We start from the raw sequence: 55,466 nt of genomic DNA, 5'->3' as shown, positions 1-55,466 counted from the left end.
CCCTTGTCGTCCACCAGCCGGGCCCGCAGGCCGGGGTGCCGGACGTCCAGGTCGGCGAACAGCTCGTCCAGCGTGCCGCCCTTGCCCTCGACGGCCTTGGCGCCGTCGGTCAGGTTGCGCAGGATCGTCGGGATCCGGACCTCGATCGCCATCGCGATGATCTCCTTAGGTCGTACGGGGCTCCCCGCCCACGGCTTGGCACAACAGGGCGGGGCGCGGGGGAATTCCGGGCGGAGTCGGCGCGTCAGCGACAGTCGTAGACGACCTCGGCGCGCGAGTGCCCGAACAGGAAGCTCTGTACGGGAGAGGCGGCGCGGGAGCGAGCGCCGTCGCAGGGCCCGCGCCCGGCGCCGGCCCGCTGCTCGTTCGTCCGCATGGCCGCCAGTTTACCGGCCGGAACGCGCCCGCCCCCTGCCGGGTTCGGCCGGATTTCGAGGTCAGGCGTAGGCATCGACGACCGTGACCTCTTCCTCGGTCACCTCGCCGTCCAGGATCCGGTACGAGCGGAACTCCACGTCGTCGGCGTCGCGGGTGGACACCAGCACGTAGTGCGCGTTGGGCTCGGCGGCGTAGGAGACGTCGGTCCGGGAGGGGTACGCCTCGGTCGCGGTGTGCGAGTGGTAGATCACCACCGGCTCCTCGTCGCGGTCGTCCATCTCCCGCCACACCTTGAGCTGCTCCTGCGAGTCGAACCGGTAGAACGTCGGCGACCGCTCGGCGTTGGCCATCGCGATGTGCCGGACGGGCCGGTCGGACCCGGCCGGGCCCGCGATCACGCCGCACGCCTCGTCGGGGTGGTCGGCGCGCGCGTGCGCGACGATCAGGTCGACCAGGGCTCGTTCGATCGTCAGCATGCCGAGCAGATTACCGGGACCGTTCCGGCTCCGGCCCCTCCAGGTCGGCCCCTCCAGGACGACGCCGCCCGCCCCGCCCGACCCGGCGCGCGGGGCGCCGGGACGGGCCGGGACGGGCCGGGACGGGCCGGACGCGGGACTCAGCCGGGCAGCCTCACGTGCATCCGCACGCGGGTGCCGTGCGCGCCCGAACGGATCTCGACGATGTGGCACAGCCGCCGCACCGCCCACATGGCGGCCTCGCCGCGCCGGCCGCCGCGCGGCGGCGCGTAGCCGAGGAACCGGTCGTCCAGCGCGAACGCCGGGTCGGTCAGGTCGCAGACCAGCTCGCGTCCCTCGGTCCACACCCACAGCGACCCGTGCCCGCCGCCGTCGCGGATGATCCCGGTCGCGATCTCGTTGACCGCGAGGACGAACGGCAGGCAGGCGGCGTCGGGCAGGCCGTGCCTGACCGCCTCGCCGCGCAGGAACGCGCGCAGCCCGGGAAGCTCGCCGCTCGCGAAGATCCTGCGGGCGGCGTCCGGTGGCGGCGGCGCCAGCGGCGCGGCGTTGCACTCGGCGTAGACGTCGGCCGGGTCGGTGAACCGCCCGCTCGGGTGCACCCCGCCGGCGTCCTGCAACTCGGGGTGCGTGCGCATGGCGTCGGTGAGGACGCCGCCGGGCAGCGCCGCCGCGTCGTACGCGCAGAGCATCGACGTCGGGGTCCCGGCGAACATGACGTTGATCAGGGCCTCGTGCCGCTTCCACTCGCTGACCTCCAGCGCGGTGCGGCCCTCCCAGACGGGCTGGACGAGCAGCCGCAGCCGCCCGCGCGGCCACCAGTCGGCGCGGGCCCGGTCGTGGTACGCCGCGAACGCGTGCATCGGGCCCGCGAACCAGGCGTCCCGGTCGGGGAACTCGATCGGCGCCGCGTCGCGCTCGCCGAGCTGCTCGCGCAGCAGGTCGCCGAACGCGGCGGAGGCGATCACGACGAGGGCGTCGCCGTCGCGGCGGCCCTCCCGCAGGTACGGCACGGCGGCGGTGGCGAACTCGCGGTCGGTGCGGTGCAGCAGCGCCCGGTGGACCAGCGCGTCGCGTCCGGTCGCGGCGTACGGGCCCGGGGCGCCGCCCCTGCCGGTCGCGTCGCCGGTTCCGGTGAAGGCGTTCATCGGATCGCCCCCTCCAGGTAGACGCCGGGCGCGGAGTCCCACCCGGCGAGTCTCATCATGAGCCCGAGGTAGTCGGGCATGCCGCGCAGGACCACCTGCCGTTCCAGGGACGCGCCTTCCCGGCCCGCGCCGATCAGCACCCGCAGCCCCTCCAGGTCGCAGAACTCCAGCCCCGACAGGTCGAGGCAGAGGTGCCCGGCCCGGCCGGCCGCGCCGTGCAGCGCCTCCAGCAGGCCGGGCAGCGTGGACTCGTCGACCGCGCCGGTGAGCCGCAGCCCCGGCGGGGTGAACGTGGGCGTGATGGTCAGCACGCCGTCGGCGTACAGGTCGTCCACCCGGACCCGGCCGTCGTGGCAGGACTCCAGGATCCTGAGCTGGTCGGGCCCGAACCACCGGCGGTCGTACTGGCAGATCGCCATCGCCCGCGTGCCGGGGGCCTGGAACGCCTGCTGGCACTTGTGCTCGAACTCGGCGAAGTGCTCGGTGCCGGGCCAGCCGCGCACCGAGAACGACGTCTCGCCCGTGATCCGCACCCCGTCGTAGCCCTGGACGAGGGCCAGCTCGATCTCGGTGCCGAGCAGCGCGACGGTCTCGTCCGGGTCGAACCGCCCGGTCGCCATGAACGCCTCGATGATCGGGCGGATCGCGAGGTGCCCCTCGTCCGCCGCGGTCCGCAGCGCGTCCTCGTCCTTGCCGGCCTCGGCGGCGAGGCGTTCGAGGACGTCGCGGGGGTTCTCCTGGTCGGCCAGGTAGATGATCTTGTGATCGGCGCGGAGCCCGTCCCGGATGTAGGCCATCAGGACGGCATAGCGCTCCTCCTCGTTGTCGTAGGTGAGGCAGAGGTGGTCGCCGAACTTCATGCGGCCGACGGCCGTGCGCGCGGGGGCGCCGTCCGGGCCGCCGTCGAGACCGCCGCCGGGGCCGCCGTTGTGAAGGGAAGACATGTGGGGCCTCCCATGGGGGTTTGCCGTCAACATAGCAACACACAACGCGACGCCGGGCGGACATTGTGTAACGGTGACGGACACCCGTGACCGGACGCGGTCACGGCCCCGGGCGCCGGGCCCCGGCGCCGGGCGCTACCAGACGGCCTGGACGAGGCTCTCCTGGAGCATCGTCAGCCAGTCGTACGCGGCGAACATCGCGGTGCGCGGGTCGCGGGGGTCGAGGTCCTGCGCCTCCTCGTACCACTCCTCGCTGATGTCGAGCCGGGTGCCGAGCGCGAGGCGCACGTCGTTGAGGGCGCGCAGCCACGCCTGCGCCTGCTCCTTGTCGAGGACGGTGTCGACGCCGGACGACGTCGCGTCCGCCAGCGCGCCGAGGACCGTGCCCGCGGCCTCCCGCTTGCCGTCGCGCAGCCCGAGCTCGGTGTAGCGGCGGAACTCCCCGGCCGCGTCGCCGTCGTCGCGGTAGGCGTCCGGGAACAGCCGGGCGAGGACCGGGTCGTCCGGCTTCTCGGCCTTGTCGGCGATGCCGATGGAGGCCAGCTCGTCGTCGCCGTCGGGCGCGTCGCCGAGCAGCGTGACCAGCTGCTCCATCAGCGCCCGCACCAGCGCGGCCTCCTCGGGCTCCAGGCGTACGACGACGCCCTTGCGCCCCTTCTTCACTGTGCTCATGGCTTCGGCGGGCCCCCGCTCAGTCGTCCCGTTTGACGGTGGCCCACAGGCCGTAGGAGTGGAGGATCTCCACGTCGCGCTCCATCTCCTCGCGGGTGCCGTTGGCCACCACCGCGCGCCCCTTGTGGTGGACGTCCATCATCAGCTTCTCGGCCTTGGCCTTCGGGTAGCCGAAGACGGCCTGGAAGACGTAGGTGACGTACGACATCAGGTTGATCGGGTCGTTCCAGACGATGGCCAGCCACGGCCGGTCGGCGCCCAGGTCCTCGTGGACGTCCGGCCGTTCCAGCTCGACCGGCGCGGGCGCCGTACCCATGACCACCTCGCTCACGGCAGCGCTCATATCGCCGCGTCTCCCCCTCTCCCCGCCGGGTTCGCTCCGCCCACAGCCTCCGATGCTATGCGCCCCGCACGGCGCGAGGTGTGGTGGCCTGCACGTCCATGGTGCACGCGGCGGGCCGTAGGGTTCCACCTGTGGACCTTGAGAACGACCCCCGCGAGAGCACCGCCCTGCTCACGGACCGGTACGAGCTGACCATGCTCCAGGCCGCGCTGCGCAGCGGCACGGCCGAACGGCGCGCGGTGTTCGAGGTGTTCGCGCGCCATCTGCCCGCCGGGCGGCGCTACGGCGTCGTCGCCGGGACGGGCCGGCTGCTCGACGCCATCGAGTCGTTCGCCTTCGACGGGGCGGTGCTGGAGTACCTGACCGCCAACGGCGTGGTGGACGAGCCGACCGCCGAATGGCTGGAGAAGTACAGGTTCTCGGGGAACATCTGGGGATACCCCGAGGGCGAGTGCTATTTCCCGGAATCGCCGATTCTGGTGGTGGAGGGGACGTTCGCCGAGGCGGTCCTGCTGGAGACCGTCGCGCTGTCGATCCTCAACCACGACTGCGCGATCGCCTCCGCCGCGTCCCGGATGGTGCGGGCCGCGCACGGCCGCCCCCTGATCGAGATGGGCTCGCGCCGCACCCACGAGCGCGCCGCCGTCGCCGCCGCGCGCGCCGCGTACGTCGCGGGCTTCACCACCACCTCCAACCTGGAGGCGGGCCGCCGGTACGGCGTGCCGACCGCCGGGACGAGCGCGCACGCGTTCACGCTGCTGCACGACAGCGAGCGGCACGCGTTCGAGGCGCAGCTCGCGTCGATGGGCGAGTCCACCACCCTGCTCGTGGACACCTACGACGTCGAACGGGCCGTCCGCACGGCGGTCGAGCTGGCGGGCCCCGGCCTCGGCGCGGTGCGGATCGACAGCGGCGACCTCGGCGCGGTGGCGGGCCTGGTCCGCGAGCAGCTCGACTCGCTCGGCGCGCACGACACCCGCATCGTGGTGACCGGGGACCTCGACGAGTACGGGATCGCGGCGCTCGGCGCGTCCCCCGTGGACGGCTACGGCGTCGGCACGTCCCTGGTGACGGGGTCGGGCGCGCCCACCGCGTCGCTGGTCTACAAGCTCGTCGCCCGCGCGGACGGCCCGGACGACGGCGCGCCGATGCGCCCGGTCGCCAAGCGGTCCACGGGCAAGCCGACCCGGGGCGGGCGCAAGGCGGCGGTGCGCTGCGTGGACGCGCGCGGCACCGCGTACGCCGAGACCGTCACGACCGGCGAGCCGACCCCCGGGCCGCGCGACCGCGTGCTGCACGTCCCGCTCGTCCGGGACGGCGAGATCGTCGGCCGCGAGGACCTGGCCGAGGCCCGCGAGCGGCACCGGCGCTCGGTGGACGAGCTGCCCGCGACGGCGCTCCAGCTCTCGCGCGGGGAGCCCGCCGTGCCGACCGAGTTCGTCAACGGCGGCCCCCGCCGCTGAGCGGCCGCTGGGGTAGCGTCCGGGTAGGTGTCCAGGTACGTGCCGAGGCGTCGGCTAGAGGAACGGTCCGGGGAGCGGTCATGGGCAAGGCTCTGATCATCGTGGACGTGCAGAACGACTTCTGCGAAGGCGGGTCGCTCGGCGTGACGGGAGGCGCGGACGTGGCGTCCGCCGTGTCCGCTCACGTGCGCGCCCACCGCGACGAGTACGCGCACGTCGTCGCGACGCGCGACTTCCACCTCGATCCCGGCGCGCACTTCTCCGCGACGCCCGACTTCTCCGACTCGTGGCCGCCGCACTGCGTGATCGGGACGCCCGGCGCCGACTTCCACCCGAACCTCGCGCTCGCGCCGATCGAGACCGTGTTCAGCAAGGGCCGCGAGACCGCCGCCTACAGCGGCTTCGAGGGCGCGACGGACGACGGCGTCCCGCTGGCCGACTGGCTCTCCGCGCGCGGCGTCGACGCGGTCGACGTCGTCGGGATCGCGACCGACCACTGCGTGCGCGCGACGGCGGTCGACGCGGCGCGCGGCGGGTTCCGCACGACCGTGCTGCTCGACCTCACCGCGGCCGTCGCCAAGGACTCCGCCGACCGCGCGCTGGACGAGCTGCGCCGCGAGGGCGTCACGCTCACCGGCTCGCCCGTCGTCCGGGCCTGACCGGCATGCCCGAGTCCCCGGCTCCCCCGCCGTCCCGCCTCCCGCCGTTCCCGGACCGGACGGCTCGGCGCCGACCGTCCTGCTGGTGACGGGCGTGTCGGGCAGCGGCAAGTCGACCGTCGGCCGCCTGCTCGCCGAACGCCTCGGCTGGGACTTCGCCGACGCCGACGACTTCCACCCGCCCGCCAACATCGCCAAGATGCGCGCCGGAACGGCCCTCACCGACGCCGACCGGGGCCCGTGGCTCGACGCGATCTCCGCCTGGATCGCCGGACGGCTCGCGGAGGGCCGTCCCGGCGTCGTGACCAGCTCGGCGCTGAAGCGCGCCTACCGCGACCGGCTCACGGCGGGCCGCGTCCCCGGCGTCCACGTCGTCTTCCTCGACGGCGACCGCGACCTGATCGCCGCGCGGATGCGGGCGCGCAAGGGCCACTTCTTCAAGCCCGGCCTGCTGGACAGCCAGTTCCGCGACCTGGAGCGCCCGGCCGCCGACGAACCCGTCCTGCACGTCCCCGTGACCGGCGCCCCGGACGAGATCGTCACCCGGATCGTGAAGGCCCTGGACCTGCCCTAAGGCCCTGGACCTGCCCTAGCGCCGAAGGCCGGGCCCGCCGGCCGGGCCTCAGGAGCGGCGCTTGGTGGCCCATTCGCGGATCTTGGCGATGCGCTTGCGGATGTCCTCGGCGCTGGCCTGCGCGATCGCCGGGCCGCCGCAGGAGCGGCGCAGGTCGTTGTGGATGACGCCGTGCGGCTGGCCGGTGCGGTGGTTCCACGCGCCGACGAGGCCCTGGAGCTCCTTGCGGAGGGCGGCGAGGTCCTCGGCGGCGGTGCGGTCGGCCGCCCGGTCGGCGCGGGGGTCGCCGGTCTTGCGCTTGCGGTCCTTGGCGATCTGCTCGGCCTGCCGCTTGCGCAGCAGCGCCGACACCTGCTCGGGCTCCAGCAGGCCGGGGATGCCGAGGTACTCCTCCTCCTCGGCCGAGCCGGGCTCGGCGTGCATCCCGAACTCGCCGCCGTCGTACAGCACCCGGTCGAACGTGGCGGACGCCTCGACCGTCTCGAACGCCAGCTCCTCGCCGATCACGTCGTCGGGCGCGTCGCGCTCGCGGTTGGCCTCGGCGAGCAGGTCGTCGTCGAGGCCGTCCTCCCGGACGGGCCGGTCGAGCACGTGGTCGCGCTCGGTCTCCATCTCGGCGGCGTGGCCCATCAGCGTCGGCACCGACGGCAGGAACACCGACGCCGTCTCGCCGCGCTTGCGGGCCCGGACGAAGCGCCCGATCGCCTGCGCGAAGAACAGCGGCGTGCTGGTGGACGTCGCGTACACCCCGACGGCGAGGCGCGGGATGTCGACGCCCTCCGACACCATCCGGACCGCGACCATCCACCGGTCCTCGGAGTCGCTGAACTGCTTGATCTTCTTGGACGCGGTCGGGTCGTCCGACAGCACGATCGTCGCGCCCTGCCCGGTGACCGCGCGCAGCATCTTGGCGTAGGCGCGGGCCGCCTCGTGGTCGGTCGCGATGACCAGGCCGCCCGCGTCGGGGATCGCGCGGCGCAGCTCGGTCAGGCGCCGGTCGGCGGCGGCGAGGACCTGCTGGATCCAGTCGCCCTTCGGGTCGAGCGCGGCCCGCCACGCCTGCGACATCTGGTCCTGGGTGAGCGGCTCGCCGAGCGTCGCGGTGATCTCGTCGCCCGCGCGGGTGCGCCACCGCATCGCGCCCGCGTACGCCAGGAAGATGACCGGGCGGACGACGCCGTCGGCGAGCGCCGGGCCGTAGCCGTAGGTGTAGTCGGCGCGGCTGCGGCGGATCCCGTCGGGGCCCTCCTCGTACTGGACGAACGGGATCGGGTTGATGTCGGTGCGGAACGGCGTGCCCGACAGCGCCAGCCGCCGCGTCGCCGGCTCGAACGCCTCGCGCACCGCGTCGCCCCACGACAGGCCGTCGCCCGCGTGGTGCACCTCGTCGAAGATGACCAGCGTCTTGCGGGCCTCGGTGCGGTTGCGGTGCAGCGCGGGCCGCGCGGCGACCGTGGCGTAGGTCACCGCGATGCCGTCGAAGTCCTTGCCCGCGCGGCCCTGCGCGTTCTGGAACTCGGGGTCGATCTTGATGCCGACGCGGGCCGCCGACTCGGCCCACTGCCGCTTGAGGTGCTCGGTCGGGCAGATGATCGTCACACCGGCGACGATGCGGCGTTCGAGCAGCTCGCGGGCCAGGCGGAGCGCGAACGTCGTCTTACCGGCGCCGGGCGTCGCGACGGTCAGGAAGTCGCGCGGGCCGGGCTGCTGCCCGTCGGACCCGAAGTAGGCCCGCAGCGCCTGCTCCTGCCAGGCGCGCAGGGACTGGGCGGTCCCCCAGGCGGCCCGCTCGGGGAAGGCGGGGGGCATGCTCGATGCGGCGAAGGTGCTCACGGTCATCGAAGGCTACCGAGCCCCACCGACAGATCGTGCCGCGACGCCCCCTCCGGCCGCCGCGCGCTCCCGCGCCCCGGGGGCCCGGAACGCCGCCCACGCGGCGCGGATGCGCCGTCCCTGCCCGGGTGTGAACTCGCGCATGCAGTCGTCCCACCCGTAGTTCATGAAGTTGTGCACGGGGTCGGCTCCGGACTGCGGGCAGGTGTCCCTGGAGCCGGGGCAGCCCTCCGTCGGAACGGCCTCGTAGGGCGTGTCCGCGACGGCGTCGCCGGGCGCCTGGCAGCCGTTCTCGAACGTGTGGAACAGCCCGAGCCAGTGCCCGATCTCGTGCACCGCCGTGTAGCCGCGGTCGTAGTGCTCGAACGCGCCGCCGCGCAGGCTGCGGTGGTCGACGACCACGCCGTCCTTGCCGGGCGCCCGGCGGTACCACTGCGGGAACGTCGAGAAGCCCAGCACGTCGGACCCGACGGCCGCGCTGAACAGGTTGAGCGTCCCGCGCCCGCCGCGCCGCAGCCTGCCCTTCATCGCCCTCTCGTGCCGCTGCGGCTGCCGGAACCACGCCCGGTTGCGCGTCACCTCGAACGACACGAGGCGGAACGACACGCCGGTGTCGGCCCCGCCCGTCCGCCCGCCGTACGCGGCGTTGAGCGTCGCGATCTGCCGCCGCGCGGCCGCGCGCGACACCCGGCCCCGCCGCCCGTCGGTGATCGCGTGGAACCGGACCGGCACCCTGATCCGCCCGGCGCGCCTGCGCGGCGTGTCGATGACCCGCTCGTCGGCCGTTCCGAACAGGCCGGTGAGCGTGCGCCGGAGGTCGTCGAGCATCGACAGCGTCTGCGCGCGGTCGAGGTCGTCCGGGTCCCTGGTCTCGTCCCGTCCCGGCGGCCGTCCCCACAGCGGGGCTTGAACGAGCTGGGCGGGTCGAACGGTCTGGACGGGCTGGACGGCGCTCAGAAGGCTGATGGGCCAGGAGTCCGTACGGACCCGTCCGTTCATGGGCCCGTGCGCGCCCGTCGCCACAGAACCGCAAACAGCGCCCTCGGCCCGGCCCATCGCCACCACGTCGGCCGTTCTCGGGGGGCCACCGGGTGAACGCCCACCAGGGCCACTACCTACGGCGACAATGGTTGCGCAGAAAGTGACCGCCACCGCGCACAGTGAAACCCCGATGCCCCGCCCCATGCTCTCCCCCGTCGTGAAACGTCGCGATCCCGCGACCGGCCGTCCCTCGGGCCGATCGCAGGATCATCGGATCCGGCGTCCACCGCCCCCGCGATGTCCCGCCGGCTCCCCCTCGCCTACACCCCGTCGTTCACGCGCGCCCCGCACGCGCGCCACCGGCACGCCTCAGGACGCGCCGCACGCACGCGCCTCGGCGGGCGCGCACGCCCGCGCCGCACGCCCGCGCCGCACGCCCGCGCCGCACGCCCGCGCCGCACGTCCGCGCCGCACGCCCGCGCCGCACGCCCGCGCCGTGCGGACGTCAGCCGTCCTTGTCGCCGCCGCCCGACTGCATGGACTCGTAGATCTCCTTGCACTCCGGGCAGACCGGGTACTTCTTCGGGTCGCGGTTGGGCACCCAGACCTTGCCGCACAGCGCGATCACCGGCGTTCCGGTCACCGCGCTCTCGGTGATCTTCTGCTTCTTGACGTAGTGGGCGAACCGCTCGTGGTCGCCGTCGCCGTGCGACAGATCGGGGCGGGTATCGCGCTCGGTGTCGTGATCGGGCAGGATCTTCGTGCTCACTTGGCCTCCTCAGGCCATCACCTTAGTTCAGCGCCGGGTGCTCTCAGTTCAGCGTCGGGTCCTCCGGGAAGGTGGAGACGAACGCCAGGTCGCCGCCCTGCCTGCGCAGCACCTCCTGCCAGAGCCGGTCCGGGTCGCCCGCGAAGACGTCCCCGGCCTCGGCGGGGACCAGGTACCAGGCGCCGTCCTCGATCTCCGAGCGGAGCTGGCCCGACGACCAGCCCGCGTACCCGGCGAACACGCGGAACTGGAGCAGCTCGGCGGCCAGCAGGCCGGGCGGGGCGTCCAGGTCGACGAGCCCGACGCGCGACACCTCCGAGCCCCCGTCCAGGGCGCGCCACCCGAGCGGCTCGTCCTCCCCGGGGAGCCTGGCGAGCGCGAGCGCGTTGTCGAGCGCGACGGGACCGCCCTGGAAGACCACCGAGGGGCCGGTGACGAGCTCGGCCCACGGCGGCAGGACGCGGTCGACCGGGACCTCCGTCGGCCGGTTGAGGACAACTCCGAGCGTTCCGCCCTCCATGTCGTGCTCCACCACCAGGACGACGCTGCGCCTGAAGTTGGGATCGTCGAGCTGGGGGGTCGCGACCAGCAGGAGCCCCACCCGGATGCCGTCTTCCATGGGCTCCATCATGCTTTGCTGAGACCCCCGGCGGCACGTCCCCCCACTCGTTAGCCTGTTACGCACACCTATCGCCGTGGGTATCGGCACGAGACGGACCAAGGTTAAGAATGATCTAGGATCATCGGCCATCCGCTTGGTGTTCGCCGGCGGGCCGGGGAGGACGCGATGCAGTTGCCCAGGGTCGTCATCGCCGCCGTGTTCTTCGTCATCGGGGCGCTGATCGCCATCCCCGCGCTGATGAAGACCACCTCATCGGAGTCGCGGGCCTCCAGCAGTCCGGAATCCACCTCCTCCTCCCCCTCCCCGAGCACGAGCGGCTCAGGCACGGGCGACGCCTCGACCTCCCCGTCCCCCTCCCGGGGCAGCCGCTCGCCCTCGCCGTCCCCGAGCACGTCCCGGACGACGACGAAGCCGCCGTCGTCGCCCGTCAAGCCGCTGACGGCCACGGTCGGCGCCGTCCGCTGCCCCGGCCGCACGATCGAGGTCACGGTCCACAACCGCGGCCCGCGCACCGAGGACTACGGCATCGAACGCGACGACGACGCGCCGTCGGTGCCCGGCCGGATCACCGCGGGCGCGACCCGTACGACCACGCTCAAGCTGCGCGAGGACCGCGGCACCCGCCTCCAGGTGACGTGGAAGAACGAGCCGCTGAAGACCAGGACGGTCAAGGCCAACTGCAAGAAGGCGGGCGGCGGGCCCGCGCCGTCCAAGACGCCGCCGAGCAGGCTCCCGCACACCGGCGCCGACGACGGCGTGATCTGGGCCCGCACCGCGACGGGCGGCGCCGCCATGATCACCGGCCTGATCATCTTCTGGTACGGCGGGATCTGGCCGCGCCGGCGCGACCAGGTCTTCGCCAAGAAGGCCGACTGACCCTCCCGCCGTCCCCCTCCCGCCGTCCCCCTTCCGGACGTTCCGCCGCAACGGCCGAGGTCAAGGAACCCATGCCGTTCTGGACGCGCTTTTGGTATTGAACGCCCGATTCCGGGTGAGGAATGCCAGTGGTGCGACACGTCCATTCCGGGGGTAAAGCGTGGTGCTGCTGCTCGCGTTGGCCGCGTCGGCCGCCATGACGGCCCCCGCCCCGCCCGCAGCACCCGCCGCCGTGCCCGCCCGACCCGCGTCCGCGCGGCCTGCGTTCGCCGTGCCCGCCGCCGGGCTCACGGCGACGGTCGGCGGCGTCCGCTGCCCCCGGCGCCAGGTCGCGGTGAACGTGGTGAACGGCACGGACGCGCCCCACACCTACGAGCTGCGTTCCAACGGACGCGTCGTCCGGCGCGAGCGCGTACCGGCGGACCAGACGACCCAGCGCCTCGCCACGCTGCGCGAGAGGCGGCGTACGACGATCACCGTCACCTCGGAGGGCCGGACGATCGCGCGGGCCTCACGCAAGGCCGACTGCGCCGGGCACGCGCCCGACGGCGACGCCGCCGCCCTCCCCGTCCCCGCCCTCGGAGACGGGGAGGACCTTTCAGGAGCCGAGCAGGGCACGGGCGGCGCGCACCGCGGGAAGTCCGCCCGCCTGCCCCGTACGGGCGAGGGCGGAGGCACGACGGTACGGGTGATCACCGCCCTGGCCGTCCTGGCCGGAGGCGGCGTCCTGGTCTTCTGGGGCCTGCTGTGGCCGGGCCGGGGCCGGGGCGACTGGGCCACCCCGTCCCGCCGCCGCACCCCGTGACGGGCCGAGGCCCGCCAGTCCGGCCCGCGCGTCCCGGCTACGCCTCGGTGCGGGGCCTGCCGCCGGCGGCCTCGCGGACGGCGCCCGCCACGCGGGGGCTCACGTCCGGGTGGAAGACGCTCGGGACGATGTAGTTGGGGCCGAGCTCGCCCTCGGTGACCACGTCGGCGAGCGCCTTGGCCGCGGCGGCGAGCATCTCCTCGGTGACCCCGTTGGCCTGGGCGTCCAGCAGCCCGCGGAAGACGCCGGGGAACGCCAGCACGTTGTTGATCTGGTTGGGGTAGTCGCTGCGGCCGGTCGCGACGACGGCGGCGTGCTCGCGGGCCTCGTCCGGCGACACCTCGGGCTCGGGGTTGGCGAGGGCGAACACGATCGCGTCGTCGTTCATCGTCGCGATGTCGTCGCCGTTCAGGATGCCGGGGGCCGAGACGCCGATGAACACGTCGGCGTCCTTGACCGCGCCGCGCAGGTCGCCCGCGTAGCCGTCGGCGTTGGTGTGGTCGGCGATCCAGCGCAGCGAGTCGTCGAGGTCGTCGCGGCCGCCGTGGACGGCGCCGCGGTAGTCGCACACCACGAGGTCGCGGGCCCCGGCGTGCATGAGCAGCTTCAGGATCGCGGTGCCCGCCGCGCCGGCGCCCGCCATCGTGATCCGCACGTCGGCGATGTCCTTGCCGACGACGCGCAGCGCGTTGGTCAGCGCGGCCAGCACGCAGATCGCCGTGCCGTGCTGGTCGTCGTGGAACACCGGGATGTCGAGCAGGTCGCGCAGCCGCCGCTCGACCTCGAAGCAGCGCGGCGCGGAGATGTCCTCCAGGTTGATGCCGCCGAACGCCGGCGCGAGGATCTGGACGGTGCGGACGATCTCGTCGGTGTCCTGGGTGTCCAGGCAGATCGGCCACGCGTCGATCCCGGCGAACCGCTTGAACAGCGCGGCCTTGCCCTCCATCACCGGCAGCGCGGCCTCCGGCCCGATGTTGCCGAGGCCGAGCACCGCCGACCCGTCGGTGACGACGGCCACGCTGTTGCGCTTGATCGTCAGGCGGCGGACGTCCTCGGGGTTGCGGGCGATGGCGAGGGACACGCGCGCGACGCCGGGGGTGTAGGCCATGGACAGCTCGTCGCGGGTCCGCAGCGGCACCTTCGACTGCATCTCGATCTTGCCGCCGAGGTGCATGAGGAACGTCCGGTCGCTGACCTTGTGGATCCGGATCGCGTCGATCTTCTCCAGCGCGGCGGCGATCGCCTCGGCGTGCTGGGTGTCGCGGGTGGCGATGGTCACGTCGATGCGGAGCGTCTCGTGCCCGGCGGTGTTGACGTCGAGGGCGGTGACGATGCCGCCGGCGCTCTCGACCACGTGCGTGATCTGGCTGACGGCCTTGCCGCCCGCGGGGACCTCCAGCCGGACGGTGATGGAGTACGACACGCTGGGCACGCTCGCCACGACACTTGCTCCCTCTGCTACCGGGTACGTCTTCGTCCCGCCTCGCATCGTCCCACGGCGGGACGCGCGTCCGGGGGCCGCCGCCCGCCGCTTCCGCGAAGCTCAGACGGCCCGCGCCGCGGCGACGACGAGGTCGGCGGCGAGGGGCTCGGGCAGCCTGGTGGTGTCGATCACGAGGTGGTAGAGCCGCGGATCGGCGGGGTCGGCCCCGTAGAAGTGCTTCACGTAGGCCGCGCGGGCGCGGTCATTGTCATCGAGCATACGCTCAACCTCGCGCTGCGGCGTCCCGCTCCCCGCTCCGGCCCCGCCCGGCCCACCCGGTCCGGCCGGTCCGGCCGGTCCGCCTGGCCCGGCGGGTTCGCCGCCGCGCGGGCGGGGCGGCGGGCCGGGGAACGCGACGGCGCGGGCGAGGCGGCGCTCGCGGGGCCCGTCGAGCCGTACGTGCAGGACGTGCGGGACGTCGGCCAGCACGACCGCGCCCGCGCGCCCGAGCACCACGCCGCCGTCGTCCGCCGCACGGGCCACGATCCGCTCCGTCCGCTCGACGAACTCCTCTTCGGGGACGAACGTGCGGTCGGGCAGGTGGACGTCCATCCCGCCGAGGCTGACGCTCGGCAGCCGGGCGGCGCCCGCGAGGATCCGGCCGATTCCGGTCTCGGCCCGGCCGTCGTGCGCGAGCGCCTCCTCCAGCGTGCAGCCGATCTCGGCGGCGACCGCCTCGGGGATGGCCCGGTCGACGAACGGCAGCCCGAGCCGTTCGGCCACGGCCCGCCCGACGGCGCCGCCGCCCGCGCCGAACGTCGCCGAAATCGTCACGACATGTGCGCTCACACCCGATTCATGCCCGTTCGGCCGCCGATTCAACGGCTCGACGGGCACGCGAGGCGCGAGCGCCCCGGCTCACGCGGGGGCCCGGCGCGCGCCGGGCCCCCGCGGACGGCTCAGAAGAGCGCGGACTGGAGGGAGCGGCGGGCCTTGCCGACGCGGGGGTCGTCCGAGGGCAGCAGCTCGAACAGCGACAGCAGGTGGCGGCGCGCCGCGTCGCGGTCGGCGCCCGCGGAACGGCGCACGGCGCCGAGCAGCCGGTCGAACGCCGCGTCGATGCGGCCCGACACCATCTCCACGTCGGACGCGTCGATCTGGTCCTGGACCTTCGCGTCGGGCTCGCCCGCCGCGGCGAGGACCCGCTCGGCGTCGAGGGAGCGGACCCGCAGGCTCAGCTCGACCAGGGCGAGGCCGCGCTTGGCCTGCTCGTCGCGCGGGGTCCGGTCGAGGATCCGCTGGAACGCGGCCTTGGCGCCGTCGAGGTCGCCCGCGTGCAGGGCGTCCTCGGCCTCGGCGTACACCGAGACGGCGGGCCCGTCCTCCTGCCCGTCGCCGGCCGGGGGCGGCTCCTCCGCCATGCCCTCGGGGAGGATGCCCTCCTTGCGCAGCGCGTCGAAGAGCTGGTCGATCGCCTGCCGCACCTGGGGCTCGGGCGCCGCGCCGTTCAGGAACGGCAGGAGCTGCCCGCCGACCACGACCGCCACGAACGGGATGCCGCGCACGCCCATCTGCTGCATGTAGGCGCCGAGCTGCGGGTTGGCGTCGATGTCGACCTTGGCGAGGACCCACTTGCCGGCCGCCTCCTGAGCCAGCTTCTCCAGGATCGGGCCGAGCTGCTTGCACGGCCCGCACCATTCGGCCCAGAAGTCGACGAGGACGGGAACGTTGCGCGACCGTTCGACGACGTCGGTGTTGAAGGTCTGGTCGGTGACGTCCATCACGTACTGCCCGGCGCCCGCCGGCGCATCGCCGCCGCCGCCCTGAGCCTGGCGTTCCTGCTGCTTCTTCGCGGCCGCCTGGAGCGCCCCCAGATCAACGGCCCCGTGCAACGAAAAGTCCCGAGAAGGCATGGGTCCATCCTGCCCCATGACCGCCCCCCGCCGTACGCCCGTCCGCTCCCAGCGGATCGCCGCCGCCGCGCGTACGGCCCTGGTCGGGGCCGGTACGCCCCCGGCGCGAGCCCGCCGGCCGCGAATGCGACCGACACGCCGGACAAATTGGACCGCTTTCGCGAATTCGCGCCTTCGCGCGGAAGGCAAAGAATCCAGAGCGGTGCGCGCCAACAGCAGAAAGAGTGCTGACAGCGATCACCAAGCGTGGTTATAGTCACGATGTCGATGCATGGTGCGACGGCAAAAGAGGCTCGGCGCCCGGACCCGTTCGACGGGCTCGGCCGGGCCGGATGAGCGCCTCGTGGCGGGGGAAGAAAGCCACCTGAGCGCTCGCGTTCCGTCGCGTTCGCATGACGCAACAACGGGGGAATACAAGTGATCGCGGAGCATTCCGCGATCGTGGCCCGAGGAATGGGTGTCCGCCGCGGGGGGCGGTGGCTCCTGCGCCCGGTGGCCTTCGGCATCGCCGGAGGCGTGGTCGGCCTGGCCGGTCCACCTGGTGTCGGTAAATCCACTCTGCTGGCCACGTTCGCGACCTTGCGCCGGCCTTCGTCCGGCGCGCTGGAGATTCTCGGGTACGACACCGGGAGCACACCCGATCTGCGGGCGGCGCGCGCCCGGATCGGTTATCTGCCGGGCTGCTTCTCGTGGGCGGAGAACATGACGGCGGGAGAGTTCGTCGCCTACGCGGCGTACTACAAGCGCGTGCAGGCGTCCGCGGCGAGGTCGGTGCTGAAACGGCTCGACCTCGCCGACGCCGCCGCGACCGAGCTGGCCCTCCTGCCGCCGGACGCCCGGCTCCGCGCGGGCCTCGCCGCCGCGTGCGTGCACGAGCCCGACCTCGTCCTGCTGGACGACCCGTTCGCCGGCCTGACCGCCGCGTCCGCCGCCGAACTCGTCCCGGTGGTCCGCGCGCTGGCGCCGTCGGTCGTCCTCACGTCGGGCGACACGCCCCCGCTCATGGGCTGGTGCGACCGGCTGTTCACGCTGGCCCGGGGCAAGCTGACCGAGCTGCCGCCCGGCGCGCCCGTCCACGCGCCGCGGGCCCCGCGCCCGTTCAGGGAGGGGCCGGGGGAAGCGCGCCCCGCGGCCCGGCGCGCGCGGCCCGGCGACCGGCCGGGCGACCGCGCCGCGACCCGGCCGAGGGCCCGCCAGCCTCAGCAGCACGGACGCGTACCGCCGCGGACGTCCCCGACCCGCACGACCGCGCCGCTGCCCCGCGTCCCTCCGGGCCCCGAGCGGCCGGGCCCGGCCGAGGGGTCCGCGGACCCGCGGCGGCAGGCCCCGGGCAGGCCCGGCGGGCGCGGGCCCTCGGCGGGCGCCGCCCGGCTCATGGCCGCCGGAGCCCCGGTGAACACCTCGCGCGCCACGGCCTCCGGCGCCCGTTCCAGACCCGTCCCCCGCACCGCCACGGCAAGCGCGGGGCAGGCGGGGGGCACGGCATCCGCCGGGTGGTCGCCCGCGCGGGCGCGCGCGGGAACGGCCGGCGACGCGGCACAGAACTGGACGATCGGCGCGGCGGGAACGGGCGCGGAGCGTGCGAGCGCGGCCCGTACGGCGGGGGCGGGGCCGGTCGGCGGGTCCGGCGGGCCCGCGCCCGAGCGGGGTGCGCGGCGCGGCAAGGCCCGGCCCGCCGGACGCGCCGCGGGGCGCGCGGCCGGACGGGTCGCGGGGCGCGCGGCCGGACGGGTCGCGGGGCGCGCGGCCGGACGGGTCGCGGGGCGCGCGGCCGGACGGGTCGCCGGGCGCGCCGCGGGCCGCGGGCGGGCGGCGGGGCTGGCGGCGGGCCGGGCCGCCGGGCGGGCGGCCCGCGCCGGACTGCCGATGATCCGGAGGGAACGGTCGCCCGCACGGAGCGGCGCCGGTGTCTGATCTGGGGCGGGTGCTCCGGCTGGACGCCCGCCGCACGGCACTGCTCGTCGCGGTGCCGCTGCTCGCGGGGATCGGGGTCGTCACGGTCTGGCTCTCCCTGGTCCCCGGCGTCGCGTACTGGGACAACTCCGTCGTGGCGCTGGTCGACTCCGTACGAACACTCGGGCCGGTGGCGGCGGGCATCGCCGCCTGGGCGGCGGTGCGCGAGCGCCGCCTCGACTACCTGCGCGACCTGACGGCGCGCTCGCCCGCCACCGGCGTCCTGCTCGACCTGCTCCTGCTGTCCGCGGCGGCGCTCGCGGCGTACGCGGCGGTCACGGGGGTGGTGGTCGCCGCGACGGTCGTCCGGCACAACGCGGGCGACGCGCATCCGCTGGGCATCGCGGCGGGCGCGCTGGCCCTCGTCCTGCACGTGGTGGCGGGCTACCTCGCCGGACGGGCCGCGCCGCACCGCGCGACGCCCGCCGCCGTGGTGGCCGCGACGGCGCTGTGGGCGCTGCTGCGCGGTCCCGGAACGTCGTGGTGGAGCCTGCTGCCCCCGGCCGCGCTCGGCCATGTGGAGCTGTTCACCGGCCTGCGCACGGGGGTGCAGGCCGACCAGGCGCTGTGGGCGGCGGGGCTCGCCGCGGCGCTGATCCTCGGGTACGTGATGTGGCTGACGCGGCGCTGGCCGCTCGCCGTCCCGCTCGTCCTGGCCCTCGCGCTGGCCGTCACCGCGACCGTACGGCTCCAGGCGACGGACGGCCGGGCCGTCGCGGACGACCCCGTCGCGCTCGCCTGCCGCGAATGGCCGCTGCGGACCTGCGTGCACCCCTCGCTGCGGTCCGCGCTGCCCACGCTGATCGCCGCCACCACCCCCCTGGCCGCGCGGCTGAACGGCACGCCCGGCGCGATCACCCGGATCGAGCAGCGGCCCGCGTCCGTTCCGGCGTCGGTGGCGAGCGGCGTCGCCCTCGTCCACCTCGACGACGACCTGCGGCCCGGGTACGGGACGCGCGCGGCGCGGGAGCTGCGCGACGCCCTCACCCGCCCGGCGGCGTGCTCGGCGGCCTCGGCGCAACGGATCCGTTCCCGCGAGTACAAGGCCCTCGTGGACGCGTGGCTGCTGGACGAGGGCACGCCCCCGATCGCCGACGCGTACGCGGCGCGCAGGTTCAAGTCGTGGGGCGAGCGGGCGCGGCGGTCATGGCTGCGCGCCCACTACGCGCGCTACCGGAACTGCACCCTGACGGCCCGCGATTTCCGGCCCGCGACCGCGTTTTCTCCGCGGCCGGTCCGGCCGGGCATCGCGCGCGGGCCGAGGACGGGGCCGTTCAAGGCGGGGCCATTCGGAACGGGCCCTCTCAAGACGCGCGCCCGCGCGGTGAGGCCGGGCGCGCCGCGTCCCGGTCTTCCGGGCGCGAAGCCCCCGGCGCTACGCGATCCGGCGCGTTCGTCCAGGTAGCGGAGGAAGATCCTCTGCATGACCACGACGGGACCCCCCAGACCCGCCGCGGCCATGCAGAAGCCGATGGGACGGCGCTCAGGCCGTCCGGCCCGCGCTCTCCCGCTCCGGCGCGCCGGCCGTACCGGGCACGGGCTTGGCCCAGTAGTGCTCCACGAGGAACGGGGCGACGGGCAGCACGGAGGCGATGAGCGCGAGCACCGTGCGCGCGGCGTTCCAGCGGAGCTGCCCGCGGACCACGAAGACCATGCCCACGTACACGAGGAACAGGATCCCGTGGATCGGCCCCATCGCCTGAACGCCCGCGGGCATGTCGCCCGCGTACTTCAGCGGCATGGCGATGAGCAGCAGCACCAGGAACGAGACCGCCTCCGCGATGGAGACGATCCGGAAACCACGCACGATGTCCACGCCTGGCCAACGCGCGGGACCCCGCGAGGGTTTCCTCCGGCCGCTATGGCCCTCCTCACACCGTCCCCGGCCCTGGCTTCCCGGGAACGAGCCGGAGGCCGCGCACCTCGCGGGGCCTCCGACCTGCGCCGTTCCGCGGAGTCCGGCACCGGTACCCGCGGGGAAGGTGAGGGGCCCGTACCGCCGGGAATGTCCCCTCCATGGCACGCCCTGAGACGAAGGACGAAGCGCCGCGCGGAACCGCGCCCCCCAGGCGCGGGCTGCGCACCTCCCTGCTGCTGATCGTGGCCACCGTCGCGATCGTGCTGCTCGCGCAGCAGACGCTGCGCATGCTCCCCAAGTGGATCAATCCGTTCGCGGAGGAGACCAAGGACCGCAGCGGTCCCGCGCTGCTCCAGTCGGTCCGCGACCTGCACCGCTACGAGGCCGCCAGCGGCAACTTCCAGGTGGTCGTGGACCTGGAGAAGGACGCGAAGTTCCTGCCGGGCCCGCTGCGCGGCTCGCGCACGCTGTTCATCGGCAACGGCTCGGTGGACGCCTACGTCGACTTCTCCAAGCTGGCCGGCGGCGCCATCACCGTGAACAAGGACCGTACGGCCGCCGCGGTGAAACTGCCCCGCGCCCAGCTCGAACCCACCAACCTCGACCCGAAGCGCAGCTACGTCTTCGCGCGCGAGCGCGGGCTGTTCAACCGCTTCGGCGACTTCTTCAGCGGCAACCCGAACGACCAGCAGCAGCTCTACGTGCTGGCGGGCCAGAAGATCCAGGCCGCCGCCAACGAGAGCGGTCTGCGCAACCGCGCCGACGCCAACACCAAGCTGATGCTGGAGGGGATGCTGAAAGCCCTCGGCTTCAAGACCGTGACCGTCACCCCCGCCCCCGCCTGACCCCGCGCACCGTGAGGCGGCGCGCGGAGACGGCGGAGAAAGGACGAACGGACCGGACGGACCGGACGGACCGGCGTACGGCGCGGACGGGCGGACGTACGGGGGACTCAGGCGGACGGGACGCGCAGGATCAGGGCGTCGCCCTGGCCGCCGCCCCCGCACAGGCCGGCCGCGCCCACGCCGCCGCCGCGCCGCTTCAGCTCGTACGCCAGGTGCAGCGCGATGCGGGCGCCGGACATGCCGACGGGGTGGCCGAGGGCGATGGCGCCGCCGTTGACGTTGACCTTCTCGGGGCCGACGCCGAGGTCGCGCATCGACTGCACGCCGACCGCCGCGAACGCCTCGTTGATCTCGATGAGGTCGAGGTCGGAGACGTCCAGGCCCTCCTTGCCCAGCGCGTGCCTGATCGCGTTGGACGGCTGGGACTGGAGCGAGTTGTCGGGCCCGGCGACGTTCCCGTGCGCGCCGATCTCGGCGAGCCAGGTCAGGCCGAGCTCCTCGGCCTTGGCCTTGGACATCACCACGACGGCGGCGGCGCCGTCGGAGATCTGCGAGGACGAGCCCGCCGTGATGGTGCCGTCCTCGCTGAACGCGGGGCGGAGCCGGCCGAGCGACTCGGCGGTCGTGTCGCCGCGCACGCCCTCGTCGGTCGCGAACACGACCGGCTCGCCGCGCCGCTGCGGGATCTCGACCGGCGCGATCTCCTCGTCGAAGACCCCGTTCTTGATCGCGGCGGCGGCCCGCTGGTGCGACCGGGCGGCGAACTCGTCCTGCTCCTCGCGGGTGATCGCGAGCCGGGCGTTGTGGCCCTCGGTCGACTCGCCCATGGACACGCCGTCGAACGCGTCGGTGAGCGCGTCGTAGGCCATGTGGTCGAGCACCTCGACCGAGCCGTACTTGTAGCCGCCGCGCGACTTCGGCAGCAGGTGCGGGGCCTGGGTCATCGACTCCATGCCGCCCGCCACCACGATGTCGAACTCGCCGGCGCGGACGAGCTGGTCGGCCAGCGCGATCGCGTCGAGCCCGGACAGGCAGACCTTGTTGATCGTGATGGACGGCACGTTCATCGGGATGCCGGCCTTGACCGCCGCCTGCCGCGACGGGATCTGGCCGGCGCCGGCCTGGAGCACCTGCCCGAGGATCACGTACTGGACCTGGTCGCCGGACACGCCGGCGCGCTCCAGCGCGGCCTTGATCGCGTGCGCCCCGAGGTCGGCGGCGGAGAAGTCCTTCAGCGAGCCCAGCAGGCGCCCGACGGGGGTACGCGCTCCGGCGACGATCACGGACTGGACGGACATGAGGGGGCCTCCATCGGGGTTCGGCGGCGACGTTTGCCACGATACCCAGCGGAACCACGCCGCTCTCCGGCGGCGTCCTCAGGAGGGGATCACCATGCTGACCCGGATCGACCACGTCGGTATCGCGTGCCACGACCTGGACGCGACCGTGGAGTTCTACCAGCGGACGTACGGGTTCACCGACGTGCACTTCGAGGTGAACGAGGAGCAGGGCGTCCGGGAGGCGATGCTCAAGATCAACGAGACGGGCGACGGGGCGGCGAGCTACCTCCAGCTCATCCAGCCGATCCGGGACGACTCGACGGTCGCCAAGTGGCTGGCGAAGAACGGCGAGGGCGTGCACCACATCGCGTTCGGCACGGACGGGGACGTGCAGGACGAGGCCGACGGGATCGCGGAGAAGGGCGTGCGGGTGCTGTACGACAGCCCGCGGCGCGGGTCGATGGGGTCGCGCATCACGTTCCTGCACCCGAAGGACGCGCACGGGGTGCTGACCGAGCTCGTCCAGAAGGCGTGACCCCGGCCCCGCCCGCTCCGTCCGCGCGGCGGCGGGCGGGCGGCCGGGATTGTGATGTGTTCGATAACACCCCCTGTGTCGGGGGTGCGGTGTCTGCCACTCTGTGATCGTTCGGACACATCTGGTGGGTTTGCCGGTCGGCACCTGGGGACCTGGGCCGCCGTCCGGCAAATTCCCAAACACGACAAAGTACGCAGTGCGTCAAGATGAGCCCCCAACACGGCAGCGGCCGGAGTACGCTTCTTTCGCCGGAAGAGGTCTGGGGCCCGTGCGCCCGTACAGCCAGGCGATCAACCGGTCCCCGGAACCACCCGTAGCCCCGTCACATCAGGATTGAGCCACATGCAGTCCGACATCGACGCCCAGCTCAGCAATTTCTTTGAAGACACGCCCCCACGCGAGTTCGACGTGGTGCTTCGCGGCTACGACCGGCACCAGGTCGACGAGCACATCAAGCAGCTCGACAACGAGGTCCGGCAGACTCGCGAGCAGACGCAGGCACTGCAACGCGAGCTCTCCGACGCCCACCGCCAGCTCCAGGAACAGGAGCGTCCGACCTACTCGGGGCTCGGCGCCCGCATCGAGCAGCTCCTGCGGCTGGCCGAGGAGCAGGCCACCGAGCTCGTCCAGGCGGCCCGTTCCGAGGCCAACGAGATCAAGGCCGCGGCCAAGGTCGACGCCGCCGAGCACCGCGCCACGGCCGAGAACGAGGCCGCCGAGCTGCGCGCCACCGCCCAGCGCGAGGGCGATGACATGCGCAACGCGGCCGAGCGCGAGGCCGAGGAGGTCCGCACCTCCGCCCGCCGCGAGGCCGACGAGCTGACCTCGACGACCGAGCGCGAGGTCGCCAAGCTGCGCGCCACCGCCGACCACGAGGTCGCCGAGAAGCGCGCCGCCGCCGAGCGCGAGATCGCCAAGCTGCGCACCACCACCGAGCGCGAGGTCGCCCAGCTCCGGGCGTCCACCAAGCGCGAGCGCGACGAGATCCTCACCACCGCCAAGCGCCAGGCCGACGAGATGCGCGCGCAGGCCCAGCGCATCCTGGAGGAGAGCGAGGCGCAGCGGGCGCAGGCCGAGGCCGAGTTCGAGATCCAGCTCGCGGCCCGCCGCGAGGAGGCCGACCGGCAGGACGCCGAGCGGCACGCCAACGCCCAGGCCGCCACCCAGAAGCTGGTCGCCGAGGCCGAGCAGCGCGCGGCGTCCGCCGAGCAGCGGGCCGCCAAGGCGACCCAGCAGGCCGAGCAGACCCGGCGCGAGGCCGACTCGCACGCCAAGCAGCTCATGGCCAACGCCCGCAAGAACTCCGACCAGGTCATCGCCGAGGCCAAGTCCCAGGCCGAGCAGCTCCTCGCCGAGACCAAGTCCGAGGCCGACCGGGTCCGCACCGCGGCGCAGCGCCAGGTCGACGAGCTCACCCGCCAGCGCGACAGCATCACCAGCCACCTCAACCAGCTCCGCCAGCTCATCGGCGGGGTGGCCCCGGCGATGGGCGGCGGCGGTGGCGAGCCCGAGCTGCCCGCTCCGCCGGAGAAGGCCGCGATCTCGTCCGCCGAGCCGAAGGCCGCGCCCGCCCAGGCGCAGCAGCCCGCGCAGCAGAAGCAGCAGGCCGCCGCGAAGGCCGCCCCCGGCAAGGGCGCCAAGAAGTCCGAGGAGGACGACGAAGACTGGTGGCAGGAGTAGGACACGTCCCACCCCGCAGCCTGAAACGTACCGTTCTCGTCCGAAAAGCCTAGAGGTGTCAACTACCTCTAGGCTTTTCGTCATCTCAACCTCGTAATGTGCGGTCCGCGCCCTCCTGGGTACCGGACCGCCCAGGCGTATGGCAGGACGGAAAGAGGAGACGGCGTGCCCGACGAGAGCCCCCACAAGGACCGGTCGGCGGCCCCCGGCGAGGGGCCCGCCGACTCCGGCGCGTCCGTCCCCTCCCCCGGCCCGCCCGTCGACGACGCCCCCGGCGACCCGGCCGAGCCCCGCTCGCGCGGCAGAAGCCCTGCGGCCACCCTGCGCCGCGCCTGGCGCGCCCGGAAGGCCCGCATCCGCACCGGCTCCTCCCCCGAGAAGCCCTCCATCCCGCGGGCCACCGCCGATCGCCCGTCCCAGTCGCACGGCACCTCCCCCAACGGCACGCCCGCCCCGGTCCCGGCCACGCGCGCGCCCCGTTCCGACGACGCGGACGACGCCGAACGCGGCACGCCCGCAGACGACGACGCGACGGAAAGCTCAGGAGCCGCGAAGAACACCGCCGGCCCGGCCCCTGACAACACCCGTTCCGACGACGACGCAGACGACGCCGGACGCGACTCAGACGGCAAGGCGGCCGAGAGCACCGAGCGCACGAGAGACGCCCCCGGCGCGGCCACTGGTGGCGCGCATTCCGAGGACGCGGACGACGCCGCGGCCGAGAGCGAGGGGATCTCGAAGAACGACACCGGCGTGGCCGCTCCTGGTGCGCGTTCCGGCGAAGACACGGGCGATGCCGGGCCCGGCGGGCGCGCGGATGACGACGCGGCGGAAGGCACAGCGGGCGCGAAGAACGACACCGGCGCAGCCGCTCCTGGTGCGCGTTCCGGCGAAGACACGGGCGATGCCGGGCGCGGCAGGCGCCCGGATGACGACGCGGCGGAGGGCACGGAGGGCGCGAAGGGTGCCGTGGGTGCGGGCGCTTCTGGTGTGCGTTCCGGCGAGGGCGTTGAGGACGGGGCGGGTTCGCGGGCGGTGGCCGTGGCGGGGGGCACGGTTCCGGCGGGGGACGTGCCCGATCCGGTGCACGACATCGAGCAGCGCAAGCGCGAGGCGGGGGTCAACCGGCTGTTCCCGTTCGGGCGGCCCGGGGAGCCGCTCGGGCGGGCGCATCCGTTCGTGTTCGGGTTCACCGGCGCGCTGGGCGTGATCACCGCGTGGCTGCTGGTCAAGGCCGCCACCAACGCCCAGTCGGTGCTGGTGATGATCCTGGTGGCGATGTTCCTGGCGGTCGGGCTCAACCCGGCGGTCGAACGGCTGAAGCGGCTCGGGCTGTCGCGCGGCTGGGCGGTCGCGGTGGTGTTCCTCGGGGTGCTGCTGTTCGTGGCCGGGTTCCTCGCCTCGCTGATCCCGCCGCTGACCGAGCAGGTCACCGACCTGACCAAGAACGTCCCGGACTACATCCAGCAGCTGCGCGGCAACCGGCGCATCGCCGAGTGGGACAAGCGCTACCACCTGCTCCAGCAGGCCCAGGACAAGATCAACGACTCGAAGTTCCAGCAGGACCTCGCCAAGCGCGCCTACGACGTCGGCAAGATGGCGCTCAGCGGCACGTTCCAGACGCTGACCGTGCTGATCCTGACGCTGTACTTCCTCGGGTCGCTGCCGCAGATCAAGTCGTTCGCCTACCAGCTCGCGCCGCGCTCGCGGCGGGCGCGGGTGGCGCTGCTCGGCGACGAGATCCTCGACCGGATCGGCGGGTACGTCGCCGGCCAGTTCACCATCGCGTTCATCGCGGGCGTGACCTCCTACATCTTCCTGGAGATCCTCGGCGTCCCGTACGCGCTGGCGCTCGCCCTGATCGTCGCGGTCACCGACCTGATCCCGCTGGTCGGCGCGACCATCGGCGCGTCGATCGTGTGCCTGGTCGCGTTCCTCACCGGGACCTACGAGGGCATCGCCGCGGTGATCTTCTACATCGTCTACCAGCAGGTGGAGAACTACCTGGTCTACCCGCGGGTCATGAAGCGGACCGTGGACGTGCAGCCCGCCGTGACGATCGTCGCGGCGCTGATCGGCGGGACGCTGCTCGGCGTCGTCGGCGCGCTGCTGGCGATCCCGACCGCCGCCGCGATCTCGCTGCTGATCCGGGAGATCGTCTTCCCGCGGCAGGAACGGCTGTAGCGCGGCCGGGTCAGTTCGCGAGGCGCGCCACCGCGGTGGCGAACTCGGCCACGGCCTGGTTGAACAGGTCGGGCTGCTCGACCGGGCACAGGTGCCCGGCGCGCTGGATGACGAGCAGCTCGGCGTTCGGCAGCGCGTCCGCCATCTCGCGGGCCTCGTCCTCGGTCGCGAGGACGTCCTCGGAGCCGACCATGACGAGCGCGGGGACCTTCAGCTCCCGCAGGGTGTCGAACGAGTCGGGCCGTGCGGCCATCGCGCGCTGCGCCCACGCGGCGGCCGGGGCGGGCGTCGCCTGGACGAGCCCGCGCACCCGCCCGTAGATCAGGGCGCGCTGCCGGAGCGTGGTGGGCCCGACGAGGTGCGGCAGGACCTCGTCGACGAGGACGCCGACGCCGCCCTCGCGTTCGAGCCGTTCGGCCTGGCGCAGGCGCGTCTCGCGCACGGCGTCACCGTCGGCGGACGCGCGGGTGGCGCAGAGCACGACGCCGAGCACCAGCTCGGGATGGCGGCGGCACAGGGCCATCGCGACGTACCCGCCCATCGACAGGCCGCAGACGACGGCGCGCGGCACGCCGAGGCGGCGGAACAGGCGGGCGACGTCGTCGGCCATGGCGTCCACGGACGGCTCGTCCGCGCCGAGCACCGACCCGCCGAAGCCGCGCAGGTCCGGGGTGATCACGCGGAACCGGTCGGCGAGGCCCTCGCGCTGGCCCAGCCACATCGCCGACGACAGGGGGAAGGCGTGCAGCAGGACGAGGGGCGTGCCCGCACCGACGTCTCGTGCGTAGAGCTGGGCGGTCATGGTGGCGCCGTCCTCCCCGTTCTCGTCCCCGATGACCGCCGTGTACGCGGCGGTCAGGTCATCGTCGCCTGTTTGTGCGTCGGGGTTGAGTGGGGTGGCCGCGATCGGTCGCGCGGGTTTACTTGTCCGTTTCGTCCCATTCGGTGGGAAGCGGGTGCGCGTGGGGCGCGACGCGCCGCACGATCTCGTTGAGGGCGATGCGCACGTAGGGTTCGCCGACCCACAGGTGCTTGGCCCCGTCCACCGCGACCACCTCGGCCTGGGGGACGCGTTTGAACCGTTCCCGCGCCTCGGCCGGGCGCAGGTAGTCGTCCAGCTCCGGTACGAGCGCCAGCACCGGGCGGCCGTCGGCCCCCCAGGCGTCGAGGTCGGCGTCGCCGGCCCGGTGCAGCGGCGGCGAGAGCAGGATCACACCCTCCACGGCCGGGTCGCGGCCCCACTTGAGGGCCAGTTCGCTGCCGAAGGACCAACCGAAAAGCCACGGGTGCGGGAGGTCGTGGAACTCGGCGAACTCCACGGCCGCCGCCACGTCGTACCGCTCGGTCTCGCCCCCGCCGAACTCGCCCTGCGACGTGCCGCGCGGCGACGACGTCCCCCGCGTGTTGAACCGCAGGACGGCGATGTCGGCGAGCGCGGGCAGCCGGTACGACGCCTTGCGCTGGACGTGGCTGTCCATCATGCCCTCAGCGGTCGGCAGCGGGTGCAGGCAGACGAGCGTCGCGACCGGCGGCCGTTCGGGCGGCAGGGCCAGCTCACCGACCAGCTCCAGCCCGTCCTGGGTGTGCAGCGTGATCTCCTCGCGCCGCGCCGGCAGCACCGTGGCCGCCCTGATCTCCGCCATCGTTCCCTCTTCCGCTCGCGCGTGGCCGTGGCCCTGATGTGGTCGTGGACTGGTCGTGGTCAGTAGCGCGGGGCGTTGCGCGCGCGCTGGACGCGCGGGCCGCGCCGGGCCCTGGCCGCCCAGCAGGGGCGGTGCCAGTGCCGCCGGTCGTCCGCGTCGCCCCGGCCGTCCGCGGGCCAGGCCACCACGTGCGGGACGCCCTGCGGGATCTCCTGGTCGCAGCCGGGGCAGCGGTACGGCTTGGCCGCGTTCGCGCCCGCGATGCTCCGGACGATCCAGTCGCCGTCCGGGCCTCGCTCGGTCTCCTGGCTCCACGGGCCCCCGCCGCCGTCGCCGTTCCCGCCGGGCGGACGTCGGTCCCGGGGGATTCGGCGGTTCTTGCGGGGGCTCATGGAATCCAGGGTATCCAGGACATTCGGCCGTCTCAGCGGAGCGGACGGCCCGCGGTGACGTGCTCCTCCAGCAGCGGCGCGGGAGCGAACGCGGGCTCGCGGGTCTCCTCGTACAGCGCCCGCAGCACGGCGACGGCGCGGTCCAGGCCGAGCCGGTCCAGGTCGGCGATGGGACCGGTCGGGTAGCCGCAGCCGAGCGTCATCGCGGCGTCGATCGCGTCGGCGCCCGCGTAGCCCGCGCCGAGCATCGCGGCGGCGTCGTTGAGGTACGGGAAGCGCAGCGCGTCCACGATCCCCCCGGCGCGGTCGCGGCCGCGCACGGCCGTCAGCCCGAGCCGTTCCGCGAGGGCGGCCGCGCGGTCGGCGAGCCCGGGGCGCTCGCGACGGTCGCGGCGATCTCCACGAGCGTGCCGTCCGCCTCGGGGAAGCGCAGGCCGACCACGTCGGCGGGACGGCCCGAGGCGACCGCGAGCCCGATCACCGGGACGGTCACGGCGGTCGTCGCGAGCACCGCGTCCGGCGGCGCGGCCTTCGCCAGCGCCGCGAGGGCCGGCGCCCGCTCCGCGTCCGTCCCGGCGGCCTCGATGACCAGGTCGCAGCCGGACAGGGCCGCCTCGTCGTCCGCCGCGACCCGCCGGACCTCGGCGCCCGCCGCGCCGCAGGTGCGGGCGACGGCCGTCGCGTACGGGCCCGTTCCGGCGACGCCGACGACCGGGGGCGGGCCGTCGGCCGCGTCGCCCGCCGCGCCCTCGTTCCCGGAGGCGGTGCCGCCGTAGGTGTAGAAGCCCTGGCCGGTCTTGCGCCCGAGCAGCCCGGCGGCGACCAGCTCGCGCAGCACGGGCGAGGGCGCGTGCCGCCGGTCGCGCGACTCGGCGTAGACCGCCTCCAGCACCTCCAGGCAGGTGTCGAGGCCGATCAGGTCCATCAGGGTGAACGGGCCCATCGGTAGGCCCGCCCCGCCCTTCATGGCGGTGTCGATGTCGTCGCGGGTGGCGTGCCCCGACTCCAGCATCCCGGCGGCCTGGTTGAGGTAGCCGAACAGCAGGCGGTTGGCGACGAACCCCGCGCGGTCGCCGACCGTCACCGGCGTCTTGCCGAGGTCCTCGACGAGCGCGGCGACGCGCGCGACGGCGTCCGGCTCGGTGAGAACGGTCCCGATCACCTCGACCAGCCGCATCACCGGCGCGGGGTTGAAGAAGTGCACGCCGACGATCTTGGACGGGCGGCGGGTGGTGACCGCGATGTCGGTGACCGACAGCGACGAGGTGTTGGTGGCGAGCACCGCGTCCTCCCGGCACACCCCGTCCAGCGTGGCGAACACGCGGCGCTTCAGGTCGAGCCGTTCGGGCACGGCCTCGATCACCAGGTCGCACCCGCCGAGGTCGGCGAACTCGGTGGTCAGCGTGGTGCGTCCGAGGATCGCGTCGCGCGCCTCCCCGGTCAGCCGCCCGCGCTCGACCGCCCGCCCGGTCGAGCGCTCCAGGTGCCCGCGCCCGCGCTCCAGCGCCTCCGCGTCCACCTCGACGCCGACCACGTCGAGACCGCCCCGGGCGAGCACCTCGGCGATGCCCGCGCCCATGGTGCCCAGTCCGACGACCCCGACCCTGCTGAACGAACCGCTGCTCATGCCCGGCAGTCTCCCAGAGCGCTCGGCCGGCCCGGCGGGCGGGTACGAGGGGAGCGTGCGCTTCGGAATCTTCCTCCTCTCCGCCCGTTTCCCCGGCCAGGACGACGCCGCCGCCCTCGCCAGGACCGCCGCGGCGGCGGTCGCCGCGGAGCGGGCCGGGTTCGACGACGTGTGGCTCGCCGAGCACCACTTCATGCCGTACGGCGTCGTGCCGTCCGCGACCGTGCTGGCCGGGCACCTGCTCGGGCTGACGTCGCGCGTGCACGTCGGCACGGCCGTCAGCGTCCTGTCCAGCCAGCACCCGGTCGCGCTCGCCGAGCAGGCGGCGCTGCTGTCGCTGGTGTCCGGCGGCCGGTTCCGCCTCGGCGTCGGGCGCGGCGGGCCGTGGCGGGAGCTGGAGGTCTTCGGCACCGGCCTGCCGCGCTACGAGCACGGCTTCGCCGAGTCGCTCGACCTGCTCCTGGCCTGGCTGCGTTCGGAACGGGTCGGATGGTCCGGCGAGCGGTTCCGGTTCCGCGAGGTGCCGGTCGTACCGCGCGCGCCCGTGCCGCCGCCCGTCGCGGTCGCGTGCACCTCCTCCGCCACCGAGTCCCTGGCCGCCGCGCGCGGCCTGCCCATGCTGCTGGGCATGCACGTGGACGACGAGGAGAAGGCCGCCGCCCTCGCCCGCTACGCCGCGTCCCGTACGGAAGGGGCGGCGGACGGCCGGATCGGGCACATCTCGACGCATCTCGCGCAGGTCGCGGGAACGCGGGAGGAGGCCGTCGCGACGCTGATGCGGGAGATGCCGCCCTGGCTCGGCCCCGGGCTCGACGGCTACGTGCCGGTCGACGACCGTCCTCGCCGCCCGAACGACCCGGTCGCCTACACGCGGCGCCTGTGCGACCTGCATCCGGTCGGGTCGCCGGACTACTGCGCGGAACGCCTGGTCCGCACGGTCGGACGGACAGGGGTCCGGCACGTCATCCTCCTGGTCGAGGCCGCCGGATCCCGTACCGCGACACTGGAGAACATCGCACGCCTGGGCGCGGAGGTCGTTCCCAAGGTCCGCGCCGCCGTTCCTGCGGAGAAAACGTGATCGAGCCTCGTTGAACGTCCGAATACGACGGGGGCCGGACCGCGATGGCGGTCCGGCCCCCGTGGCGTGCCTGCGCCGCAGGCGGCGGCGTCAGCAGTCGCGCAGTTCGGGCGACTGGTTGAGGATCTGCTCGCGCGCGGTCACGAACCGCCGGTACTCGTCCGAGTCGCCCGTCGGGAAGACGGCGACGCGGTGGCAGTTCTGGAACGCCAGCTTCACGCCGAAGTACCGTTCCAGCGTCCCGCGCATGGCGTCGCTGGCGAGCACCCGCAGGAGCTGGCCGCGCGCCTTCTCGTCGGGCGGCGGCGTCAGGTTGTCGGCGAACTCGCCGCCGTCGACCTGGAGCCGCGCCACCAGACCGCTGATCATCTCCCAGGCGTACGGGAGCGAGGTCCGGATGCACTCCACGAACGCCTTGTCGTCGATCTCGCCGCGCTGCGCGTCTTCGAGGAGCTCCGGGGACACGTCAAGGGACATCGCCTGGTTCCTTTCACAAGGGACGGGCACCCACCACTCGTGACGCTAGACACGACTCACCGTAAATACCAGGCTTGACAGCCGCGCTCACCGCCCGTAACCGGCCTCGGCTCAGCGGCCCGCCGCGGCGGCGCGGGGACGGCCGGGGCGGCGCACGCCGCGGGACGTCCACGTGGCGCGCTCCGCCCAGTAGGCGCGGGCGCGCCGGGCCCGCCCGGCGTCGCGGGCGGCCTTCGCCTCCGCCCTCAGGTCGCGGGTCCGCTCCTGGATGATCGAATGCATGATGTCGTGGTGGAACACGGCCCCTCCTCCGTCGCGGGCCCGTCCTTCCGGCCCGACATCTAAGAGGTTCGTTCTAAGGCGGGTGCCCCTACATCGGGACGAAGCCCTATATCCACTCCGGGAACGACTTAGAAGCCCTCAAGCAGGCGGAACACCGTAAGCACCGGCATAAGACCGGTGCCCGCTGGCAGAATCGCGGAGCATGAACGATCATGACCCGCTGGCCGGGCTCGACGAGATCGACTGGGCCGCCCTGGCGCACGCCTACGGTCCCGCCGAGGACGTTCCAGCGCAGGTCAGGGAGCTGACGTCCGCCGATCCCGCCGAGCGCGCGACGGCGCTGCACCACCTGTACGGCAACATCTTCCACCAGGGCAGCCGCTACGAGGCGGCGGCGCACGCGGTGCCGTTCCTGCTGGCGCTCGCCGCGCACCCGCCGACGCCCGACCGGGACGAGGTCGTCCACCTGCTCGCGGCCCTCGCGATCGGCCTCGACGAGTCGCACCTGCCCGCGGGCGTGGACGCCGCCGGGTGGCGGGCGCAGGTCGCGGCCGTTCTCGCGGTGGACGAGGCCGAGCGGCTCCGCGAGCTCGACGCGTGGGTGGCCGAGGCCCGCGGCGAGAGCGAGCGCCGCGTCCGCGAGATGCGCCGCGACGCGTACGACCACGCCCGGTCGCGGCGGTTCGCCCGGGCGGAACTGGACGCCTACGACGCCGTCCGCGCAGGGACGCCCGTCTTCCGCGCCCTGCTCGCCGACCCCGACCCGGCGGTACGGGCCGCGGCCGCGTACACGCTCGGCTGGTTCCCGGAGAACGCCGCCGAGTGCGCGCCCGCGCTCCGGGCCCTGCTCGGCGCGGAGGACGACGCGTCCGTCACCGCCAACGCGATCGTCTCGCTCGGCCTCCTCGGCGACACCGGCTCGGTCCCCCGGCTCCGCCGGTACCTCGACGCCGCGCCCGGCTCGGACACCGCGCCCGGCTCGGACACCGCGTCCGGCTCGGACGCCGCGCGCGACGGCGGGAGCGGGCTGGTGCGCTGGGCGGCGGCGGTCGCGCTGGCGCGGCTCGGCGCGACCGAGGCGGGCGTCATCGCCGAGCTGGCCGCGGCGAGCGCCGAGCCGCCCGCCGTGCCCGAGGACGGCCCGCCCGTGGCGTTCATGGACGGCGACCTGCGCGCCTACTCGTCCGCCTGCCTCGCCGAGCTGGACGGCGAGATCCCCCGCGAGGCCGTGGACGCCGTCCTGGACGGGCTGTCGCGCACGTCGGAGATCGCCTCGTTCGGGATGGCCGCCGCCGCGCTGCGCCTGACCTTCGGCCCGCCCCCGCCCGAGCCGCCCGGCCCGTACGAGACCCTTCCCGAGGACGCCCAGCGAGCCGTCCGCGTCCTCGCCGGCATGTCCGAGCCGACCTGGCAGTGGGTCAACTTCACCGAGATCCTGACCGCGTGGAGCTTGCCGTCCGAACGCGACGCCCTCCGCGGCTACGCCGGGCTGCGCTGACCGGGTCCCAACGGGTCGGCGGGCTTACTAGGGTGGGGCACCGTGCGTCTCGTTATCGCCCGTTGCAGTGTGGACTACGCCGGCAAGCTCACCGCCCACCTGCCCATGGCCCCCAGGCTCGTCCTCATCAAGTCCGACGGCAGCGTGAGCGTCCACGCCGACGACCGCGCCTACAAGCCGCTCAACTGGATGAACCCGCCCTGCACGCTCCGCGAGGAGCCGATCGAGGAGAACGGGGCGGTCGCGCGCTGGACGGTCACGCACGGCAAGTCCGGCGAACGGCTGATCCTCACGATCGAGGAGTTCCTGCACGACTCGTCCCACGAGCTGGGCCTTGACCCGGGTCTCCAGAAGGACGGCGTGGAGGCCCACCTCCAGGAGCTGCTCGCCGAGCACATCACCACGCTCGGCGACGGCTGGACGCTGATCCGCCGCGAGTACCCGACCGCGATCGGGCCGGTCGACATCCTGTGCCGCGACCACGGCAGCGCGACGGTCGCGGTCGAGATCAAGCGGCGCGGCGAGATCGACGGCGTCGAGCAGCTCACCCGCTACCTGGAGCTGCTCAACCGCGACCCGCACCTCGCGCCCGTCCGCGGCGTCTTCGCGGCGCAGGAGATCAAGCCGCAGGCCCGCGTCCTCGCCACCGACCGCGGCATCGACTGCGTCACCCTCGACTACGACGCCCTGCGCGGCATCGAGCACGAGGGCACCCTGTTCTGAGGCCGATTCGGTACGCGCGGCCCGCACAGGCGCCGCCGCGGCGGGCATGATTGCGGCATGACGACCCTTCACGCCGGCGGCACCTTCGACATCGACACCTGGGAAGCCGACAAGCCGTACGACGAGCAGGGCGGCACGAAGTTGACCCGGGTGCACGTCCGCAAGACCTTCCACGGCGACCTGGTGGGCGCCAGCACCGCCGACCTCCTCACCGTCGAGACGGCGGGCGGGCCCGCCGCGTACGTGGGGGTGGAGCTCGTCCGGGGCATCCTGCACGGGCGCGAGGGCACGTTCGTGCTCCAGCACAGCGCGGGCAGCGAGGACGGCACCGCCGACACCCAGTGGCTGCGCTGGCTGATCGTCCCCACGTCCGGGACGGGCGAGCTGGAGGGCATCCGCGGGCAGGGCCGGATCACCGTCACCGAGGACGGCGGCCACGTCTGGAAGCTCGAGTACAGCCTCGCCACCTGACCGTCCCGCGGCGCGGTGGCGGGGTTTCGCGGGGCCGGTAATCTGCACCCATGCCCCCGGCGACCACCGACACGACCCGCGAGCGGATCATCGACGCGGCGGAGGAGTGCTTCGCGCGCTTCGGCGTCGCCAAGACCACCGTGGAGGACATCGCCGCCGCGGCCGGGCTGTCGCGCGCGACCGTCTACCGCAGCGTGACCGGCGGCCGGGACGAGCTGATCCTCGCCGTCATCCTGCGCGACCTGCACCGGTTCCTCGACCGGCTGGCGGCGCGGCTGCGGCGCGAGCGGTCGGTGCCGGAGGCGATCGTCGAGGGCACCCTCGACGCGGTCAGGTTCGTCCGGGCCGAGCCGGCGGTCGCGCGGTTCCTGGTCCCGGAGGCGGCGGGGCACATGCAGGCCGCGGTCGCGGGGTCGGCCGAGCACGTCCTCGCCCAGTGCTGCGACTACGTCCGCCCCTACTTCGAGCAGGCGCAGCGGCAGCGCCGGCTGCGGGCCGACATCGAGGTCGAGGGGACGGTCGAGTTCCTGTTCCGGATCATCACCTCGCTGATCGTGATGGACCGCGACCGCGACGACGAGGGGCTGCGCCGGTTCCTGCGGACCTACGTCGTCCCGGTGATCACCGGCCCGTGACCGGGCCGCCGGCCGGGGCCCGCGATCCGGGCCCTTGACGCGGGCGCTACGCGGGAGGCGGTAGCTTCTGGGGCAGGCAAAGGCCGGGCGGGACGGCAGGACCTCACCGGCGGAGGGCGGCGCGGCGCGCGCCGCGCACGGAGAGGGGCCGTGATGAGGACGCTGCACGGGAACCAGGGGCGCTCGGCGGTCCAGCCGAGCCCGGTGTTCCTGGTGATCGTGGCGGTGACCGTCCTGTGCGGGCTGCTGGCCTGGCGGTACGGGATGACGACCGACAAGGCCGCCCGGATCTCGGTGTTCGGCTTCGTCGTCGCGGCGTGGGTGCTGTCGCTGTGCCTGCACGAGTTCGGGCACGCCTACCTGGCGTACCGGTCGGGCGACCACAGCGTCGCGACCCGCGGCTACCTCACCCTCAACCCCGCCAAGTACGCCGACGTGACGCTGAGCTTCGCGATCCCGGTGCTGTTCATCCTGCTCGGCGGGATCGGCCTGCCGGGCGGCGCGGTCTGGATCGACCGGCACGCCGTGCACGGCCGGATCAAGCACAGCCTGATCTCGCTCGCCGGGCCGCTGTCGAACGCGCTGTTCGCGGTGATGCTCGCGGTGATCTTCAAGAACTTCGCGTCCGCCGACCACGGCACGTTCTGGTTCGCGGTCGCGTTCCTGACCTACCTCCAGGTCACCGCGGCGCTGCTCAACCTGCTGCCGATCCCGGGCCTGGACGGCTTCGGGATCATCGAGCCGTACCTGCCGCGCCGCTGGGTGGAGCAGGCCAACGCCTACGGCGGCTACATCTTCCTGCTGCTCCTCGCGCTGCTGTGGGTCGGCCCGGTCAACCGCGAGTTCTTCGACATCGTGCACAACGTCACGAGCGCGCTCGGCGTCTCGCGCTCGTCCATCTCGTTCGGGTTCAGCATCTTCCGCTTCTGGAACTGACCGGCGACTTCGGTCGCGGCGCGGTCCTCGGCGCCGCGATCCTCGTCCCCCGGCCTGTGGACGGCCTCCGGGCTTAAGGTGATTTACTACTCGGTACCCAGGTGCAAGCAATCACTTACGAGGTCCTCCCGGGAGGTTCCCCATGTCCGTGGCCACGGAGAGCACCGAGACGTTCGAGTCCCTGAACCCGGCCACCGGCGAGGTCGTCGCCGAGCACCCCGTGCTCGGCGCCGAGGCGGTCGCCGCGGCCATCGGACGGGCGCGCGAGGCCGCCGGGTGGTGGCGGGCGCTCGGCCGGCGCGAGCGCCGCCTGCGCCTGCTCAACGCCAAGGGCGCGCTCGCCCGCAACCTCAACCGGATGGCCGAGCTGATCCACCAGGAGACCGGCAAGCCGGTCCAGGACGCCCAGCTCGAAACGATCATGGCGATCACCCATCTCGACTGGGCCGCGCGCAACGCCGACAAGGTCCTCGGCCCCCGCGGCGTCTTCCCGGGCCTGATGGCGATCAACCAGAAGTGCGTGCTGGAGTACCAGCCGCTCGGCGTCGTCGGCGTGATCGGCCCCTGGAACTACCCGATCTTCACGCCGATGGGCTCGATCGCGTACGCGCTCGCCGCCGGCAACACCGTGGTGTTCAAGCCCTCGGAGTTCACCCCGGGCGTCGGCGTCTTCCTCGCCGAGCTGTTCGCGGGCGTCATCCCCGAGCACCCCGTCCTCCAGACCGTCACCGGCCTCGGCCCGACCGGCGCCGCGCTCGCCTCGTCCCCCGGCGTCGACAAGATCGCCTTCACCGGCTCGACCCGTACCGCCAAGCGCGTCATGGCCGCCTGCGCCGAGAACCTCACCCCGATCGTCGCCGAGTGCGGCGGCAAGGACGCCTGCATCGTCGACTCGGGCGCCGACCTCGACGCCGCCGCCGACGCCGCCCTGTGGGGCGCGATGTCGAACGCCGGCCAGACCTGCATCGGCGTCGAGCGCATCTACGTCGTGGACGACGCCTACGACGCGTTCCTCGGCAAGCTCACCGCGAAGGCCGGCGACCTGCGCCCCGGCTTCGACCGCGAGGCCGCGTACGGGCCGATCACGATGCCGTCCCAGCTCGACATCATCGAACGGCACATCAAGGACGCCCTCGACAAGGGCGGCAAGGCCGTCGTCGGCGGCCCCGACTCCGTCCGCAAGCCGTACGTGGAGCCCGTCGTCCTCACCGACGTGCCGGACGACTCGTCCGCCGTGCGCGAGGAGACGTTCGGCCCGACCATCACCGTGCACCGCGTCAAGTCGCTCGACGAGGCCGTCGAGAAGGCCAACCAGTCCAGCTACGGCCTGGCCGGCTCGATCTTCTCGGGCAGCCGCTCCCGCGCGATGGAGGCCGCCCGCCGGATGCGCTCCGGCATGACCTCGATCAACGCGTTCGCCGCGTTCGCCCAGGTCGCGGCCCTGCCGTTCGGCGGCGTCGGCGAGTCGGGCTTCGGCCGCATCCACGGCCCGACGGCCTGCGCGAGTTCGCCCGCCCGAAGGCGATCACCCGCCAGCGCTTCGCGACCATGAACCTCACCTCCTTCGACCGCACCGAGAAGGAGATGGCCCGCGTCCTCGGCATGATCAACCTCATCCACGGCAAACGCTACAAGCGCTGACCCCGCCCCGGAACTCCCCGTCTGAGGGCGCCTTCAGCACGCTGGGTGCCCTCAGACGGCTCCGGGAACGCGTCTACAGCGGTCCGCCGCGTCGTGGATGAAGTGGCCGTACCTCGTCTGGAAGACCCGGCAGGCCCTGGCCTATCGGCCGACCACATGACCTGAACTCCTGTTCGGAATCAACGTCCCTTCCCTTTCTATCGAGGGCGGGGTATTTCGCCATTCCATGGAGCTGAGCTCGGCGTTCTCGGGTCCCAGTGCATTCCACTCCAAGAGTCGCGAGACTCTGGTGTCCTCCCAGCGACCACGAACTCACCCCACCCCCTCCTGTCCGGTCACTCTGTGAAGTGTTTTGATGACCGTACGTCACCGTCCGTGACGGTCCGTTCTTCCGTGATCCGACAAGAGAGGTTCTCATGCGCGTTACTTTGTGGCTCCGTGCAGCGCTCACCGCCGGCGCCCTCGCCCTCACCGCCGTACCGGCCTCCGCCGACACGCACTCACCGAACCAGGCCCAAGACGACCACATCATCCCGTGCAACAGTGACTCACCGCACGCCGCATGGACATGCCTCGGAGGTGAACTCGGACCAGACGGCGAACGCATCTGCAGGATGGAAAAGGGCTACATAGAAAGTCACTACGACGAGTCCGCGCAATGCGTGGAACGCAAGGACCAAGAGGGATGGGATCTGTGGGTGCTGCACCATTAGATCTGACGCCGCACCACAAGCCCACACCGGCACTGAACATCGCCGGAACAACGAGATAGCCCCACAATCCCGCAACAAAGCACACAGCCCCCGCTCCCCTCCAGGAGAGCGGGGGCTGTCGCGATCACCGCCATCGGGGACACCACCTCGCGGGCACCCATCTTGTCTTTCACGCGTTTCTCCCGCTGTGGACACCAGCAGCCTCGACCGGCTCATCACCGACCTGACCGCCATCGACGGCCACGCCGAACGCGCCCGCGCCGCCACCGACCTCCTGCACGCCCTGGCCGAAGTTCAGCAGCAGATCAAGGAGATCCGCCAGGACGACGTGATCGAGCTGCGCAAGTCCCGCACGCTGCGCGAAGTCGGCGAGGAGCTGGGCATGACGACCGCGCGCGTCGATCAGATCGCGAAGGCCAAGCGGCGCGACTGAGCGGTGTGGGCACCTCCGCCCCCTTCGCGCGCACGGTGAGCATGTGCGGGTCAGGGTCGTACCGACGCGCGTGTTGATCTCCCACCCGAGCCTGGAGAGGCTCTCGCCGAGCGAGAGCAGCCGTCCCATTTCCGACGCGGGTCCGAGGAACGCCTCGCGCCAGGGGTTGTTCATGAGATGCCCTCTTCGTGGTGGACGCGGCGGCGCGGTCCTCGGGGGCTGTCGCTGACACCGCCCGCCGTCCCGGGTCGTGAGACCAGGAGTCTCCGTTCCCCGGAGAGGCGGGGCCCGTTCGTCGTATCCGCGTCAGCGGCGGGGAGTTCGGTCTGCCGGTGGGGGCGTCGACACGGCGGGAGGCCAGGCGTGGCCGGCCGGGGAGGCGGAGGTCACTCCGCCCCTTCTTATCCAGTCACGGAGGGTGATGGTCTGATGCTGCTGCCGGGCCGTTCGGTCACCGGAACGGCTGGCGGAACATCATCAGGAGCGATCAAGGAGACATCATGGCCGTTCACATCCAGCCCCGCGACTGCGGTCCCATCGACCTCGCCGCGCTCGCCGCGGTCCCCGGCCTGCCGGCCGCTCACGTACCGGCGATCTGCACCCACTGCGGCGGTGACTACACGATCATGTGCGAGGACACGAGCACCCGATTCTGAACGCGAGCGCCGCCGCAGAAGGCGGGCCCGCGGTGACGGCCCGTTCCGGTATCGCCGTACGGCCGGGCCGTCGAAGGCGGCGCCCGCTTCACGGAATTCCGGGCCCGCCGCGCACTCGCGGCGGGCCCGGAGGCGTGTCAGGGCTTGGACGGGCGGAGTGCCTGGCGGCCCTTGTAGTGGCCGCAGGACGGGCAGGCCGCGTGCTGCGGCTTCAGCTCGCCGCAGGCCGGGTTGGAGCAGCGCCCCAGTCGGGGCATCGGGGCCTTCCACTGGGCGCGGCGCGAACGGGTGTTCGCGCGGGATTTCTTCCTGAATCCTGAGGCGGCCATGTCTTCCCTTCTCGTCGTTCGGATGCGGAAACGGCGAGGCAGGGAGGATCGGGCCCGATTTCAGGGCGCAGGCTCAGGGCGGCATTGTCCGAGCCGCTGAAAATGAATGGCATGACAGAACTCCGCGACTCCGCCGTTAATCGTTGATGGCGGAACGCAGTCAGATGAGTGAGCACGTGAGCGCCCGGCGTACGGGCGGGCGGGAACGCCGGAAAGGTCCGGCGGGATACTGCCGGACGGGCGTGGCTCAGAGTCTGGACGCCTCAGGGTCGGACATGCCGTGCAGATTAGTGAGGCCACCGGGGCACGTCAATTCATTTTTCGCGCCTAAGCCGCCCTAAGCCGTCCTAGGCGGCGTCTAAGGCGTCCTAGGACCCTGAGATAAGGCGTAGTCCCGATGTGCCGGGCACCGCCTTAGGACGAACCTTGAGGATGTCGGGCGGAGTGGCCGCCCGGCGGGTTCGAGGAGAAGCACATGATCCGCCCGGAGTTCAGCAAGGTCATCGTGGACGACCGCGTACGGGAGTTCCGCGCCGAGGCGAAGGCCGCGCGCCGCGCCCGGCTCCTGAAGGCCCTCAAGCGGTGACGCCCGCCGCGTCCCCCACCCGATTCACGCCCCCGTCCTGAGGACGGGGGCGTTCTCCTTTCCGGCCGCAGACGGTCAGCGGCCTTGACGGGCACCGCGGGCGCCGATGGATCCCGGGGAACCGCTCGACCGCCGTCCAGCGCCGGGTCAACCGGTTCGCGGACACCGGGGAGGGCGAGGACGGCCTCGACCCCTACCTGATCCGCTAGCGCCGCACCGGCGATCCCGGCGACCGGTCGGCCGCGCTGGAGGTGGCCCAGCACGTCCTGAAGGCCACCGGCGCGGGCCATCCCGACCGCGAGGTCGCGCGCGAGATCCTCGACGTCGTACGTCGCGGCTGGCCGGTCGCCCCCGTACGTCCGAAGTGGCATGATCTGGCCACTGTGCAGACGATCATCGCCGCCGCCAACGCCCTGACCGGCCGCTGGGCCGCGGCCTGCTCCGGGTCGTCCACGGTGGCCGCGGGGGCCGGCGCGTGGCCGCTGCTCGCCCTGCTCGCCTCCGCCGCCGACGGTCCCGGACGGGACGAACTGGAGAAGGCCGTCGGCCTTGACGCCGCGTCCGCCCGCGACGCGGGCCTGGCGCTGGTCGATCTGCTCGACGCGTCCCCCGCCATCAGCTCCGCCCTCGCCCTCTGGATGCGGCACGACCTCGCGCTCGACCCGTCCTGGACGCCGCCCGCCCGCACCCGCGGCACGCTCACCGGCGACCCGCGCGAGGACCAGCGCCGCCTCGACGCCTGGGCGTCCGAACGGACCGGCGGCCTCATCCCCGCCCTGCCCATCGAGGTGACCGACGAGTCGCGCCTGGTCCTCGCCAACGCGCTCACCGTCCGCACGCGGTGGTTCGAGCCGTTCCACGGCGACACCGTCCTGCGCCGCTCCACCGGCCACCTCGGGCTGGCCTGCGTCGCCGCCGCGCCGACCGGCGCCGTCACCATGGCCTGCGTCGCCGGAACGGACGACATCGACCTCCACCTCGTCCGCGGCGCCCAGTCCCCGGCACTGTCCTCACCGCCGCCATCGGGACCCTCGACCACCGGCACCCCGCCGTCACGGCCGCCGACCTGCCCGAGGGAACGCCCGGCCCCGGCATCACCGTCCGCTACGAGGAGTCGCCCTTCCCCGCCCCGGCGCTGCTCCTCACCGTTCCGCCGTTCACGGTGTCGTCGTCCCACGACCTGCTGTCCCTTCCGGACGTCTTCGGCCTCGCGACCGTCACCGACCCGTCCCGCGGCCACTTCCCGGGGATCAGCGCCGCGCCCCTCGCCGTCGGCCAGGCCAAGCAGAACGCCCTGGCCCGCTTCGACGCCCACGGCTTCGAGGCCGCGGCCGTCACCGCGATCGCCGCCGCCCCCGGCGGCGCCCCGCCCACCACCACCCACCGGGCCCGCCGCGTCGAAGTGACCTTCGACCCCCCGTTCGGCTTCCTCACCGTCCACCGCCCCTCCGGCCTCGTCCTCACCACCGGCTGGATCTCCCGCCCGTCCTGACCTCCCCCAGCAACGCCCGGAGCTGCTCTGCGGTGTCGGCGTCCACGACGTCCACCTCGTTCACCAGCTCCGGCGGCAACGGCCCGCGCAGCGCCCACCAGCGCCGCCGATCGCTCACGATGAACCGCCACCCGGGAAACTCCCTCCCGAGCTCCGCCTTGACCTCACCAATGTCACGCTCGGTGTCCATTTCAGGACGCTAAGCCGTCACGAACGCAGCGACGGACAGGGTTCCTGTCCCCTGGTTTCGGTTACACCAGGACGCCGATGCGGTCGGCGAGTTCGCGGGCGTCCCGCTGCAAGGCGCCGCGTTCGCCTGCGAGGTCCTGCGCCATGCGGCGGGCGTAGCCGTTGAAGCGGATGGTCTCCGGCGCGGCGACGTAGGCGTCTTTCAACGAGGCGAGCGCCGCCGCCTTGTCGCCGCCCAGCCGCCACGCCCGCGCGACCTCGATGAGGTGGCGGCCGCGGCGCGGTTGCGAGGGGATCTCCGCCGACGCGGTACGGGCCGCCTGTCTGAGGGCCTCGCCGCCCTGCCGCGTCTCGACCGCGACCGTCACCGCGTGCGCGCCCATGACGACCCGGCTGAACGACGTCATGGGGTCGTAGTGGCCCGGCGGCAGGCGGCGTGCCACCCCGTCCGCCTTCTCCCACCACCGCCACGCCGTCCCGCGCCGGCCGGACCGCGCGGCGGTGTACGCGACCTCGTGGTGGAGGGCGCCCCACAGCGCGAGCAGCTCCGTGTCCGCGTCCGCCATGCGCGGCGCGAGCCGTTCCAGCGCCTCGCGGTTGACGGCCTCGGCGGCGTCGAAGTCGGCGGCGTCGCGGTGCGCCTGGGCCGCGAGCCACACGGCGCCCGCGAACGCGCGCGGGTCGTCCGCCTCCTCGGCCGCCATGAGCGAACGCTCCACGACGCGCCACAGCAGGTCGGCGGACGGCTGATAGGCCAGGAAGAACTGCGCGAGGTTGTAGACGCCCGCGAGCACCGCCAGGGCCCGCCGCCGCTCGTCGCCCTCGTACGCGTGCGCGGCGAGGCGGGCGTCGCGGACCAGCTCGGGCAGGAGCGCCCCCAGCACCGTCCGGTGGTCCGGCGCCGCGTGCCGCGCCCGCCACGCCGCGTCCAGCCTCGCCTTCAACGCGCCGAGCGCGGGCGGCTCACCCGGCGGAACGGCCACGGCGTTGAGCGCCTCGCGGACGGCGGGCAGCGCGGGATGCCCGGGTCCGCGGAACATGTCAGCGGGCATGGGCCGCCCGCCGACCAGCTCCGCGATGTCCCGCACCTTCAGCGCTTCGGCGACGCTGAGCAGCAGCGGAAGCTTGGGCTGCCCGATCTCCCCCCGTTCCACCGCCTTCACCCAGCGCCCGGAACGCCCGACGAGCCCGCCCAGCACCTCCCGCGACATCCCGCGCCGCTCGCGGAAGTACCTGATCCGCGCGCCGACGTCCGGCCCCGATTCCATGCGCTCGTCCCGCATCGCCAGTGCCTCCCGCCCTCGCCCCACCCAGGCTACGGCGCGGGAAGCGGAGGGGGTGGGGTCAAGGGAGGAGGTGGGCGAGGACGGCTTCGGTGTCGGTGAGGTCGGGGAGGACGATGTCGGCGCCCGCGGCGCGGAGTTCGGGTTCGGTGGAGAAGCCCGTCGCGACGGCGATCACGCGGGCGCCGCCGAGGCGGCCCGCTGTGACGTCGTGGGGCGTGTCGCCGACCAGGACGGTGGACGCGGCGTCGAACGCCCGCCCGTGGAGGCGTGCGGCGCGGCGCTGGGCGAGGGCGACCAGGGGCGGGCGGTCGGCGTGGTCCTCGCCGTACGCGCCCGCGTCGAAGTCGATCAGCGGGTGCAGGCCGAACGCGGTCGTCTTGTGGACGGCGATCGGCCGCGCGTTCCCGGTCAGCAGCGACTGGACGGCGTCGTCCCGGGCGGCCACGGCCTCCAGCACCGCGCGGACGCCGGGCAGCACGCGACCGCGGGCGGCGATCTCGTCGCGGCGGGCCGAGAACGCCCCCGCCAGCCCGTCCGTGAACGCCCGCAGCACACCGGGAACGGGCTCGATCCCGTGCATCCGCAGCGTCTCGGCGATGATCCACAGGTCCGTCCGGCCCGCCATCGAGGCGATCGTCTCCAGCGGCCGGTCGGTCAGCTTCTGGAAGACCTCCGCGTAGATCTCCCTGCTCAGGCCCTTGACGCTGAGCAGGGTGTGGTCGACGTCCCACAGCACCAGAGTCCGCACGGTCGCATCGTAGGCGCCCCCCGCGTGCGGACCCGGCGCCGGGAGTCTCAGACCGTTCGGCCCCGGATCAGGTCCGCGGCGCGTTCGGCGATCGCGATCGTCGGGGCGTTGGTGTTGCCGCGCGGGACGACCGGCATGACCGAGGCGTCCACCACGCGCAGCCCCTCGACGCCCCGCACGCGCAGCTCGGGGTCGCAGACCGCGCCGTCCCCGCCCATCGCGCACGTCGAGGTCGGGTGGAACAGCGTCGCGCACTCGCGGCGGACGAACGCGGCCAGGTCCTCGTCCGACGCGGCCTGCTCGCCCGGCGCCCACTCGCCGCCGAGCAGGCCCGCGAGGGGGCCGGTGGCGGCGATCTCCCGGGCCTGCCGGATCCCGGCGACCAGGATGTCCAGGTCGGCCTTGTCGGCGAGGTAGGCCGGGTCGATCAGCGGCTTGGCGTACGGGCTGGCCGAACGGAGCGTCAGCGCCCCGCGGCTCGCGATCGCGACCGCCGTGACCATGACCGACAGCAGGCGCTGGGACGGCTCGACGAGGCCCTGGTCGACGAACGGCGTGGGCAGCACGTGGTACTGGAGGTCGGGCGCGGGCAGCCCCTCGACCGTGCGGACGAACCCGCCCGCCTCGGCGACGTTCGAGGCGTACGGCCCGCGGCCGAGCGCGGAGTAGAGCGCGAACGACCGGGCGTTCGCCAGCTCCCACAGGTTCTTGGTACGGGGCGTGGCGAACATGACGTTCACGAACGGGTGGTCCTGGAGGCCCTGCCCGACCGGGGAGTCCGCGACCACGTCGATGCCGTGCCCGCGCAGGTGGTCGGCCGGGCCGACGCCCGACAGCATGAGCAGCTGCGGGCTGTTGACCGCGCCGCCCGACAGCAGCACCTCCGCCTCGGCGCGGGCCGTGAGCGGCTCGCCGCGCACCTCGTACCGGACGCCGGTGGCGCGGCCGCCCTCGATCAGCACGCGGGTGGCGAGCGCGTCGGTGACGACGGTGAGGTTCGGCCGGTCCATGGCGGGGCGCAGGTAGCCGGCGGCGGTCGACCAGCGCTTCCCGCGCCGGTGGGTGACCTGGTAGAAGCCGACGCCGTCCTGCTCGGCGCCGTTGAAGTCGGGGTTGGCGGCCAGGCCGTACGCCTTGGCCGACCCGACCCACGCCCGGGTGAGCGGGTGCCGGTACCGCAGGTCCTCGACGCGCAGCGGGCCGCCCGCGCCGTGGTGCGGGGACTCGCCGCGCTGCTGGTCCTCCGCGCGCGCGAAGTACGGCAGCAGGTCGTCGAAGCCCCAGCCCGCGCAGCCGTACGAGTCGCGCCAGGTGTCGTAGTCGTACCGGTTCCCGCGAATGTAGATCATCGCGTTGGTGGACGAGCTGCCGCCGAGGGTGCGGCCGCGCGGCCAGTACACGCTGCGGTCCGCGGCGTGCTCCTGCGGCGTGGTGCTGTAGTCCCAGTCGTACGGGCCCTTGATCAGCGACGCGACGGCGGCCGGGATGTGGATCTCCGGGGCGTCGTCGGGCGGTCCCGCCTCCAGCAGCAGCACGCGGGTGCCGGGGTCCTCGCTCAGCCGGGCGGCGAGGACGCAGCCCGCGCTGCCGGCTCCCACGATGATGTAGTCGTACACGGCGGCCTCCGGGGGATCGTGCCGCGCGTCGGACGCGGCACCGTACGAGGTAAGCACGACATTACCGAACCGGTTTCTGAGCCCGGCGGGGTTAGGCTGACGGGCATGGCCAAGAACAGGGAGACACCGGTCGTGCTGTCCCGGATCTACACCCGCACCGGCGACGACGGCACCACGTCGCTCGGCGACGCGTCCCGGACCGGCAAGACCGACCCCCGTCTCGCCGCGTACGCCGACGCGGAGGAGGCCAACGCCGCGATCGGCGCGGCGATCGCCCTCGGGGCCCTGCCCGCGCCCCTGGTGACCCTCCTCACCCGCGTGCAGAACGAGCTGTTCGACGTCGGCGCCGACCTGTGCGCGCCCGTCGTCCCCGACCCCGAGTTCCCGCCGCTGCGCATCGACGACGCCTACGTCGAACGGCTCGAAGCCGACTGCGACGAGCACAACGCCGCCCTCGACAAGCTCCGCAGCTTCATCCTCCCCGGCGGTACGCCCGGCGCGGCCCTGCTGCACGTCGCCCGCACCGTCACCCGCCGCGCCGAACGGTCCGCCTGGGCGGCGATCGAGGAGCACGGCGCGGCCCCGGTCGGCGGCGACGGCCCCGACGGCGGCGTCAACCCGCTGACGGCCCGCTACCTCAACCGGCTGTCCGACCTGCTGTTCATCCTCTGCCGCGTCGCCAACGCGGGCCACGGCGACATCCTGTGGAAGCCCGGCGGCGAACGCTGACCCCGTTCCGCCGCCCCGCCCCGGCCGCCCCGGTGGTGGGGTTAACCCCACCATGGGAACGCCGGTCCGCCTCCTGGTGCCACCCGGCCCCTCGGCGAGGCTGGGACCTGTCCGGTGGTCCTTGCGCGTCGCGCAGCCGATCGAAGATCCACCGGACAGGCCCTAGGGCCCGTACCGGGGGACGACGAGGCGGGAGAACGACGTGAGGATCCTGGCTGGCGCGGCCGCGCTGACCGCAGTGGGGGCCGCGGCCGGGGCGCTGAGCGGCTGCGGCAACGTGGACGTCGGGCGCCACGACGAGACGCGCTCGTACACCGCCCCGTCCGGCGCCCGCGCCCTCAAGGTGCACACCGGCCAGGGAGGCGTCGAGATCGTGGCGACCGACTCCCCCGGCATCCGCGTCCAGGAGAGGCTGCGCTGGTCCAACCGCCACAACCGGCCGCACCCGAAGCACGCCGTGGAGGGGACGACGCTGTCGCTGACCGCGTCCTGCTCCGCCAACATCTTCGGCACGAGCGTCTGCGGCGTCTCCTACCGCGTCGAGGTGCCGCGCGCCACGCCCGTCGAGGTGCACACCGGCGACGGCCGGGTCACCGCCAACGGCCTGTCCGGCTCGGTGGCGCTCAGCTCCCGGGACGGCTCGATCACCGCGCTCGGCCTGCGCGCGAGGTCCCTGACGGTCCGTTCCGGCGACGGCTCGGTCCGGGTGTCGGGCCGCGCGGCCGGCGCGGACCTGCGCTCCCGCGCCGGCTCGATCACCGCCTCCGCCCTCGACAGCGATACCCTCACCGCCCGGACCGACGACGGGAGGATCACCGTGTCGGGCCGGGCCGCCACCGCGCGGCTGCGCACCGCCGCCGGTTCGATCACCGCGACCGGGCTGGCCGCCGAGCGGCTGACGGCCCGTTCCGACGACGGCCGCGTCGTGCTCGGCTTCACCGCGCCGCCCGCCGACGTCGAGGCGGGCACGCGCACCGGTTCGATCCGGGTGGGCGTCCCCTCCGGCGAGGGCTACGCGATCAGCCTGTCCACGACGACCGGCTCCAAGCGCATCGACGGGCGCGTCCACCAGGACTCCAGCTCGCACCGCCGCATCAAGGCCACGACCGAGGACGCCGGGATCACCATCGTCCCGTCCTGACCGTCAGCGCAAGAGCCGGTCCCCCAGCCAGAGCGGTTCCGCCGGGGCGGGGCCCGTCGCGATCCGCGCGCGCCGCGCCGCCCCGTTCACCGGGAGCGTGCTCCAGGCCAGCCGCTGGACGACGAACGCGACCCCGTCGGCGTTGGTGTCGAGCAGCTTGAAATCGACGTTCTTCATGGTGTCGCACTTGGCGTGGTAGCAGGGGTCGTACGGCTTCCCGACCCTCCCGCCGAACGACTTAGCCTCGCGGGCCGTCTTGACGCCCTCCGCGCCGGTCGCGATGCCGCCCGCGGGGATGCCGCGCTTGATGAACGGCCCGTAGTCGGAACGGCCGTTGAACGCGCTCTCCGACGTCCGCAGCCCGCGTCCCGCGAAGTAGTCCCTGAACATCTTCTCGATCGCGCCGGACCCCGCGGGCGGCTTCGCACGGCCGCCGGACGAGTCGTCGCCGTCGTAGATCCCGCGCACGCCGTTCACCGACCCGAGCATGTCCAGGTTGAGGTTCAGGGCGATCTTGCGGCGGTCCGCGTCGTCCAGCGTGGACACGTAGTGCTCCGAGCCGCGCAGGCCCTCCTCCTCGGCCCCCCACCAGGCGAAGCGGACCTTGTTGCGCAGCCGCTCCGCGCCGAGCGCGCCGATCCGCTCGGCGGCGGCGAGCGCCGTGGCGGCGCCGGACGCGTTGTCGTTGATGCCCGGCCCCGCGCGGACGCTGTCGAGGTGCGCGCCGAGCAGGACGACGTTGTCGTCGCGGCCCGGCCGGGTCTCGGCGATCACGTTGGCGGCGGGCTTGCTGCCGCTGCGCACGGAGGTCCGCACCCGCAGCCGCACCCCGCCGTTCCGCGCGGCCTTGACCAGCGCGGCCCCGACCCGGTGCGACGCCGAGATCGCCGGGATGCGGTGCGGCTTGGTGACCGTCCCCTTCACCGGGCCCTTCTCGCCCGGCTTGTTGTAGAGGACCAGCGCGCCCGCGCCCGCCGCCTGGGCGTTGGCGGCCTTGGTCTCGAACGTGCAGTAGCCCCGCTGCGTCAGCGCGATCGCGCCCTTCGGGAAGCGCGCGAAGTCGGACGCCTGGCAGCCGCTCGACCCGTCCCCGCTCGCCGGGACGTCGACGGCGACGGCGCGGGCCGTCACGTCGCCCGACCCCGAGTACAGCAGGGTCAGGAAGTCCCTGCCCGGCTTGTAGCGCGCCTTCCCCGGGCCCGTCCGCGCGAAGAGGGGACGGGACTTCTCCGACCAGTACGTGAAGTCGAACCGCTGGATCCTCGGCGTGAACCCGGCCTGCCTGAGCCGGCCCGCCACGTACTTCACCGAGACCTCGTAGCCGGGCCTCCCGGCCGCGCGGTCGCCGCCGTTGTGGTCGGCGATCTCCTGGAACGCCGCCATGTGCCGCCGGACGTCACCGAGCCGCACCATCGCGGCGAGATCCGTGTCCCCGGCGTCCGCGGCGCGTGCCGCCGGGACCGCCGCGGCGACCGCCGCCATGACCGCGGCCGCGCACGCGGCGGCTCCCGAACGAAGCTTGCCCACCTGTTCTTCCCCCCGTCATTCAGGCTGGTGCAGATCCACTGGAAAGCCCGGGGGGGCGGCTTCCAGCCAGGCGAGGAAGCCCGTCAGCGCGGACGCTCCCATCGCCAGTTCCAAGGTCCGGTCGCCGTCGCGGACCTCGATGACCCCGACGCCCGGCAGCAGGCCCTCGGCCTCGCCGGGATCGGGGGTGCGGCGGTTGGAGACGACGAGGCCCCGGCGGTGGATCACCTGCCGGGGCCTTCTGCGGAAACCGAAGACGCGGTGCCAGTGCAGCACATCGCCCTTGTAGCGGCCGATGCCGAGGCGCCACACCCCCGGGGCACCGTCCTCGGGGATCACGCGCAGGCTGCACTCCACCGTGCCGCCGCGGCGCACGAACAGCCAGCGGCGGCCGAACATCAGCCCGAAGACCAGTGCCACCACCAGGACGACGGCGGCGAGCACCCCGCCCGCGTCCAGTGCCAGGTGCCCGCCCAAGTACCCCCGCCGTTCTCGCTTGCCGGTCCGCCGAGTCTAGGCGTCCTGGCCCGCCGCGCGCAGGCGAGCCCGCGCCCGGCGTTCAGCCGTCGAGTCGTCGGCCGCGTTCAGCGCGTCCTGGAGCGCCTGCCGCGCGTCCGAGACGTCCACCTCGGCGCCGAGCTCCGCCTGCTCGGCGAGGACCGACACCTCGTCGTTCGCGATCGAGAAGAAGCCGCTGCCGACCATGGCGCTGATCCACTCGCCGCCGTCGGCGGGCTCGATCTTCACCACACTGCCGTCGAGGAGCACGCCCAGCACCGGGGCGTGGCCCGGCATGATGCCGAGCTGCCCCTCGATGGTCTGCGCGACCACCATCTTGGCCTCGCCGGTCCAGATCTCGCGCTCCGGCGAGACCAGCCCGACCTTCAACGTTGCCACGTGTCCATCCTCCGCATACCAGAGCTGTCCCGGCGGGGCCGCGCCGCTGCGGCCCGGCCCCGCCGGAGCGGACTACTTCTCCAGCTCCCTGGCCTTCTTCTCGACGTCCTCGATGCCACCGCACATGAAGAACGCCTGCTCGGGCAGGTGGTCGTACTTGCCCTCCGCGATGGCCTTGAACGAGGCGACCGTCTCGTCCTTCGGCACCGTCACGCCGGGCTGGCCGGTGAACTGCTCGGCCACGTACATCGGGTGCGACAGGAAGCGCTCGATGCGCCGCGCCCGCTGCACCGTGACCTTGTCCTCCTCGGACAGCTCGTCGATGCCGAGGATCGCGATGATGTCCTGGAGCTCCTTGTACTTCTGGAGGATCCGCTTCACCTCCTGCGCGACGTTGTAGTGCTCGTCGCCCAGGATCTGCCGGTCCATGATCCGGGAGGTGGACGTCAGCGGGTCCACCGCCGGGAAGATGCCCTTCGCGGAGATGTCGCGCGACAGCTCCGTGGTGGCGTCCAGGTGCGCGAACACCGTGTGCGGCGCCGGGTCGGTGATGTCGTCCGCGGGAACGTAGACCGCCTGCATCGAGGTGATCGAGTGCCCGCGGGTCGAGGTGATCCGCTCCTGGAGCTGGCCCATCTCGTCCGCCAGGGTCGGCTGGTAGCCCACCGCGGACGGCATGCGGCCGAGCAGCGTGGAGACCTCCGAGCCCGCCTGGGTGAACCGGAAGATGTTGTCGATGAACAGCATCACGTCCTGGTTCTGGACGTCGCGGAAGTACTCCGCCATCGTCAGCCCGCCGAGCGCGACGCGCAGCCGGGTCCCCGGCGGCTCGTCCATCTGGCCGAACACCAGGGCGGTGTCCTTGAGGACGTCCGCCTCGGCCATCTCCACCCAGAGGTCGTTGCCCTCGCGGGTGCGCTCGCCGACGCCGGCGAACACCGAGGTGCCGCCGAAGTTGCGGGCGACGCGCCGGATCATCTCCTGGATGAGGACGGTCTTGCCGACGCCCGCGCCGCCGAACAGGCCGATCTTCCCGCCCTTGACGTACGGGCTGAGCAGGTCGATGACCTTGATGCCGGTCTCCAGCATCTCGGTGCGCGACTCGAGCTGGTCGAACGGCGGCGCGCTGCGGTGGATGCCCCAGCGCTCGTTGATCTCCAGCGAGGCCGCCGGGACGTCCAGCGGCTCGCCGAGGGCGTTCCACACGTGGCCCTTGGTGACGTCGCCGACCGGCACCGAGATCGGCTCTCCGGTGTCGGTGACCGCCGTGCCGCGCACCATGCCGTCGGTCGGCTGCATGGAGATGGCGCGGACCATGTTGTCGCCGAGGTCCTGGGCGACCTCCAGCGTCAGCGTCCGCGTCTCGCCGGCCAGCGTCACCTCGACGCGCAGGGCGTTGTAGATGCCGGGGATGGCGTCGGCGGGGAACTCCACGTCGACGACCGGGCCGATGACCCTGACGACGCGCCCTGTGGCGGTCGCCGTTTCTACCTGAGCAGTCATTCTCACTCCCCGCCAGAATCGGCGAGTGCGTTGGCCCCACCGACGATCTCGCTGATTTCCTGGGTGATCTGGGCCTGCCGTGCCTGGTTCATCTGGCGCGTGTAGACCCCGATCAGTTCATTGGCATTGTCGGTCGCCGACTTCATCGCCCGCCGCACCGCGGCCTGGAACGAGGCGGCCGACTGGAGCAGCATGTGGAAGATGCGGCTCTCGACGTAGTTCGGCAGCAGCAGATCGAGAGCGGCCTCCGCGGTCGGTTCGAAGTCGTAGGACGGCGGGACCGAGCCCTGCTCGCCCCCGTGCCGTTCCTCGATCTCCAGCGGCATCAGCCGCCGGACCTGCACCTGCTGCGTCAGCATCGAGACGAACTCGGTGTAGACGACGTGGATCTCGCCGACCCCGCCCTCGGCGTCGGACTTCAGGAAGTCCTGGACGAGCCGCCGCCCGATCGTCTCGGCGTCGGCGAACGCGGGACGGTCGCTGAAGCCGTGCCAGGTCCCGTTCACCTCGCGGCCCCGGAACCGGTACCACGTGATGCCCTTGTTGCCGACGACGTACGGAACCGGCTCCCGGCCCTGCTCGCGCAGCGCCTTGATGAGCGACTCGGCCTCGCGGATCACGTTGGCGTTGTAGGCCCCGCAGAAACCGCGGTCGCTGGTCACGATCAGCACCGCGCTGCGGTTGTCCTCGGGCTGCTCGCGCAGCAGCGGGTGGTCGATGCCCACATGGTGGCTGACCAGCGCCGACAGCGCCTGCGTGATCTGGTCGGCGTACGGCTTGGAGGCCGCCACCGCCTGCTGGGCCTTGACGATCCGCGAGGTGGCGATCATCTCCTGGGCACGCGTGATCTTCGCGGTCGACTTGACCGACTTGATCTGCTGCCGGAGTTCACGAACCTGGGCCATCGCCGATCAGTCCTTCGTGACGCGGGTGATCGTCTCCTGCTCGACGGCCTCGTCGTCGATGGGCTCGATCGACTCGTCCTCGCCGAGCAGGTCGCCCGCGCTCGTCTGGAAGCCCTTCTTGAACTCCGTGATGGCGTTCTTCAGGCCGGTCAGTCCGTCGTCGGAGAGCTGCCCGGTCTCCCGGATGCCGCCGAGCAGGCCCGACTCCTCGCGCTCCATGTAGTCGAGGAACTCGCGCTCGAAGCGGCGCACGTCCTCGGCCGGGACGTCGTCGAGCTCGCCGGAGGTGCCGGCCCACACCGACACGACCTCCTGCTCCACCGGGAACGGGCTGCCCTGCGGCTGCTTGAGCAGCTCCACGAGGCGGGCGCCGCGGTCGAGCTGCGCGCGGGACGCGGCGTCGAGGTCGGAGGCGAACGCGGCGAACGCCTCCAGGTCGCGGAACTGCGACAGCGCGAGCCGCAGCGTTCCGGAGACCTTGCGCATCGCCTTGATCTGCGCGGTGCCGCCGACCCGGGAGACCGAGATGCCGACGTTGATCGCCGGCCGGACGCCCTGGTTGAACAGGTCGGTCTCCAGGAAGCACTGCCCGTCGGTGATGGAGATGACGTTGGTCGGGATGTAGGCCGACACGTCGTTGCCCTTGGTCTCGACGATCGGCAGGCCCGTCATCGAGCCGGCGCCGAGGTCGTCCGACAGCTTCGCGCAGCGCTCCAGCAGGCGCGAGTGCAGGTAGAAGACGTCACCGGGGTACGCCTCGCGGCCCGGCGGGCGGCGCAGCAGCAGCGACACCGCGCGGTACGCCTCGGCCTGCTTGGACAGGTCGTCGAAGACGATCAGGACGTGCTTGCCCTGGTACATCCAGTGCTGCCCGATCGCCGACCCGGTGTAGGGGGCGATGTACTTGAAGCCCGCGGGGTCGGAGGCGGGGGCCGCCACGATCGTGGTGTACTCCAGCGCGCCCGCCTCTTCGAGCTGGCGGCGCACGTTGGCGATCGTGGAGCCCTTCTGGCCGATCGCGACGTAGATGCAGCGGACCTGCTGCTTCTCGTCGCCGGACGCCCAGTTCTCCTTCTGGTTGATGATGGTGTCCACGCAGACCGTGGTCTTGCCGGTCTGCCGGTCACCGATGATCAGCTGGCGCTGGCCGCGGCCGATCGGGGTCATCGAGTCGATGGCCTTGATGCCGGTCTGGAGGGGCTCGTTGACCTCCTGCCGCTGCACCACCGAGGGGGCCTGCAACTCCAGCGCGCGGCGCTCGGTCGACTCGATGGCGCCCTTGCCGTCCAGCGGGTTGCCCAGCGAGTCGACGACGCGGCCGAGGAAGCCGTCGCCGACCGGGACCGAGAGGACCTCGCCGGTACGGCGGACCTTCTGGCCCTCCTCGATCTTGCTGAAGTCACCCAGGACAACGGCGCCGATCTCGCGCACGTCCAGGTTCAGAGCCAGGCCACGGGTACCGTCCTCGAACTCCAGGAGTTCGTTCGCCATCGCGGAGGGCAGGCCCTCGACGTGGGCGATACCGTCGCCGGAATCGACGACGGTGCCGACCTCTTCGCGCGCGGCGGCCTCAGGCTCGTACGACTGGACGAAGCGCTCCAGCGCGTTCCGGATCTCATCCGGACGGATCGTCAGCTCCGCCATGATTCCTCTCTTGCTCCCTCTAGGGGTCAGCTCAGCTAGCTCGTGGCTCGTCGGTCGTCAGCTCGCGAGCCGCCGGCGGACGTCGTCCAGCCGCCCGGCGATCGTGCCGTCGATGATCTCGTCCCCGATCTGGATGGACAGGCCGCCCACCGTCGCCGGGTCGATCTCGATGTTCAGGTGTACCTCGTGGCCGTAGGCGGCGGCGAGCACCGCGCCGAGCCGGGTGCGCTGCGCCTCGGTCAGCTCGACCGGCGTGCGCACCAGCGCGACCAGGCGCTCGCGCCGCTGGGCGACGAGCTTGCCGTACTCGGCGAGCCCGCCTTCCAGGCTACGTCCCCGCGGGCGCAGCACCAGCTCGGTGACCAGCACCAGCGCGGCGGGCGTCACCTTGCCCTCCAGCAGGGCGTTCAGCAGGCCCTGCCGCCGGTCGGCCGGCAGCCCGGGCCCCGACAGCGCCCCGCGCAGCGCGGGCTCGCCCTCGATGACCCGGGAGAACCGGAACAGCTCGTCCTCCAGGTCGTCGATGCGCCCGTCGGCCTCGGCGCGGGCGGCCTCGGCGGTGACCGCGAGGGTCTCCACCGCGTCCGACAGCTCCGAGGGCTTCGACCAGCGCAGCCGGACGACATCGGCGACCAGCCCGAGAGCGGCCGGGGAGACCTTGCCCTCCAGCAGCGCCTGGACCAGCCCGGCCTTGTCGGCGCCGTCCCGCGCCGGGTCGGAGACCGCCCGCCGCAGGCCGTGCTCGCGGTCGATCAGGTTCAGCACCGAGAACAGGTCGCCGCCGAGGACCGCGAGGTCCGCCGTGGGGAGAACCGCCTCCAGGCGCTCCCCCGCCTCGGCCATCGACGCCCTGCTCACCGCTCCCGTGATGGTCATGATGAGATCTGCTCCTGGCTGCGGGCGCGGCCTTCGAGCTCCTCAAGGAACCGGTCGACCACGCGGCTCTGCCGGGCGCTGTCCTCCAGGGACTCGCCCACCACGCGCCCGGCCAGCTCGACCGACAGCGCGCCGACCTCGCTGCGCAGCGAGGCCAGGGCCTGCTGCCGTTCGGCCTCGATGTCGGCCTTGGCGGCCTCGCGGATGCGGTTGGCCTCGGCCTGGGCCTGCTCCTTCATCTCCGCGATGATCGCGGCGCCCTGCTCCTCGGCCTTCTTGCGCAGGCTGGACGCCTCGAGCTGGGCCTCGCGCAGCTTGGCCCGGTACTGCTCCAGGGTCTCCTTGGCCTCGTCCTGCGCCGCCTCGGCACGCTTGAGCCCGCCCTCGATCGCGTCCGTGCGCTCCTCAAGGGTCTTGCGGATCGCCGGAACGAACTTCCAGCCGACCAGGATGAGCACGATCGCGAACGCGATCGTGCCGAAGATCAGCTCGGCGGTGTCGGGCGCAAGCGGCTTGTATTCCTCTGTCTCCTGAGCCACGACCGCCGCGGCGAGCAGGTTGGTCATGAGGGTTCCGCCT

The 55,466-nt window shown here is 73.3% G+C and carries 58 protein-coding genes and 2 pseudogenes (1 of these 60 cut by a window edge); 24 read left to right on the top strand and 36 right to left on the bottom strand.

The window, feature by feature from the left end; all coding sequences use genetic code 11:
• The 7 genes from GEV43_RS21680 to clpS form a co-directional block, all read right to left on the bottom strand.
• Nucleotides 1-152, bottom strand: the 5' portion of a protein-coding gene (locus GEV43_RS21680; protein ID WP_160822240.1) for a MoaD/ThiS family protein. The gene continues 121 nt to the left of window position 1, outside the view; the window shows 152 of its 273 coding nt (coding positions 1-152); its start codon is at nt 150-152; its stop codon lies beyond the left edge, outside the window.
• A gap of 92 nt (nt 153-244) precedes the next feature.
• Complete coding sequence (locus GEV43_RS53865) at nt 245-376, bottom strand: hypothetical protein (protein WP_302930925.1); 132 nt, start codon at nt 374-376, stop codon at nt 245-247.
• Nucleotides 377-437: 61 nt separating this feature from the next.
• On the bottom strand, nt 438-854 hold the full coding sequence (locus tag GEV43_RS21675) for a Mov34/MPN/PAD-1 family protein (RefSeq protein ID WP_160822239.1): 417 nt from the start codon (nt 852-854) through the stop codon (nt 438-440).
• Between the two features lie 140 nt (nt 855-994).
• Complete coding sequence (locus tag GEV43_RS21670; RefSeq protein ID WP_160822238.1) at nt 995-2,002, bottom strand: sensor histidine kinase; 1,008 nt, start codon at nt 2,000-2,002, stop codon at nt 995-997.
• A complete protein-coding gene (locus GEV43_RS21665) occupies nt 1,999-2,946 on the bottom strand; it encodes an MEDS domain-containing protein (protein WP_160822237.1) in 948 nt (315 codons plus the stop codon). The genes GEV43_RS21670 and GEV43_RS21665 overlap by 4 nt, the downstream gene beginning before the upstream one ends.
• Nucleotides 2,947-3,081: 135 nt before the next feature.
• Nucleotides 3,082-3,618 (bottom strand): DUF2017 domain-containing protein, encoded by a 537-nt coding sequence (locus GEV43_RS21660; protein WP_160822236.1) that lies wholly within the window; start codon nt 3,616-3,618, stop codon nt 3,082-3,084.
• Nucleotides 3,619-3,637: 19 nt separating this feature from the next.
• Nucleotides 3,638-3,934 carry an ATP-dependent Clp protease adapter ClpS gene (gene clpS, locus GEV43_RS21655; RefSeq protein WP_160824695.1) on the bottom strand — a complete coding sequence of 99 codons (297 nt, stop codon included), beginning with the start codon at nt 3,932-3,934 and terminating at the stop codon, nt 3,638-3,640.
• 125 nt (nt 3,935-4,059) lie between these two features.
• Between clpS and GEV43_RS21650 the strand changes: the two genes are divergently transcribed.
• The 3 genes from GEV43_RS21650 to GEV43_RS21640 all read left to right on the top strand — a co-directional run bounded on the left by GEV43_RS21650 (nt 4,060) and on the right by GEV43_RS21640 (nt 6,657).
• Entirely contained in the window at nt 4,060-5,424 is a 1,365-nt protein-coding gene (locus GEV43_RS21650) for a nicotinate phosphoribosyltransferase (RefSeq protein ID WP_160824694.1), read from the top strand.
• 80 nt (nt 5,425-5,504) lie between these two features.
• Nucleotides 5,505-6,083, top strand: coding sequence for an isochorismatase family protein (locus GEV43_RS21645; protein ID WP_160822235.1), 579 nt, complete (start codon nt 5,505-5,507; stop codon nt 6,081-6,083).
• A gap of 85 nt (nt 6,084-6,168) precedes the next feature.
• A complete protein-coding gene (locus GEV43_RS21640; RefSeq protein ID WP_309239760.1) occupies nt 6,169-6,657 on the top strand; it encodes a gluconokinase in 489 nt (162 codons plus the stop codon).
• Nucleotides 6,658-6,705: 48 nt separating this feature from the next.
• On the opposite strand, the gene GEV43_RS21635 is transcribed toward GEV43_RS21640, so the two are convergent.
• From GEV43_RS21635 to GEV43_RS21620, 4 genes are all read right to left on the bottom strand, one after another.
• Entirely contained in the window at nt 6,706-8,466 is a 1,761-nt protein-coding gene (locus tag GEV43_RS21635) for a DEAD/DEAH box helicase (protein ID WP_160824692.1), read from the bottom strand.
• A gap of 36 nt (nt 8,467-8,502) precedes the next feature.
• Complete coding sequence (locus GEV43_RS21630; protein ID WP_160822234.1) at nt 8,503-9,489, bottom strand: zinc metalloprotease; 987 nt, start codon at nt 9,487-9,489, stop codon at nt 8,503-8,505.
• Nucleotides 9,490-9,976: 487 nt separating this feature from the next.
• On the bottom strand, nt 9,977-10,240 hold the full coding sequence (locus GEV43_RS21625) for a DUF3039 domain-containing protein (RefSeq protein WP_160822233.1): 264 nt from the start codon (nt 10,238-10,240) through the stop codon (nt 9,977-9,979).
• 43 nt (nt 10,241-10,283) lie between these two features.
• Nucleotides 10,284-10,859, bottom strand: coding sequence for a YqgE/AlgH family protein (locus GEV43_RS21620; protein WP_160822232.1), 576 nt, complete (start codon nt 10,857-10,859; stop codon nt 10,284-10,286).
• Between the two features lie 168 nt (nt 10,860-11,027).
• On the opposite strand from GEV43_RS21620, the gene GEV43_RS21615 reads away from it, so the two are divergent.
• Nucleotides 11,028-11,738: a hypothetical protein gene (locus tag GEV43_RS21615; RefSeq protein ID WP_160822231.1), complete on the top strand. Its 711-nt coding sequence runs from the start codon at nt 11,028-11,030 to the stop codon at nt 11,736-11,738.
• Nucleotides 11,739-11,898: 160 nt separating this feature from the next.
• A complete protein-coding gene (locus GEV43_RS46915) occupies nt 11,899-12,543 on the top strand; it encodes a hypothetical protein (RefSeq protein WP_164717143.1) in 645 nt (214 codons plus the stop codon).
• Nucleotides 12,544-12,580: 37 nt separating this feature from the next.
• Here the strand turns inward: GEV43_RS46915 and GEV43_RS21610 are convergent, their stop codons facing one another.
• From GEV43_RS21610 to GEV43_RS21600, 3 genes are all read right to left on the bottom strand, one after another.
• Entirely contained in the window at nt 12,581-13,984 is a 1,404-nt protein-coding gene (locus GEV43_RS21610; protein WP_160822230.1) for an NAD-dependent malic enzyme, read from the bottom strand.
• 102 nt (nt 13,985-14,086) lie between these two features.
• Nucleotides 14,087-14,815: an AAA family ATPase gene (locus tag GEV43_RS21605; RefSeq protein ID WP_160822229.1), complete on the bottom strand. Its 729-nt coding sequence runs from the start codon at nt 14,813-14,815 to the stop codon at nt 14,087-14,089.
• A 110-nt stretch (nt 14,816-14,925) separates the two neighbouring features.
• The gene (locus tag GEV43_RS21600; RefSeq protein ID WP_164717206.1) at nt 14,926-15,879 is read right to left on the bottom strand and encodes a tetratricopeptide repeat protein; all 954 of its coding nucleotides are present in this window, start codon (nt 15,877-15,879) and stop codon (nt 14,926-14,928) included.
• A gap of 492 nt (nt 15,880-16,371) precedes the next feature.
• Here GEV43_RS21600 and GEV43_RS48185 point away from each other — a divergent pair, with 492 nt between their 5' ends.
• Both GEV43_RS48185 and GEV43_RS21590 read left to right on the top strand, forming a co-directional pair.
• Complete coding sequence (locus GEV43_RS48185) at nt 16,372-17,793, top strand: ATP-binding cassette domain-containing protein (RefSeq protein WP_309239759.1); 1,422 nt, start codon at nt 16,372-16,374, stop codon at nt 17,791-17,793.
• Nucleotides 17,786-19,237 carry a hypothetical protein gene (locus tag GEV43_RS21590; protein WP_160822228.1) on the top strand — a complete coding sequence of 484 codons (1,452 nt, stop codon included), beginning with the start codon at nt 17,786-17,788 and terminating at the stop codon, nt 19,235-19,237. Before GEV43_RS48185 ends, GEV43_RS21590 begins: the two co-directional genes overlap by 8 nt.
• A gap of 78 nt (nt 19,238-19,315) precedes the next feature.
• On the opposite strand, the gene GEV43_RS21585 is transcribed toward GEV43_RS21590, so the two are convergent.
• Nucleotides 19,316-19,648, bottom strand: a complete 333-nt coding sequence (locus GEV43_RS21585) for a DUF3817 domain-containing protein (RefSeq protein ID WP_160822227.1) — start codon at nt 19,646-19,648, stop codon at nt 19,316-19,318.
• 200 nt (nt 19,649-19,848) lie between these two features.
• Between GEV43_RS21585 and GEV43_RS21580 the strand changes: the two genes are divergently transcribed.
• Nucleotides 19,849-20,535, top strand: a complete 687-nt coding sequence (locus GEV43_RS21580) for a DUF4230 domain-containing protein (protein ID WP_160822226.1) — start codon at nt 19,849-19,851, stop codon at nt 20,533-20,535.
• Between the two features lie 107 nt (nt 20,536-20,642).
• On the opposite strand, the gene GEV43_RS21575 is transcribed toward GEV43_RS21580, so the two are convergent.
• A complete protein-coding gene (locus tag GEV43_RS21575) occupies nt 20,643-21,833 on the bottom strand; it encodes an acetyl-CoA C-acetyltransferase (RefSeq protein ID WP_160822225.1) in 1,191 nt (396 codons plus the stop codon).
• 94 nt (nt 21,834-21,927) lie between these two features.
• On the opposite strand from GEV43_RS21575, the gene mce reads away from it, so the two are divergent.
• From mce to GEV43_RS50720, 3 genes are all read left to right on the top strand, one after another.
• On the top strand, nt 21,928-22,350 hold the full coding sequence (mce, locus tag GEV43_RS21570; RefSeq protein ID WP_160822224.1) for a methylmalonyl-CoA epimerase: 423 nt from the start codon (nt 21,928-21,930) through the stop codon (nt 22,348-22,350).
• Nucleotides 22,351-22,692: 342 nt separating this feature from the next.
• Complete coding sequence (locus tag GEV43_RS21565; protein ID WP_160822223.1) at nt 22,693-24,030, top strand: DivIVA domain-containing protein; 1,338 nt, start codon at nt 22,693-22,695, stop codon at nt 24,028-24,030.
• A 165-nt stretch (nt 24,031-24,195) separates the two neighbouring features.
• Nucleotides 24,196-26,214, top strand: coding sequence for an AI-2E family transporter (locus GEV43_RS50720; RefSeq protein ID WP_309239758.1), 2,019 nt, complete (start codon nt 24,196-24,198; stop codon nt 26,212-26,214).
• Between the two features lie 10 nt (nt 26,215-26,224).
• Here the strand turns inward: GEV43_RS50720 and GEV43_RS21555 are convergent, their stop codons facing one another.
• From GEV43_RS21555 to GEV43_RS21540, 5 genes are all read right to left on the bottom strand, one after another.
• On the bottom strand, nt 26,225-27,016 hold the full coding sequence (locus tag GEV43_RS21555) for an alpha/beta fold hydrolase (RefSeq protein WP_160822222.1): 792 nt from the start codon (nt 27,014-27,016) through the stop codon (nt 26,225-26,227).
• A gap of 118 nt (nt 27,017-27,134) precedes the next feature.
• On the bottom strand, nt 27,135-27,857 hold the full coding sequence (locus tag GEV43_RS21550) for an alpha/beta hydrolase (RefSeq protein ID WP_160822221.1): 723 nt from the start codon (nt 27,855-27,857) through the stop codon (nt 27,135-27,137).
• Nucleotides 27,858-27,916: 59 nt separating this feature from the next.
• Complete coding sequence (locus tag GEV43_RS21545) at nt 27,917-28,249, bottom strand: ATP/GTP-binding protein (protein ID WP_160822220.1); 333 nt, start codon at nt 28,247-28,249, stop codon at nt 27,917-27,919.
• Between the two features lie 32 nt (nt 28,250-28,281).
• The gene (locus GEV43_RS50715; protein ID WP_309239757.1) at nt 28,282-28,569 is read right to left on the bottom strand and encodes a 3-hydroxyacyl-CoA dehydrogenase family protein; all 288 of its coding nucleotides are present in this window, start codon (nt 28,567-28,569) and stop codon (nt 28,282-28,284) included.
• Between the two features lie 5 nt (nt 28,570-28,574).
• Complete coding sequence (locus GEV43_RS21540) at nt 28,575-29,876, bottom strand: 3-hydroxyacyl-CoA dehydrogenase family protein (RefSeq protein ID WP_241682996.1); 1,302 nt, start codon at nt 29,874-29,876, stop codon at nt 28,575-28,577.
• Nucleotides 29,877-29,931: 55 nt separating this feature from the next.
• Between GEV43_RS21540 and GEV43_RS21535 the strand changes: the two genes are divergently transcribed.
• Complete coding sequence (locus tag GEV43_RS21535; RefSeq protein WP_160822219.1) at nt 29,932-30,954, top strand: LLM class flavin-dependent oxidoreductase; 1,023 nt, start codon at nt 29,932-29,934, stop codon at nt 30,952-30,954.
• Nucleotides 30,955-31,044: 90 nt separating this feature from the next.
• On the opposite strand, the gene GEV43_RS21530 is transcribed toward GEV43_RS21535, so the two are convergent.
• The gene (locus tag GEV43_RS21530) at nt 31,045-31,431 is read right to left on the bottom strand and encodes an SCO5389 family protein (RefSeq protein ID WP_160822218.1); all 387 of its coding nucleotides are present in this window, start codon (nt 31,429-31,431) and stop codon (nt 31,045-31,047) included.
• 111 nt (nt 31,432-31,542) lie between these two features.
• Nucleotides 31,543-31,731, bottom strand: coding sequence for a hypothetical protein (locus tag GEV43_RS21525; RefSeq protein ID WP_160822217.1), 189 nt, complete (start codon nt 31,729-31,731; stop codon nt 31,543-31,545).
• Between the two features lie 184 nt (nt 31,732-31,915).
• Here GEV43_RS21525 and GEV43_RS21520 point away from each other — a divergent pair, with 184 nt between their 5' ends.
• The 8 genes and pseudogenes from GEV43_RS21520 to GEV43_RS46910 all read left to right on the top strand — a co-directional run bounded on the left by GEV43_RS21520 (nt 31,916) and on the right by GEV43_RS46910 (nt 39,419).
• Nucleotides 31,916-33,211: a HEAT repeat domain-containing protein gene (locus GEV43_RS21520; protein ID WP_160822216.1), complete on the top strand. Its 1,296-nt coding sequence runs from the start codon at nt 31,916-31,918 to the stop codon at nt 33,209-33,211.
• Between the two features lie 42 nt (nt 33,212-33,253).
• Entirely contained in the window at nt 33,254-33,934 is a 681-nt protein-coding gene (nucS, locus tag GEV43_RS21515; RefSeq protein WP_160822215.1) for an endonuclease NucS, read from the top strand.
• A gap of 57 nt (nt 33,935-33,991) precedes the next feature.
• Nucleotides 33,992-34,405 (top strand): DUF3224 domain-containing protein, encoded by a 414-nt coding sequence (locus tag GEV43_RS21510; protein WP_160822214.1) that lies wholly within the window; start codon nt 33,992-33,994, stop codon nt 34,403-34,405.
• A 50-nt stretch (nt 34,406-34,455) separates the two neighbouring features.
• Nucleotides 34,456-35,040 (top strand): TetR/AcrR family transcriptional regulator, encoded by a 585-nt coding sequence (locus tag GEV43_RS21505; RefSeq protein ID WP_160822213.1) that lies wholly within the window; start codon nt 34,456-34,458, stop codon nt 35,038-35,040.
• 153 nt (nt 35,041-35,193) lie between these two features.
• Nucleotides 35,194-35,976, top strand: coding sequence for a site-2 protease family protein (locus tag GEV43_RS21500; RefSeq protein WP_160822212.1), 783 nt, complete (start codon nt 35,194-35,196; stop codon nt 35,974-35,976).
• 142 nt (nt 35,977-36,118) lie between these two features.
• A pseudogene (locus tag GEV43_RS21495) lies at nt 36,119-37,617 on the top strand (aldehyde dehydrogenase family protein).
• Nucleotides 37,618-38,517: 900 nt separating this feature from the next.
• Nucleotides 38,518-38,763, top strand: a complete 246-nt coding sequence (locus tag GEV43_RS21490) for a hypothetical protein (protein WP_160822211.1) — start codon at nt 38,518-38,520, stop codon at nt 38,761-38,763.
• Between the two features lie 500 nt (nt 38,764-39,263).
• A complete protein-coding gene (locus GEV43_RS46910) occupies nt 39,264-39,419 on the top strand; it encodes a hypothetical protein (RefSeq protein ID WP_164717205.1) in 156 nt (51 codons plus the stop codon).
• A gap of 137 nt (nt 39,420-39,556) precedes the next feature.
• Here GEV43_RS46910 and rpmF read toward each other — a convergent pair whose 3' ends face one another.
• Nucleotides 39,557-39,748 (bottom strand): 50S ribosomal protein L32, encoded by a 192-nt coding sequence (gene rpmF / locus GEV43_RS21485; protein WP_160822210.1) that lies wholly within the window; start codon nt 39,746-39,748, stop codon nt 39,557-39,559.
• 837 nt (nt 39,749-40,585) lie between these two features.
• Between rpmF and GEV43_RS56200 the strand changes: the two are divergent.
• Nucleotides 40,586-41,182 (top strand): annotated as a pseudogene (locus tag GEV43_RS56200) (hypothetical protein); the annotation flags it as partial.
• Nucleotides 41,176-41,826 (top strand): serpin family protein, encoded by a 651-nt coding sequence (locus GEV43_RS56195; RefSeq protein WP_375539101.1) that lies wholly within the window; start codon nt 41,176-41,178, stop codon nt 41,824-41,826. The pseudogene GEV43_RS56200 and the gene GEV43_RS56195, both read left to right, overlap by 7 nt.
• On the opposite strand, the gene GEV43_RS21470 is transcribed toward GEV43_RS56195, so the two are convergent.
• The 4 genes from GEV43_RS21470 to GEV43_RS55000 all read right to left on the bottom strand — a co-directional run bounded on the left by GEV43_RS21470 (nt 41,795) and on the right by GEV43_RS55000 (nt 45,722).
• Nucleotides 41,795-42,016, bottom strand: a complete 222-nt coding sequence (locus tag GEV43_RS21470; RefSeq protein WP_160822207.1) for a hypothetical protein — start codon at nt 42,014-42,016, stop codon at nt 41,795-41,797. The genes GEV43_RS56195 and GEV43_RS21470 overlap by 32 nt on opposite strands.
• 61 nt (nt 42,017-42,077) lie before the next feature.
• Complete coding sequence (locus GEV43_RS21465; protein WP_206681229.1) at nt 42,078-43,298, bottom strand: helix-turn-helix transcriptional regulator; 1,221 nt, start codon at nt 43,296-43,298, stop codon at nt 42,078-42,080.
• Nucleotides 43,299-43,359: 61 nt separating this feature from the next.
• The gene (locus GEV43_RS21460; protein WP_160822206.1) at nt 43,360-44,049 is read right to left on the bottom strand and encodes a haloacid dehalogenase-like hydrolase; all 690 of its coding nucleotides are present in this window, start codon (nt 44,047-44,049) and stop codon (nt 43,360-43,362) included.
• 47 nt (nt 44,050-44,096) lie between these two features.
• On the bottom strand, nt 44,097-45,722 hold the full coding sequence (locus GEV43_RS55000) for a GMC family oxidoreductase N-terminal domain-containing protein (protein WP_309239756.1): 1,626 nt from the start codon (nt 45,720-45,722) through the stop codon (nt 44,097-44,099).
• Nucleotides 45,723-45,770: 48 nt separating this feature from the next.
• Here GEV43_RS55000 and GEV43_RS21450 point away from each other — a divergent pair, with 48 nt between their 5' ends.
• Both GEV43_RS21450 and GEV43_RS21445 read left to right on the top strand, forming a co-directional pair.
• Nucleotides 45,771-46,394, top strand: a complete 624-nt coding sequence (locus GEV43_RS21450; RefSeq protein ID WP_160822205.1) for a cob(I)yrinic acid a,c-diamide adenosyltransferase — start codon at nt 45,771-45,773, stop codon at nt 46,392-46,394.
• Between the two features lie 202 nt (nt 46,395-46,596).
• Entirely contained in the window at nt 46,597-47,535 is a 939-nt protein-coding gene (locus GEV43_RS21445; protein ID WP_160822204.1) for a DUF4097 family beta strand repeat-containing protein, read from the top strand.
• Between the two features lie 3 nt (nt 47,536-47,538).
• Here GEV43_RS21445 and GEV43_RS21440 read toward each other — a convergent pair whose 3' ends face one another.
• From GEV43_RS21440 to GEV43_RS21405, 8 genes are all read right to left on the bottom strand, one after another.
• Entirely contained in the window at nt 47,539-49,062 is a 1,524-nt protein-coding gene (locus tag GEV43_RS21440; RefSeq protein ID WP_160822203.1) for a M28 family peptidase, read from the bottom strand.
• A gap of 15 nt (nt 49,063-49,077) precedes the next feature.
• Nucleotides 49,078-49,539, bottom strand: coding sequence for a DUF2550 domain-containing protein (locus GEV43_RS21435; RefSeq protein WP_160822202.1), 462 nt, complete (start codon nt 49,537-49,539; stop codon nt 49,078-49,080).
• Nucleotides 49,540-49,575: 36 nt separating this feature from the next.
• On the bottom strand, nt 49,576-49,959 hold the full coding sequence (locus GEV43_RS21430) for a F0F1 ATP synthase subunit epsilon (protein WP_160822201.1): 384 nt from the start codon (nt 49,957-49,959) through the stop codon (nt 49,576-49,578).
• 72 nt (nt 49,960-50,031) lie between these two features.
• The gene (gene atpD / locus GEV43_RS21425; RefSeq protein WP_160822200.1) at nt 50,032-51,462 is read right to left on the bottom strand and encodes a F0F1 ATP synthase subunit beta; all 1,431 of its coding nucleotides are present in this window, start codon (nt 51,460-51,462) and stop codon (nt 50,032-50,034) included.
• A gap of 2 nt (nt 51,463-51,464) precedes the next feature.
• The gene (locus GEV43_RS21420; RefSeq protein ID WP_160822199.1) at nt 51,465-52,367 is read right to left on the bottom strand and encodes a F0F1 ATP synthase subunit gamma; all 903 of its coding nucleotides are present in this window, start codon (nt 52,365-52,367) and stop codon (nt 51,465-51,467) included.
• Nucleotides 52,368-52,373: 6 nt separating this feature from the next.
• Nucleotides 52,374-54,011 (bottom strand): F0F1 ATP synthase subunit alpha, encoded by a 1,638-nt coding sequence (atpA, locus tag GEV43_RS21415; RefSeq protein ID WP_160822198.1) that lies wholly within the window; start codon nt 54,009-54,011, stop codon nt 52,374-52,376.
• Nucleotides 54,012-54,068: 57 nt separating this feature from the next.
• On the bottom strand, nt 54,069-54,887 hold the full coding sequence (locus GEV43_RS21410) for a F0F1 ATP synthase subunit delta (RefSeq protein WP_160822197.1): 819 nt from the start codon (nt 54,885-54,887) through the stop codon (nt 54,069-54,071).
• Nucleotides 54,884-55,453, bottom strand: coding sequence for a F0F1 ATP synthase subunit B (locus GEV43_RS21405; RefSeq protein ID WP_160822196.1), 570 nt, complete (start codon nt 55,451-55,453; stop codon nt 54,884-54,886). The genes GEV43_RS21410 and GEV43_RS21405 overlap by 4 nt, the downstream gene beginning before the upstream one ends.
• Nucleotides 55,454-55,466 lie beyond the last annotated feature (13 nt).

The sequence above is a fragment of the Actinomadura sp. J1-007 genome, from assembly GCF_009793335.1.
Classification (GTDB): domain Bacteria; phylum Actinomycetota; class Actinomycetes; order Streptosporangiales; family Streptosporangiaceae; genus Spirillospora; species Spirillospora yumaensis.
Note: the sequence above shows the minus strand (reverse complement) of the source record. Positions and strands in the feature narration are given on the sequence as shown.

Bases quoted from the DNA above. Each gene is read 5' to 3' on its own strand.
- clpS (WP_160824695.1), bottom strand. From the start codon at position 3,934: ATGGGTACGGCGCCCGCGCCGGTCGAGCTGGAACGGCCGGACGTCCAC.
- GEV43_RS21420 (WP_160822199.1), bottom strand. From the start codon at position 52,367: ATGGCCCAGGTTCGTGAACTCCGGCAGCAGATCAAGTCGGTCAAGTCG.
- GEV43_RS21540 (WP_241682996.1), bottom strand. From the start codon at position 29,876: ATGAGCAGCGGTTCGTTCAGCAGGGTCGGGGTCGTCGGACTGGGCACC.
- GEV43_RS21545 (WP_160822220.1), bottom strand. From the start codon at position 28,249: ATGAGCCCCCGCAAGAACCGCCGAATCCCCCGGGACCGACGTCCGCCC.
- GEV43_RS21410 (WP_160822197.1), bottom strand. From the start codon at position 54,887: ATGACCATCACGGGAGCGGTGAGCAGGGCGTCGATGGCCGAGGCGGGG.
- atpA (WP_160822198.1), bottom strand. From the start codon at position 54,011: ATGGCGGAGCTGACGATCCGTCCGGATGAGATCCGGAACGCGCTGGAG.
- GEV43_RS21660 (WP_160822236.1), bottom strand. From the start codon at position 3,618: ATGAGCACAGTGAAGAAGGGGCGCAAGGGCGTCGTCGTACGCCTGGAG.
- GEV43_RS21670 (WP_160822238.1), bottom strand. From the start codon at position 2,002: ATGAACGCCTTCACCGGAACCGGCGACGCGACCGGCAGGGGCGGCGCC.
- GEV43_RS21600 (WP_164717206.1), bottom strand. From the start codon at position 15,879: ATGCCTTCTCGGGACTTTTCGTTGCACGGGGCCGTTGATCTGGGGGCG.
- GEV43_RS21575 (WP_160822225.1), bottom strand. From the start codon at position 21,833: ATGTCCGTCCAGTCCGTGATCGTCGCCGGAGCGCGTACCCCCGTCGGG.
- GEV43_RS21615 (WP_160822231.1), top strand. From the start codon at position 11,028: ATGCAGTTGCCCAGGGTCGTCATCGCCGCCGTGTTCTTCGTCATCGGG.
- GEV43_RS21630 (WP_160822234.1), bottom strand. From the start codon at position 9,489: ATGAACGGACGGGTCCGTACGGACTCCTGGCCCATCAGCCTTCTGAGC.
- GEV43_RS21465 (WP_206681229.1), bottom strand. From the start codon at position 43,298: ATGCGGGACGAGCGCATGGAATCGGGGCCGGACGTCGGCGCGCGGATC.
- GEV43_RS21620 (WP_160822232.1), bottom strand. From the start codon at position 10,859: ATGGAAGACGGCATCCGGGTGGGGCTCCTGCTGGTCGCGACCCCCCAG.
- GEV43_RS21635 (WP_160824692.1), bottom strand. From the start codon at position 8,466: ATGCCCCCCGCCTTCCCCGAGCGGGCCGCCTGGGGGACCGCCCAGTCC.
- GEV43_RS21510 (WP_160822214.1), top strand. From the start codon at position 33,992: ATGACGACCCTTCACGCCGGCGGCACCTTCGACATCGACACCTGGGAA.
- GEV43_RS21550 (WP_160822221.1), bottom strand. From the start codon at position 27,857: ATGGCGGAGATCAGGGCGGCCACGGTGCTGCCGGCGCGGCGCGAGGAG.
- atpD (WP_160822200.1), bottom strand. From the start codon at position 51,462: ATGACTGCTCAGGTAGAAACGGCGACCGCCACAGGGCGCGTCGTCAGG.
- GEV43_RS21405 (WP_160822196.1), bottom strand. From the start codon at position 55,453: ATGACCAACCTGCTCGCCGCGGCGGTCGTGGCTCAGGAGACAGAGGAA.
- GEV43_RS21555 (WP_160822222.1), bottom strand. From the start codon at position 27,016: ATGACCGCCCAGCTCTACGCACGAGACGTCGGTGCGGGCACGCCCCTC.
- GEV43_RS21505 (WP_160822213.1), top strand. From the start codon at position 34,456: ATGCCCCCGGCGACCACCGACACGACCCGCGAGCGGATCATCGACGCG.
- GEV43_RS21675 (WP_160822239.1), bottom strand. From the start codon at position 854: ATGCTGACGATCGAACGAGCCCTGGTCGACCTGATCGTCGCGCACGCG.
- GEV43_RS21450 (WP_160822205.1), top strand. From the start codon at position 45,771: ATGGCCAAGAACAGGGAGACACCGGTCGTGCTGTCCCGGATCTACACC.
- GEV43_RS21650 (WP_160824694.1), top strand. From the start codon at position 4,060: ATGGTGCACGCGGCGGGCCGTAGGGTTCCACCTGTGGACCTTGAGAAC.
- GEV43_RS21665 (WP_160822237.1), bottom strand. From the start codon at position 2,946: ATGTCTTCCCTTCACAACGGCGGCCCCGGCGGCGGTCTCGACGGCGGC.
- GEV43_RS21530 (WP_160822218.1), bottom strand. From the start codon at position 31,431: ATGTCCCTTGACGTGTCCCCGGAGCTCCTCGAAGACGCGCAGCGCGGC.
- GEV43_RS53865 (WP_302930925.1), bottom strand. From the start codon at position 376: ATGCGGACGAACGAGCAGCGGGCCGGCGCCGGGCGCGGGCCCTGCGAC.
- GEV43_RS21580 (WP_160822226.1), top strand. From the start codon at position 19,849: ATGGCACGCCCTGAGACGAAGGACGAAGCGCCGCGCGGAACCGCGCCC.
- GEV43_RS21565 (WP_160822223.1), top strand. From the start codon at position 22,693: ATGCAGTCCGACATCGACGCCCAGCTCAGCAATTTCTTTGAAGACACG.
- GEV43_RS21470 (WP_160822207.1), bottom strand. From the start codon at position 42,016: ATGGACACCGAGCGTGACATTGGTGAGGTCAAGGCGGAGCTCGGGAGG.
- GEV43_RS21520 (WP_160822216.1), top strand. From the start codon at position 31,916: ATGAACGATCATGACCCGCTGGCCGGGCTCGACGAGATCGACTGGGCC.
- mce (WP_160822224.1), top strand. From the start codon at position 21,928: ATGCTGACCCGGATCGACCACGTCGGTATCGCGTGCCACGACCTGGAC.
- GEV43_RS46910 (WP_164717205.1), top strand. From the start codon at position 39,264: ATGGCCGTTCACATCCAGCCCCGCGACTGCGGTCCCATCGACCTCGCC.
- rpmF (WP_160822210.1), bottom strand. From the start codon at position 39,748: ATGGCCGCCTCAGGATTCAGGAAGAAATCCCGCGCGAACACCCGTTCG.
- GEV43_RS21645 (WP_160822235.1), top strand. From the start codon at position 5,505: ATGGGCAAGGCTCTGATCATCGTGGACGTGCAGAACGACTTCTGCGAA.
- GEV43_RS21500 (WP_160822212.1), top strand. From the start codon at position 35,194: ATGAGGACGCTGCACGGGAACCAGGGGCGCTCGGCGGTCCAGCCGAGC.